Annotated in this window: 49 protein-coding genes (1 of these 49 only partly in view); 21 read left to right on the forward strand and 28 right to left on the reverse strand. The window is 55.3% G+C overall.

All coding sequences use genetic code 11. From position 1 onward, the window contains the following. The first annotated feature begins 121 nt into the window (after positions 1–121). From AC2FFA_RS07765 to AC2FFA_RS07785, 5 genes are read left to right on the forward strand one after another with little or no spacing between them, the layout of a single operon-like run. Positions 122–4,018, forward strand: a complete 3,897-nt coding sequence (locus AC2FFA_RS07765; RefSeq protein ID WP_496850939.1) for an Ig-like domain-containing protein — start codon at positions 122–124, stop codon at positions 4,016–4,018. A 47-nt stretch (positions 4,019–4,065) separates the two neighbouring features. Beyond that, a complete protein-coding gene (locus tag AC2FFA_RS07770; RefSeq protein WP_496850941.1) occupies positions 4,066–4,899 on the forward strand; it encodes a SapC family protein in 834 nt (277 codons plus the stop codon). After that, positions 4,886–6,229, forward strand: a complete 1,344-nt coding sequence (locus AC2FFA_RS07775; protein ID WP_496850942.1) for a TolC family protein — start codon at positions 4,886–4,888, stop codon at positions 6,227–6,229. Before AC2FFA_RS07770 ends, AC2FFA_RS07775 begins: the two co-directional genes overlap by 14 nt. After that, complete coding sequence (locus AC2FFA_RS07780) at positions 6,226–8,373, forward strand: type I secretion system permease/ATPase (protein WP_496850944.1); 2,148 nt, start codon at positions 6,226–6,228, stop codon at positions 8,371–8,373. The genes AC2FFA_RS07775 and AC2FFA_RS07780 overlap by 4 nt, the downstream gene beginning before the upstream one ends. Further along, positions 8,357–9,667, forward strand: coding sequence for an HlyD family type I secretion periplasmic adaptor subunit (locus AC2FFA_RS07785; RefSeq protein ID WP_496850945.1), 1,311 nt, complete (start codon positions 8,357–8,359; stop codon positions 9,665–9,667). The genes AC2FFA_RS07780 and AC2FFA_RS07785 overlap by 17 nt, the downstream gene beginning before the upstream one ends. Before the next feature lie 142 nt (positions 9,668–9,809). Here the strand turns inward: AC2FFA_RS07785 and AC2FFA_RS07790 are convergent, their stop codons facing one another. The 3 genes from AC2FFA_RS07790 to AC2FFA_RS07800 all read right to left on the reverse strand — a co-directional run bounded on the left by AC2FFA_RS07790 (position 9,810) and on the right by AC2FFA_RS07800 (position 14,067). Next, positions 9,810–10,511, reverse strand: coding sequence for a response regulator transcription factor (locus tag AC2FFA_RS07790; RefSeq protein ID WP_117873709.1), 702 nt, complete (start codon positions 10,509–10,511; stop codon positions 9,810–9,812). Further along, positions 10,511–12,406 (reverse strand): PAS-domain containing protein, encoded by a 1,896-nt coding sequence (locus AC2FFA_RS07795; protein ID WP_496850948.1) that lies wholly within the window; start codon positions 12,404–12,406, stop codon positions 10,511–10,513. The genes AC2FFA_RS07790 and AC2FFA_RS07795 overlap by 1 nt, the downstream gene beginning before the upstream one ends. Positions 12,407–12,534: 128 nt before the next feature. Then, positions 12,535–14,067, reverse strand: a complete 1,533-nt coding sequence (locus AC2FFA_RS07800) for an alkaline phosphatase family protein (protein WP_496850950.1) — start codon at positions 14,065–14,067, stop codon at positions 12,535–12,537. A gap of 261 nt (positions 14,068–14,328) precedes the next feature. On the opposite strand from AC2FFA_RS07800, the gene AC2FFA_RS07805 reads away from it, so the two are divergent. The 4 genes from AC2FFA_RS07805 to AC2FFA_RS07820 are packed head-to-tail and all read left to right on the forward strand — an operon-like array spanning position 14,329 to position 18,245. Beyond that, positions 14,329–15,453, forward strand: coding sequence for an ABC transporter permease (locus AC2FFA_RS07805; protein WP_117874086.1), 1,125 nt, complete (start codon positions 14,329–14,331; stop codon positions 15,451–15,453). Between the two features lies 1 nt (position 15,454). Beyond that, complete coding sequence (locus AC2FFA_RS07810) at positions 15,455–16,270, forward strand: ABC transporter ATP-binding protein (RefSeq protein ID WP_299897276.1); 816 nt, start codon at positions 15,455–15,457, stop codon at positions 16,268–16,270. A 5-nt stretch (positions 16,271–16,275) separates the two neighbouring features. Then, on the forward strand, positions 16,276–17,592 hold the full coding sequence (locus tag AC2FFA_RS07815; RefSeq protein ID WP_299897280.1) for an MlaD family protein: 1,317 nt from the start codon (positions 16,276–16,278) through the stop codon (positions 17,590–17,592). Next, positions 17,589–18,245, forward strand: coding sequence for an ABC-type transport auxiliary lipoprotein family protein (locus tag AC2FFA_RS07820; RefSeq protein ID WP_496850953.1), 657 nt, complete (start codon positions 17,589–17,591; stop codon positions 18,243–18,245). Before AC2FFA_RS07815 ends, AC2FFA_RS07820 begins: the two co-directional genes overlap by 4 nt. An 86-nt stretch (positions 18,246–18,331) precedes the next feature. On the opposite strand, the gene AC2FFA_RS07825 is transcribed toward AC2FFA_RS07820, so the two are convergent. Further along, positions 18,332–19,912: an FMN-binding glutamate synthase family protein gene (locus AC2FFA_RS07825; RefSeq protein WP_496850955.1), complete on the reverse strand. Its 1,581-nt coding sequence runs from the start codon at positions 19,910–19,912 to the stop codon at positions 18,332–18,334. A 249-nt stretch (positions 19,913–20,161) separates the two neighbouring features. Here AC2FFA_RS07825 and AC2FFA_RS07830 point away from each other — a divergent pair, with 249 nt between their 5' ends. Together AC2FFA_RS07830 and crcB are read left to right on the forward strand one after the other, a co-directional pair. After that, positions 20,162–20,530 carry a fluoride efflux transporter FluC gene (locus AC2FFA_RS07830; RefSeq protein ID WP_496672829.1) on the forward strand — a complete coding sequence of 123 codons (369 nt, stop codon included), beginning with the start codon at positions 20,162–20,164 and terminating at the stop codon, positions 20,528–20,530. Beyond that, entirely contained in the window at positions 20,527–20,889 is a 363-nt protein-coding gene (gene crcB / locus AC2FFA_RS07835; protein WP_496850957.1) for a fluoride efflux transporter CrcB, read from the forward strand. Before AC2FFA_RS07830 ends, crcB begins: the two co-directional genes overlap by 4 nt. Here the strand turns inward: crcB and AC2FFA_RS07840 are convergent. Genes AC2FFA_RS07840 through AC2FFA_RS07865 form a run of 6 tightly spaced genes read right to left on the reverse strand, consistent with a single transcriptional unit; the run spans position 20,886 to position 27,418 of the window. After that, positions 20,886–22,409, reverse strand: a complete 1,524-nt coding sequence (locus AC2FFA_RS07840) for a DHA2 family efflux MFS transporter permease subunit (protein WP_496850959.1) — start codon at positions 22,407–22,409, stop codon at positions 20,886–20,888. The genes crcB and AC2FFA_RS07840 overlap by 4 nt on opposite strands. Beyond that, positions 22,406–23,389 carry an HlyD family secretion protein gene (locus AC2FFA_RS07845; protein WP_496850961.1) on the reverse strand — a complete coding sequence of 328 codons (984 nt, stop codon included), beginning with the start codon at positions 23,387–23,389 and terminating at the stop codon, positions 22,406–22,408. The genes AC2FFA_RS07840 and AC2FFA_RS07845 overlap by 4 nt, the downstream gene beginning before the upstream one ends. 34 nt (positions 23,390–23,423) lie before the next feature. Further along, positions 23,424–23,750, reverse strand: a complete 327-nt coding sequence (locus AC2FFA_RS07850; RefSeq protein WP_496850963.1) for a cytochrome o ubiquinol oxidase subunit IV — start codon at positions 23,748–23,750, stop codon at positions 23,424–23,426. Beyond that, on the reverse strand, positions 23,743–24,375 hold the full coding sequence (locus AC2FFA_RS07855; protein ID WP_496850965.1) for a cytochrome c oxidase subunit 3: 633 nt from the start codon (positions 24,373–24,375) through the stop codon (positions 23,743–23,745). The genes AC2FFA_RS07850 and AC2FFA_RS07855 overlap by 8 nt, the downstream gene beginning before the upstream one ends. Next, entirely contained in the window at positions 24,372–26,462 is a 2,091-nt protein-coding gene (locus AC2FFA_RS07860) for a cbb3-type cytochrome c oxidase subunit I (protein ID WP_496683792.1), read from the reverse strand. Before AC2FFA_RS07860 ends, AC2FFA_RS07855 begins: the two co-directional genes overlap by 4 nt. Then, complete coding sequence (locus AC2FFA_RS07865; protein WP_496850968.1) at positions 26,459–27,418, reverse strand: cytochrome ubiquinol oxidase subunit II family protein; 960 nt, start codon at positions 27,416–27,418, stop codon at positions 26,459–26,461. The genes AC2FFA_RS07860 and AC2FFA_RS07865 overlap by 4 nt, the downstream gene beginning before the upstream one ends. A gap of 187 nt (positions 27,419–27,605) precedes the next feature. On the opposite strand from AC2FFA_RS07865, the gene AC2FFA_RS07870 reads away from it, so the two are divergent. The 4 genes from AC2FFA_RS07870 (at position 27,606) to AC2FFA_RS07885 (ending at position 33,143) form a co-directional block, all read left to right on the forward strand. Further along, positions 27,606–28,841, forward strand: a complete 1,236-nt coding sequence (locus AC2FFA_RS07870; protein WP_496851332.1) for a lytic murein transglycosylase — start codon at positions 27,606–27,608, stop codon at positions 28,839–28,841. A gap of 661 nt (positions 28,842–29,502) precedes the next feature. Continuing rightward, complete coding sequence (locus AC2FFA_RS07875) at positions 29,503–30,396, forward strand: UTP--glucose-1-phosphate uridylyltransferase (RefSeq protein ID WP_496850970.1); 894 nt, start codon at positions 29,503–29,505, stop codon at positions 30,394–30,396. Between the two features lie 69 nt (positions 30,397–30,465). Beyond that, a complete protein-coding gene (locus tag AC2FFA_RS07880; RefSeq protein WP_496850972.1) occupies positions 30,466–31,905 on the forward strand; it encodes a mannose-1-phosphate guanylyltransferase/mannose-6-phosphate isomerase in 1,440 nt (479 codons plus the stop codon). Between the two features lie 167 nt (positions 31,906–32,072). Next, positions 32,073–33,143, forward strand: a complete 1,071-nt coding sequence (locus tag AC2FFA_RS07885) for a DUF2793 domain-containing protein (protein WP_496850974.1) — start codon at positions 32,073–32,075, stop codon at positions 33,141–33,143. A 259-nt stretch (positions 33,144–33,402) separates the two neighbouring features. On the opposite strand, the gene AC2FFA_RS07890 is transcribed toward AC2FFA_RS07885, so the two are convergent. From AC2FFA_RS07890 to AC2FFA_RS07905, 4 genes are all read right to left on the reverse strand, one after another. Then, a complete protein-coding gene (locus tag AC2FFA_RS07890) occupies positions 33,403–34,149 on the reverse strand; it encodes a porin family protein (RefSeq protein ID WP_117873743.1) in 747 nt (248 codons plus the stop codon). Between the two features lie 17 nt (positions 34,150–34,166). Beyond that, entirely contained in the window at positions 34,167–35,144 is a 978-nt protein-coding gene (locus AC2FFA_RS07895; protein ID WP_496850976.1) for an HlyD family secretion protein, read from the reverse strand. 142 nt (positions 35,145–35,286) lie between these two features. Then, entirely contained in the window at positions 35,287–36,951 is a 1,665-nt protein-coding gene (locus AC2FFA_RS07900) for a sulfatase-like hydrolase/transferase (protein WP_496850978.1), read from the reverse strand. 4 nt (positions 36,952–36,955) lie between these two features. Continuing rightward, a complete protein-coding gene (locus tag AC2FFA_RS07905; protein ID WP_117873753.1) occupies positions 36,956–37,177 on the reverse strand; it encodes a hypothetical protein in 222 nt (73 codons plus the stop codon). A gap of 57 nt (positions 37,178–37,234) precedes the next feature. On the opposite strand from AC2FFA_RS07905, the gene AC2FFA_RS07910 reads away from it, so the two are divergent. Next, positions 37,235–38,182, forward strand: coding sequence for a helix-turn-helix domain-containing protein (locus AC2FFA_RS07910; RefSeq protein ID WP_496850981.1), 948 nt, complete (start codon positions 37,235–37,237; stop codon positions 38,180–38,182). Positions 38,183–38,344: 162 nt separating this feature from the next. On the opposite strand, the gene AC2FFA_RS07915 is transcribed toward AC2FFA_RS07910, so the two are convergent. From AC2FFA_RS07915 to AC2FFA_RS07950, 8 genes are all read right to left on the reverse strand, one after another. Then, positions 38,345–39,334, reverse strand: a complete 990-nt coding sequence (locus AC2FFA_RS07915) for a HupE/UreJ family protein (RefSeq protein ID WP_496718427.1) — start codon at positions 39,332–39,334, stop codon at positions 38,345–38,347. After that, on the reverse strand, positions 39,331–40,161 hold the full coding sequence (locus AC2FFA_RS07920) for a peptidyl-prolyl cis-trans isomerase (RefSeq protein WP_496850983.1): 831 nt from the start codon (positions 40,159–40,161) through the stop codon (positions 39,331–39,333). The genes AC2FFA_RS07915 and AC2FFA_RS07920 overlap by 4 nt, the downstream gene beginning before the upstream one ends. A 160-nt stretch (positions 40,162–40,321) precedes the next feature. Then, the gene (locus AC2FFA_RS07925; protein WP_496850985.1) at positions 40,322–42,244 is read right to left on the reverse strand and encodes a DUF3604 domain-containing protein; all 1,923 of its coding nucleotides are present in this window, start codon (positions 42,242–42,244) and stop codon (positions 40,322–40,324) included. Between the two features lie 201 nt (positions 42,245–42,445). Then, positions 42,446–43,594, reverse strand: a complete 1,149-nt coding sequence (locus AC2FFA_RS07930) for an energy transducer TonB family protein (protein WP_496850987.1) — start codon at positions 43,592–43,594, stop codon at positions 42,446–42,448. Continuing rightward, entirely contained in the window at positions 43,591–43,968 is a 378-nt protein-coding gene (locus tag AC2FFA_RS07935) for an ExbD/TolR family protein (RefSeq protein WP_496850989.1), read from the reverse strand. The genes AC2FFA_RS07930 and AC2FFA_RS07935 overlap by 4 nt, the downstream gene beginning before the upstream one ends. Positions 43,969–43,972: 4 nt before the next feature. Further along, positions 43,973–44,305 carry an ExbD/TolR family protein gene (locus tag AC2FFA_RS07940; protein WP_496850991.1) on the reverse strand — a complete coding sequence of 111 codons (333 nt, stop codon included), beginning with the start codon at positions 44,303–44,305 and terminating at the stop codon, positions 43,973–43,975. A gap of 25 nt (positions 44,306–44,330) precedes the next feature. Continuing rightward, positions 44,331–44,996 (reverse strand): MotA/TolQ/ExbB proton channel family protein, encoded by a 666-nt coding sequence (locus tag AC2FFA_RS07945; protein ID WP_496718419.1) that lies wholly within the window; start codon positions 44,994–44,996, stop codon positions 44,331–44,333. Beyond that, positions 44,993–45,427: a hypothetical protein gene (locus AC2FFA_RS07950; RefSeq protein ID WP_496850993.1), complete on the reverse strand. Its 435-nt coding sequence runs from the start codon at positions 45,425–45,427 to the stop codon at positions 44,993–44,995. The genes AC2FFA_RS07945 and AC2FFA_RS07950 overlap by 4 nt, the downstream gene beginning before the upstream one ends. A 517-nt stretch (positions 45,428–45,944) precedes the next feature. On the opposite strand from AC2FFA_RS07950, the gene AC2FFA_RS07955 reads away from it, so the two are divergent. Together AC2FFA_RS07955 and AC2FFA_RS07960 are read left to right on the forward strand one after the other, a co-directional pair. Further along, entirely contained in the window at positions 45,945–46,886 is a 942-nt protein-coding gene (locus AC2FFA_RS07955) for a FecR family protein (RefSeq protein WP_496850995.1), read from the forward strand. 57 nt (positions 46,887–46,943) lie between these two features. After that, complete coding sequence (locus tag AC2FFA_RS07960; RefSeq protein ID WP_496850997.1) at positions 46,944–49,175, forward strand: CHASE2 domain-containing protein; 2,232 nt, start codon at positions 46,944–46,946, stop codon at positions 49,173–49,175. A 393-nt stretch (positions 49,176–49,568) separates the two neighbouring features. Here the strand turns inward: AC2FFA_RS07960 and AC2FFA_RS07965 are convergent, their stop codons facing one another. The 6 genes from AC2FFA_RS07965 to AC2FFA_RS07990 all read right to left on the reverse strand — a co-directional run bounded on the left by AC2FFA_RS07965 (position 49,569) and on the right by AC2FFA_RS07990 (position 55,591). After that, the gene (locus AC2FFA_RS07965; protein WP_299897337.1) at positions 49,569–50,561 is read right to left on the reverse strand and encodes an ABC transporter ATP-binding protein; all 993 of its coding nucleotides are present in this window, start codon (positions 50,559–50,561) and stop codon (positions 49,569–49,571) included. Next, on the reverse strand, positions 50,558–51,592 hold the full coding sequence (locus tag AC2FFA_RS07970) for a Gfo/Idh/MocA family protein (protein WP_496850999.1): 1,035 nt from the start codon (positions 51,590–51,592) through the stop codon (positions 50,558–50,560). Before AC2FFA_RS07970 ends, AC2FFA_RS07965 begins: the two co-directional genes overlap by 4 nt. Continuing rightward, a complete protein-coding gene (locus AC2FFA_RS07975) occupies positions 51,589–52,428 on the reverse strand; it encodes a carbohydrate ABC transporter permease (RefSeq protein ID WP_117873776.1) in 840 nt (279 codons plus the stop codon). The genes AC2FFA_RS07970 and AC2FFA_RS07975 overlap by 4 nt, the downstream gene beginning before the upstream one ends. A gap of 10 nt (positions 52,429–52,438) precedes the next feature. Continuing rightward, positions 52,439–53,353 (reverse strand): carbohydrate ABC transporter permease, encoded by a 915-nt coding sequence (locus tag AC2FFA_RS07980; protein WP_299897342.1) that lies wholly within the window; start codon positions 53,351–53,353, stop codon positions 52,439–52,441. A gap of 67 nt (positions 53,354–53,420) precedes the next feature. Then, entirely contained in the window at positions 53,421–54,671 is a 1,251-nt protein-coding gene (locus AC2FFA_RS07985) for an ABC transporter substrate-binding protein (RefSeq protein WP_299897344.1), read from the reverse strand. Next, entirely contained in the window at positions 54,668–55,591 is a 924-nt protein-coding gene (locus AC2FFA_RS07990) for an N-acetylmuramic acid 6-phosphate etherase (protein WP_496851002.1), read from the reverse strand. The genes AC2FFA_RS07985 and AC2FFA_RS07990 overlap by 4 nt, the downstream gene beginning before the upstream one ends. A 158-nt stretch (positions 55,592–55,749) precedes the next feature. Between AC2FFA_RS07990 and AC2FFA_RS07995 the strand changes: the two genes are divergently transcribed. The 3 genes in view from AC2FFA_RS07995 to AC2FFA_RS08005 are tightly spaced (at most 12 nt apart) and all read left to right on the forward strand, a layout consistent with a single transcriptional unit that may run on beyond the window. Further along, positions 55,750–56,637 (forward strand): glucosamine kinase nucleotide-binding domain-containing protein, encoded by an 888-nt coding sequence (locus AC2FFA_RS07995; RefSeq protein ID WP_496851004.1) that lies wholly within the window; start codon positions 55,750–55,752, stop codon positions 56,635–56,637. Further along, positions 56,624–57,379 (forward strand): GntR family transcriptional regulator, encoded by a 756-nt coding sequence (locus AC2FFA_RS08000; RefSeq protein WP_496851006.1) that lies wholly within the window; start codon positions 56,624–56,626, stop codon positions 57,377–57,379. The genes AC2FFA_RS07995 and AC2FFA_RS08000 overlap by 14 nt, the downstream gene beginning before the upstream one ends. Positions 57,380–57,391: 12 nt before the next feature. Further along, positions 57,392–57,671, forward strand: partial view of an SIS domain-containing protein gene (locus AC2FFA_RS08005; protein ID WP_117873788.1) — the beginning only. It continues 749 nt past the right edge of the window; the window shows 280 of its 1,029 coding nt (coding positions 1–280); the start codon lies at positions 57,392–57,394; its stop codon lies off the right edge, out of view.

Below are 57,671 nucleotides of genomic sequence, written 5' to 3' on the forward strand. Positions count from 1 at the left end.
CAAGATGACCAGATGAGCAGACCGAAACCAAAGCCGAATTGTGGTGAAAACGAGAAGTTCGGTTTCAGTTTAACTCAATTTTTTCAGGTCCGATCGCAACGGCAACAAATGGGAAAGACAGATGAGCAAAACGTCAAACAGCACATCCTTTCCTGTTGCGAAGATCGCGGACACCACATGCGAGGGCAAGATGACCATAGCACCTGAGGCCAACAATCGTCCGGCGGCTGACTCAACGGACGGAGATCGCAAATCTCAAGTTCAACAATGGATCAATGGAAAGCTTGGTCGAGGCGCGGCTGGCGGCCTCATGTCCACATTGATGGCTTTGCCTGCGTTGTCGCAAGCAACCGTCGAGGAGCTGTACGCCTTCCAGTTCGCAGAAACAATTCCGGGTGTGCGATCCGCCAAACTGCTGAAAAACGCCGATGTTCTTCTGAAAATGGCTGACGGTCGGACGATGATCGTGGCGGCGGAAAACGTACAGGTTTTGGACAGCGGCGCAATCATGATCGCAGAAGAGGCGGTTGCCGAAATCGCCCAGTTCAGCGCAGCTGAAGCCGGAGCGGCAGCTGGTGGAATCAGCGGTACAGGGGCTGCACTGGGTGGCCTTGGTCTGGCCGGTGCGGCTGCCGCCGCAGGCGGAGGTGGCGGTGGCGGCGATTCCTCTGAACCCGTCGCGCCAAAGCCTGAACCCCAACCCCAACCAGAACCGAGCTACACCAGCCTGAACCTGGCCGAACTGCAGGCAACGGCATTGAACAGCGCCATTACCAAAGCCGCCGCTCCTGAAGGAACATCGACAGTTGAGGTCACGATAGGTTCGCTTGTCAAAAGCGTAACGCCCAGCGATGACGGCAGTTGGAGCGTTTCTCTCACTGCTGCCGAAGCAAATGCGCTTCCGCAAGGCGTCTCTACGGTGACAGTCAGACATCTGGACGATTCAGGCACGGAACTGTCAAGCGAATCCGTTCAGTTCGATATTGATACAATTCCACCAACCCTGTCGATCACCGGGTTTTCCGATGGCGTTGTTTTGAATTCGATCGAACAGGCAACAGATCTGACAGTCACCGGAACGACCGATGCAGAAGACGGACAGACCGTCACCGTCTCAATGAATGGGCAAGACTATTGGGGCACGGTATCCAACGGACAATGGAGCGTCACTGTCCCGGCGGCAGACCTCTCAGCCCTACCTGATGGCTCGACGATTGACGTAACCGCTGATGTTGCCGACGCGGCGGGAAATTCCGCACCACAGGCTAGCGGTAGCTTTGATACTGATTTTACTGCACCAACTGTTTCTCTGGATCCCGTGGCTGGCGGCTCGATAGAACTGATCGACGTAGCCGGCGACCTGGCCTTGACCGGTTCCACCACGGCAGAGGACGGTCAGACCATCATCGTTACGTTCAACGGACAAGTGCATACAGGCACCGCTTCTGGCGGAAGCTGGAGTGTAACGATCCCCAATTCCGATCTGGGCAGTCTTTCCACCGGAGTGCCCGCATCGATTCTGGTTGCCGTCGAAGATGTGTCGGGCAATCCGGCAGTGCCGCTTCTTGTATCGGTTCCCGTGGACCTGGCCGGCCCTTCCATTTCGATATCACCGCTTCCTGTTGGTTCCGTACTGAACGCAACCGAAGCCGGATCCGACTTGACCATCAGCGGGCTGACGTCAAATGTTGAGGATGGTCAGCAAGTTACCGTAACCCTCGATGGTCAAACATATTCCGGAACAGTATCCGGCGGGGCCTGGAACGTGACTGTGCCGACTGGGGATCTGGCGTCTCTGCCGGATGGGGGCAACTTCTCTGTTACAGCGGATGTCGACGACGCCAGCGGCGTGACGGCACCGCAGGCTGAAGTGACACTTTCCAAGGATGTGACCGCGCCGACACTCAGCATCGACAGTTTCTCGGACGGAGCTGTCATGAACGCATCCGAGCGGACTACAGATCTTTCCATCTCGGGAAGCACGACAGCAGAAGACGGTCAAATCGTAACTGTCAGCTTGAACGGGCAGTCCTATACTGCAACGGTTTCTGGAGGCAGCTGGAGCGCGACTGCACCTGCTTCGGATCTGACAGGTCTTTCTGACGCGGCGTCCATCACCGTAACAGCGGATGTCTCGGACGCTGCCGGGAATCCAGCTCCACAAGCCAACAACAGCTTTACCACCGATTTCACGCCACCGACGATTGGAATTTCAACCGTATCCGACGGGGCTGTCATGAACGCCGTTGAACAAGGAACCGACCTGACGGTGTCAGGAACTTCCGATGCGCCGGACGGAACAGTTGTTACCGTCGAGATCACGCGCACTGACGGCACTACGGACGTTACCGGAACGGCAACGGTAACCGGGGGCATCTGGACCTATACGGCAACCGTGACAGATTTGTCTGCCCTGCAAGACAACGAGACTTACAATATCAATGCGTCGATCTCGGACGCAGCGGGAAACAACAATCAAACCACAACATGCTTTGCCACTGACTTCACAGCACCTTCAATAACCATAAACAGTCTGCCTGTGGGTGCCGTGTTGGACGTGACCGAGAGGGGCGTGGATCTTGTAATCTCGGGCACAACCACGGCTGAAGATGGCCAGACTGTTTCGGTTACATTCGGTGGGCAAACCTATACAGGCGTTGCATCAAATGGGTCTTGGGCAGTTACCGTTCCCACCAGTGATCTTGGACTGCTCCCTGACGGAACGACCTATTCCATTTCCGCCACTGTTGACGATCTTGCCGGAAACAGCTCCGCAGCCGCGAACAGCTCACTCTCCACAGATTTTCGCCCCTTGTTGACGTTGAACGATATCGGGGTCAACAATTCGATTTCACTGGACGATGCTCAAACCTCCGGTATTACCCTCAGCGGTTCATCCGCCGGACTGACAAACGGCCAGTCGGTGGATGTCACGTTGAACGGAACTTCGGTCGGATCAGCAACGGTGACCGCAGACGGATCCTGGACATTGTCTGTCGCAGCGTCTGACTTTTCGGCTGTAGAGGCAGGTGAAGACCTTGTTTTTTCGGCGCAGGCGACAGTTGCGGGTGGGCCAGATCCACAGCCAGTCTCCGAGCAAGCCGTTGCGCACGAACCCGCCGCTTACGTGATCTCTGAAGTCGGGCGCACAGGATCTACGGTGACGTTCGCAATCTACGCCGAAGCCGAACGCGATATCTCCAGCGGTTTGGCTTTGACGGCAGAACTCAAATTTGACTCTTCAGTTGCCACATTCAACAGCGCGTCGGTTTCGGAAAACAACGCCTTCGATTTGTTTTTGGCCAGCCCGGGCGCCGTGGACACGATGAATTTTGCCGGCGCCGCGACAACCTTTACAGATCTCTCTCAGCCGCTTGTCACCTTCACGATGACAATCCAGGACGTCAGCCAGCCTATTGAGCTGACAATCAAAACGTCTGATGGCGGACCAACGACAGTTCAGTTTGGCACCAATAGTGATGACACACTCGTCGCCGCGATTACGGACACCATCACTCGCGGCAGTGATGGCGACGATACCATTGATGTTTCTGCGGCAGGGCGAGACATCGTCGTCTTCGAAGCAGACCCGGCCAGCAATGGTACAGACACAGTGACTGGCTTCACGATTGGCCCGGCTGCGGATATAACCGACGCACTGATGTTCCACGGGCTGGACACCAATACGCTTCGCGGTGATGGCACCGGATTCGAATTGCTTTCCGCTGGCGACACGTTGGGCACAAACACCGGATTTGTCGGTCTTGACACAGTACTCACCGACCTCAACCCCAGCACAATCGAAGCTGCTGTCGAGGGGTTCGCCGGAGCCATGGCAGGCGATGAGCTTTACGTGATGGCAACCGACGGAACAAACAGTGTTCTGGTCAAGGCAGATTTCCAGGCGCCGGACGATGCCAGCGTTGAAACCGTGGCCACGTTCCAAGACCTGAGCGATCTGAGCGGCCTGACCGCAGATAATATCCTGCACACCGACCCAACTGGGGCAACGGCTTAACCCGACCCGGCGTACGAACGGACGGAATTCAACATCAAGAGGTGGTTATGGCACAGAATGGCTTAACTCCAGTCAGTATTCGACGACATGGTCATCGGTTCTGGAAGAGGTTTACCTCATTCGATTTCGCGCGAAATATGGCAGATTGCCCCGTTGTTGAAGCCGAAATTCTTCAGGCCGCAGCCACTTTTCCAATCATTTTTCGGAAATCTGAATACGGGTATTACCCAATGGCTGTTTTGTCCATGCAACCAGACCCGCCTACACCATTTGTATCGGCGCAGGGCAATTGGCTGGCGACTTACGTCCCATCCGCTTTGCGCTGCGCTCCGTTCCGGCCCCAACTGATTAAACCGGACGGCGACGGCAGCGACGAGTTGCTTGTCGACGAAACGTCCGGGCTCATCACTGACAATCCGGATGACGAAGTATTCTTCGACAAATCAGGGCAACTTTCGCCGGAACTGAAAAAAGTCGCAGCTTTCTTTCGCGCTCTGAAAGAGTCGATGAGATACACAACTCATCTTTGTCGTGTTCTTGCTGACATGGGATTGTTTAGTCCGCTTACCTCCTTCCAGGGGGTTGAGGTCCCATGCGGGCATTATGGCGTCAAGCAGAACACTCTGGAGAAAATTCCCCGGGCGCACTTGTCACTGCTTACGTCGAATGGGGGCTTGCGACTGATTCACGCTCATCAGATTTCGCTGACCCATTGTATTTGGCTGGCACATGCACATACCCGCGCGCATCGAGTAACTGATGGTTCTCTGACACAAAAGACCACCGGTGTTTCAGGGTTTTTGGACGCGTTGGTTGCGGCGCAACAGAAAGAAGAAGCCATGGACCGTTGCAGGCAGGAGGGTCTCCATGCGTTCCTGTAAGGCAAAGCTATCTTGGGTTGCGTTCGCTGTGTTTGCGATACTGCTGTCCGCCTGCACACCCCCTCCTGATTTGTCTTCTGTGGCAGTATCCTTTGCACCCGGGACCACCGGTGCCGGTGCAACAAAGCCATCGGCAGAACTTAGTCAAAGCGCGTTCGGGCAACGCGTACGCCAGGCGGTAGAGACAAGCCCGACACTGGCACAAAGCGATACCAGAATGGATGTCGCATCAGCCAATCGAGATGCAGCTGAAGGCGTATTTCTTCCGCAGATATCGTTGGGGATAAATGCGCGGTCTGAACGGGTTGAATCGGATATTGCAGATGTTTCACCTTATCTGAGAATCTCGCAATTGGTTTATGACGGTGGGGCCGCATCAGGGGATCTGACGGCAGCGCGAGCACGCGTTATGGAAAGCCGGGGTGATCAGATTCAAACGGCATCGGCCACGGCGCTGGCGGCCGTTGAGACCTATGTACTTGTCCTTGATCAAAGGAAGATACTCCGTATCGCAGCCGACAATGTCTCGGTCCATGAAGAACTGGTACGTCAAATTTCAGACCGTACAGCGGGTGGCGCGGGTTCAAATGCAGATGTTCTGACCGCTCAGTCCAGAATGGCAGATGCGCGCACAAGACTGGCGGATGCACGAGCACGAACTGATCGTGCCGAAGCGCGATTCCGCGAAGTGTTCGGGACTTTTCCCGGCTTATTACCCCCACCCGTGCCCGCTCCTCCGCTGAATAGAAGTGACGCCCAGATTGTGATGAACAGCCCTCAGATACGCAGGGCTGACGCTGGCTTGCTGGCGGCCAAAGCCGAGTGGTCAGCAGCTCAGGCCCGGCGTAAACCGAACGTTCGGGTCGCAGCATTTGCCAACCAGGATGACACTCGGGATGCAAATTTTGGCGTGGATCTCTCATTCAACTACGAGTTGGATAGTACTGGTCAACGCCGTGCCGCCATCGCAGCAGCTGAAGCGGAAGTGAAAGAAGCGGAATTTGCACGAGAGCAATTGGTTCGCGAAATCATGCGGGAACTGGGCTTTATTCGATCCGATCAAAAAGCAGGAGCGGAAAGACTGCGTGCGGCCCGTACTGCGGCGACCGCCAATGCCGACAGTGTTACAGCATCCCGCGCGCAGTTCTCAATTGGGCGACGCAGCCTGATAGAAATCCTGGACGCTCAGCGCGATTACGTAAATGCGCAAGAACGCCTGATCCTGGCCGAGCAGAGCTTTTTTCTGACCAACTACGCAGCTCTGAGCCTCACCGGAGACATTTTGGATCTGCTCGGCATATCGCCCGGCAATTGGAGCGCGGAGAAATGAGCACGTTGAAATCAATGCAAGACCGCCCTCGTTTGACAAGCTTCGAAGCCTGCCTTCTGAATATTGCCGCTACACTTGAACGCCCCCTGACCCTCGCAACAATACAGGCGGCACAGACAGGCGCAGACGGGGATCTGACAATTCGTGACATCGTCGCCGTAGCGCAAAACACTGGTTTACAGGCGGGATATGGCGAGCGGCACATTACGAAATTTGACGAGACGTTGGCTCCAGCCTTGTTGCTGATGGTCGAAAACAAGGCTGTTGTGTATCATGGCCGGGCAAAAAACGGGGCCTTGCTGATCTTTGACCCGGATCTTGGTGAAGGAATCGGTGAAGTCTCGGAAGAACAGTTGACTGAAACCTACACCGGTTACGCAGTCTTGTTCCGCCGAAATCATACAGATGAATTGGACGCTGGTAACGCGCCTTACCGCGGTCATTGGTTTTGCGCGGCACTATCCGCCAATCGATGGACTTACATTCAGGTCGCGCTCGCTGCGGCGCTGGCAAACCTTCTCGGCTTATCGACGTCAATTTTCATTATGGTCGTCTATGACCGTGTGTTGCCCAATGAGGCAACCGAATCGCTCATTGCCTTGACGGCAGGCGTGGCTCTGGCGCTTCTATTTGACTTCGCGCTAAAATTGCTGCGGGCAGCGTTTATCGACAAGGCCGGGCAAAAAGCCGACTTGCTCATGGGTCGGCGAATTTTCGACCAAGTTCTGAATATCCAGATGAAGTCGCGCTCGGGTTCTACTGGCGCTATGACCAGTACCATTCGTGAGTTCGAGACCCTGCGCGAGTTCTTCACGTCCGCAACGCTTGTTGCTGTCGTTGATCTGCCGTTCATCGTGTTGTTCATATTTGTGATTTATCTGGTCGGCGGGCAACTGGCATTGGTCCCGGTTCTGGCAGTGCCTGTGGTTCTGCTGACGGGTTTGGCGGTGCAGCCGATCCTGTCTCGCATGGCGGAAAAAAGCCTGTCTGACGGGCAATCTAAACAATCAGTACTCGTGGAAGCTGTCTTGGGTCTCGAAACGATAAAGACGACCGCTGCCGGTCGACAAATGCGTTCTCGGTGGGAGCAGGCGATAGAACGGCAATCCTCGCATGGCGCTCAGAGCCGGGCCGTTACACAATTTGCTCTCAACCTGACCGGTTTTACACAACAATCCGCTCAGGTGCTGATCGTTTTTTATGGTGTTTTTCTGATCACAGACGGTCAGACCAGCATGGGTGCATTGGTTGCCTCGGTGATGCTGACAGTGCGGGCACTGGCACCTTTGGGGCAGCTGGCTCAGACGTTGACAAGGCTTAACCAAGCCCGAAGTGCATACCGAAACCTCAACACTCTGATGATGGCGGAAAGCGAACGCCCACAAGGCCGAACATGGGTCAACCGGCCCGATTTCAAAGGAGAGATCGCCTTCAACAACGTGTATTTTTCCTACCCTGACCGAGGGGAAGATACCCTGCAAGGCGTTTCATTCACGATCAAACCGGGTGAAAAAGTGGCGATCCTGGGTCAGATTGGCTGTGGGAAAAGCACCATCGCACGCCTGATGCTGGGATTGTACGCGCCGCGTGTTGGATCTGTTACGTTCGACGGCCTTGATATCCGCCAGATCGATCCTGGCGATCTGCGCCGCAACATCGGATCTGTCCTACAGGACATATGGCTCTTTTCCGGGTCCGTCCGGGACAATATCGCAAGTGGCGCGATCCGGCCAAAAGATCAGAAACTGATCGAAGCAGGCCGCACCGCCGGGGTTGAAGATTTCGTGGCCACCCATCCAGGCGGTTACGATCTTCAACTCGCGGAACGTGGCGAAGGACTCTCTGGCGGACAACGGCAGGCTATTGCCCTGGCAAGAGCACTCATCGGCCGTCCGCCGGTTCTCCTGCTTGATGAACCAACAAGCGCGATGGATGTCAAAACCGAAGCCCAGGTTATCCAGCGTCTGAAAAAAAGCTCTGCGGACTCATCCATGGTTGTCATAACGCACAGAACCAGCCTGTTGGAGCTTGTTGACAGAGTCATAATCCTTGAAAACGGGAAAATCGCAGCAGATGGTCCCAAGAGCCTGCTGACACAACATGTTCGTCCGACAGGGAGGCACCTGAATGTCGCAGCATCCTGACCTGGCCGCACTGGCTAGAGAGATGCAGGGGCGCTCTCCTGTCCGGAGTTCGTTGCTGCTGCTGGTGATCCTGTTCTGCCTGATCGCCGCCGGATTGTGGGCGTATCTGACTGAACTGGACGATGTCACGCGTGTGGACGGCCGAATCGTGCCTTCTGGGGACATTCAGTTGATCGAAGCCACCGAGCCAGGCGTATTGCAGTCGTTGCATATTCGCGAAGGTCAATTGGTCGACAAAGGTGCATTGCTGATGGAACTCGACACGACCCAGATTGACAGTCAGCTCAGTCAGGAACAACAACGCGCATTCGGACTTATGGTCCGGGTCCAACGTCTTCGGTCCGAAATAGATGGGACACAACTGGAGTTCGATGTCCAACTGATCAATGGCGCGCTGACCCTCGTACAATCTGAAACTGCACTGTACCAAGGGCGACGGGCTGAATTGGAGGCAGAAATCGCCATCCTGGAGCGTCAGCGTCAACAAAAGCAAAGAGAATTTGAGGAAGGCCTGGTCGATCAAGTGACGGCAGACGAAACCCTACTGGTCCTGGCCGAAGAGAGGGCGATCATGGCTCCGCTGGTCGAGCGTCAAATGGAGCTTGCAACAACATTGCTTGCGTTGCGGCGGAGTGAAGCCGAATGGCGTGGTCGCAAGGTTCGGGCAGAAGCTGTAACCAACAGGTTGCAAACGGGCTTGGACGAAATCGACGATCGGATTCAGGCGGTGCGAAGCCGGTTTCGCAGCGCAGCGCTGACGGATCTGGCGCTTGCCACTGCCGAGCTGGCTGCTTTGCAACCCGCCTTGCCCGCTTTGCGCGACCGGGCCTCAAGAGCGCAGGTTCGGTCTCCGGTACGCGGCATTGTAAACCGAATTCATCGCTCAACTATCGGCGGCCTTGCCCGTAGCGGAGAGGACCTTGTTGAAATCGTACCGCTGGACGACACATTGCTTGTCGAAGCTTATGTAAAGCCTGAGGACATCGCGTTTTTGCACGCGGGTCAGCCTGTGAAAGTCAAAATCACGGCTTATGATTTTGCACGATACGGGGCACTGGATGGTGAAATCATTCGCATCGGCGCAGACACGATCACACGATCAGAGCGTAATGATGAAGAGGTCTTTGTTGTGGAAATCCGAACCAATAACACCATGCTTGATGGCAATGGCATAGCAGTCGAAATCATACCAGGCATGATCGCTGAAGTGGACATCCTGTCTGGCCGCAAATCAGTGCTGGATTACATTCTGCAACCGGTTGTGAAGATAAAAGATCAGGCGTTGCGCGAATAAGCGAAGGGACGATTTATGTTCGACGAGTCAGTTCCAACACGGGTATCAAGTTGTCAGCAGCTTCAGCATTGAGTGCTCGAAGAGACCAAACAGATATGGAAAACAACTCATCTGACCAAGTTTCGGCCGATTGGATCAGCGCCTACTTCCAACCAACGTCACCCAAGAATATATACCCTGCTCCATAGATCGTCTTGATCAACCGCGGGTTCTTGGGATCCTCTCCCAGCTTGGTACGCAACCTGGAAATCCGAACATCCATCGCCCTGTCAAAACTGTCTCCGGCTGCACCGCCCAGGGACTCTTGCATTTGCCCCCTGCTGATCAGCCGCTTGGGGCTTTCCAGAAACAGACGCAGGACTTCCCCCTCAGCATGGCTGAACGGTGTTTCGTCACCTGATTCATTTTCAAGAACGTATCGGTCAAAATGTGCGGTCCAGCCGTTGAATTCTGCCGTATCCGAATGTGAGGTCTGAGTGCGGGGTGTTCTTAATCTTGCCCTGATCCGCGCCACGACTTCCGCAGGGTCAAACGGTTTTGTAATATAGTCGTCTGCACCAAGCTCCAATCCTGTAACACGATCCTGCACCTGCGCACGCCCCGAAATAATGATCACGGCCGCACCTTGTTCCAGCGCCAGACGATGAACCAACGCCAGCCCATCCGTGTCTGGCAAGGACAGGTCGACCAGACAGACATCAGGCGTCACACGATTGAGCGCAGCCTCGAACTCTCGCGCGCGGGAAAAACTCTGCGTTCGGAAACCGGCATCCTCCAGAGCGTCCGTCAGGATGCGTCGGATTTCGGGTTCGTCGTCGAGGATGGTAACCAGCGGTTGCGTCATCAGGCGGCCTCGGTTTGGATCAGGGCCGACAATTGAGCCTGCGAAAACGGTTTACGCAACACCGGGCCCAACGCAAGGCCGCGCCGGTACAACGGGTCCGAACTGGGCAGCGATGTCATAAGGATACATGGCAATCCCGGCTTCACCTGTCGCAATATGTCCAGACCGGTACCACTTCCTTCCAGACGTATGTCAGATAGAACAAGAGAAATGTCTTCAACGCTGTTTATCAGCGCCAGCGCCTCATCTACCGAATTGGCCTCGATGACGGCGAAGCCCAGCTCTACCAGCATATCCCGAAACTGACCCCGCAGATCTTCACTGTCTTCAACCAGAAGTACCAAACCGTTCTGCACGGGCGGAGCAGGTCGAAATGGAAGCCGCAAAACAACGGACGCGCCTGATGGCGTGTTTTTGAGATGCAAATCGCCACCGGCGAGCTTCACAGTGTCATACACCATGGGGAGACCCAGCCCCGACCCGTCGCTTCCCTTGGTGGTAAAGAATGGATTCAACGCCTTTTCCAGCGCCTCTGGTGTAAAGCCCGGGCCAGTGTCTGATACGGTGACTTCAATCCAAATTTCTCCGATAGTATGCGCGCTGATTGTAATCTGGCCCGAACTGCCGCAGGCGTCCCGCGCATTCAGCACCAGATTCAGCAATGCATCCTGTACCATTCCCGGGTCCAGCATCAAAGCCCGGTCCGGTAAAGTGTTGACCACTGACAAACCGACGCCGCGCGGTAAAGAAGGCGAGGCCAAAATTCTCAGGTCTTCCAACAGTGCCCTCATATCCGTGGCCTGAGGCTGTGGCGTACGGTTCCCGGTCATGTCCGCGATCCGGTTCAGCAATTGCCCACCCCGACGCGCGGTTTGCTGAGTCGCGGCAACAAGCTCGTGCGCCTCATCCGACAGGTCCATTTTGTTCAGTTTGGACTGCATCCCAAGGATGATCGTCAGCAAATTGGAGAAGTCGTGTGCCAACCCACTGGTCATTTGGGCGGCCATCGCCCGTCGGCGTGTTTGCTGCAAGACAACGCGCGCCTGCGTTTCTTCGGTGATGTCAACCGACATCACATACACGCCTCCGGCGTCATCCGGAGTGAATGAAACCCGGATGCGGCGGGAATCCTGATCCTCGTTGAACTCGAATACGGAGGTTTCTCCGTCATATGCTTTTGCCAGATGCGTTTCGACCCTCTGAAACGCGGCGGCACCAAGCGCTTCAGATATGTGAAGCCCCAAAATTTCGGACGGACGTCCGGGCAAGACAGCGCTCAAACGGCGGTTGGAGTAATCATATCGACCAGTGCTATCCAAATGCGCGATATGAGCCGGCATCATTTCAGTCATCATGCGTGTGCGGGCTTCGATCTCGGTCAGCTCGCGTTTGGCCTCTTCCAATGCCGTGATCGTGGCCGCAAGCATTCGGTTGGTTGCAGACAGTTCTTCGGCGTGGCCGAGCAATTGTTCCGACAATTCTTCCGATCGCGCCCGCAGCAGGTTTTCTGCACGCCGGGTGCCGGTTATGTCGGTGTAGACCGCAACCCATCCGCCCTGCGGCAGTGGCGCGCCTTCAATCGAGATAACTTGCCCGTTGGGTCGTACTCGTTCCATATAATGAGGCTCAAACGCCAAAGCCTGCTCTACACGTAGGTTGACCATTTCCTCCACGCTTTCTTCGTCACCGTATTCCCCACGGCTGGCGAGAAAATGGATGGTATCCCGAAACAAGGCTCCGCGTTCGACCAGTTCATCCGGCAGGTCGAACATTTCCTTGAACCGACGATTGCTTAGCACCAGTTTCAGCTTACTGTCATAGATCGAAAGCGCCTGACCGATGAGGTTCAGCCCGGCAGTCGTCATCGCCTTTATGCGCTGTTCGGTGATGTCCAAGTTGGTCCTCTCCACAACCCATGGGTACCATCAGAATTCATGCGCCGGTAGTGGAATTGATGAACGACAAAATGTCCAAAGCAATTTGCCTTATCCAACAGAAAAGAGGACGAAAGCGTGCAGTGATCCTAATACCTGGAACGGGACTTCGCGCCTTCGGAGGTGATGGAGTGCAACGACAAGGTATGATCCATGTTTCGCATCCGGTGGCGCAGCATCTGTCTGCCCAATCGGGCAAGATCAGCCGAAAACTCGGGGTTTTCCGCAAGATTTTCGAATTCTCCCCGGCCCTGATGATCAAACAGGATCGGCGGGAGGTCAGCTGCAAATTCGATCAACGTGAATCGTTCGTCCCGCAATATTCCCAGACATGAATCGCTGTTTCCCGTTCCCAACCGCTGTTGCCAGACGGTCGGTTCTTCGGGTTCGGAGAAATCCAGCTCGCTGAAGGAATAGCTGCGCCAGTCATCGGGGACGTCGCCATGCAACAAGGGCAGCAAAGAGCGGCCATCCATGGCGTTTGGGGCAGTCTGCCCAATCCAATCAAGGATTGTCGGTGTCACGTCAACGGATTCGGTAGGCACGGTGACTTTTGCGCCGGCCCTTGCCTCGTTCCCCGGCACGCGGATCATAAGCGGAGTGTGATAGGCCGCATCGTACACAGTCATTTTGCCCCAGCTGTACCTATCGCCCAGCATTTCGCCATGATCAGCCGTTATGACCAACATGGTATCGTCGTATTGCCCACTGTCCTTGAGATACTGAACAACGCGCCCGATATGGTGATCGACCTCGGTCGCCAATCCCAGATAAACAGCTCGCAAAGTGCGAACGTTTTCATCCGTTGGCTCAACATCATCGAAGCCATGAACAAACTTATTTGCGGTATAAGAATCCAGCTTTGGCCCGAAAAAAGGATGAAGCGCCTTTTCAGCGGTTTCACTCGGCAAGCGCTGCGGCAGCGGGATATCCGCCGGATCGTACATGTCGTTATACGGAGCAGGTGCGACCAAAGGTGGATGCGGACGGATGTAAGTCAGATGAGCAAACCACCCCTGGCCACGATAAGGTGCAATCCCGTCCAGAAACGCATCGGTCAGGAAGGCCGTGTCGCTGTGATCTGCCCGATACATGGCCGGGTCGTTCAACTTGGGAACCTGACCATCCGGAGAGACAGGCTTGTAGACATCCCAATATGTCTCGAACGTGTAGCCATTTTTCATCAAATATGATTGCCAGGGATATGACTCTTCCAGGCGCATTTCGACAACTTCAAGGAACCCGTTCATCGATTGCTCATAAGATTTGAGCACGGGATCGTTGGGATCATGGACTCGGGGGTCGGCAGACGTATCTGTGTACCCGAACAGCATCGGCATGTAACCCGCCTTTCGCATTTCCGTAGCAATGTTCGGAGTGTCATGACGCAGCGGCGTACCATTTCGCACGGAACGATGGTTCATCGCGTATTGGCCGGTCAAAATCGATGCTCGGGATGGTCCACAGGGATTGGTGACAGAGAAATGGCGCGTAAAGGTCACAGCCTCATCCATGAAGGCCCGCAGGTTCGGTAGTTTTACGTTATCCGCCAGAGCGCCGCTCAGGCAATCTGCCCTCAATTGGTCGATGATGATGAACAGAACGTTCTTGGCGTGATGCATACCGACTTCTCCGAAATTCGCACCCTGGGTTCCGCTGCGGAATGTGTCCCGCTTCCGATCTTCGCGCAACCGATTAGTCGAACAGTCCTGCGTTTTCTCTTCCAGTCTGATTTGACCCGAGAAAAACAACGCTCCCATTTCAAGTTTCGAGTGTTCCTACTCACGACCCGGCGTGACGCCAAGGCCATCCTTCGCGGCAAAAACCAGACCAAATGGCACAAAGTCATTGCGGGCATTGAGTGTTTTACTTCACATGGCACCATGACGCAGCCAACAATAACATCAGAGCGCGACGCCAGCGGCAATCAAGTGCGCATTTCTGGTGAGTTGGTCACCCAATCCCTGCAAACTGTGGAGCGTGATTTTGCTGCAGTCCAACCTTTCGGGGGCAAGGTCGTTTTTGATCTGTCCGGCGTCGAAGCACTGGATACGGGCGGAGCCTGGCTGGTTGCAGACCTTGGCCGGAGGTTCACGTCAAACGGTGCCACACTGGAGTTTCACGGTGTGAAACCCGCACATGCGGCGCTGATAGACACTGTAACCCGCAGTATCCCGGACAAACCCGGAAAGCTCGAGGAACCTCGTGGATTTCTGGACTGGGTCGCTCATGTGGGTCAGGGCACATTCGGAGCCTGGAAGGATACTCTATCGATCCTCGAATTTCTGGGCCTTACCTTGCACCGCTTGTTTCGGTCCCTGGTCATGCCGTGGCGCCTGCGAAAAGCGGCATTGGTGACGCATATGCAGGAAACTGGGGTCAAAGCCCTTCCCATCGTGGCCCTGATGGGTTTTCTGATCGGTGTCGTGCTGGCCTTTCAGGGTGCGACACAGCTGAAACAGTTCGGGGCAGAAATCTTTGTGGTCGAATTGATTTCGATCTCTATTCTGCGAGAGCTGGGAATTTTGCTGACCGCCATTATCGTTGCCGGCCGCTCGGGTTCCGCATTTACGGCCTCGATTGGTTCGATGAAAGTACAGGAAGAGATTGACGCCATGCGGACGCTGGGTCTTGACCCGATCGAGGTTCTGGTCGTTCCACGCGTTTTGGCGTTGTTGATAATGCTGCCCATTCTTGGCTTTGTCGCAGATGTTGCCGGCCTGTTCGGCGGGGCCCTTATGAGCTGGATCGATCTGGGCGTAAGCCCGGGCATGTTTGTCACTCGTTTGAAAGAAAACACCGATGTCTGGCAACTTGCAGTTGGTTTAATCAAGGCACCGTTCTTTGCATTGGTCATCGGGGTTATAGCCTGCTGGCAGGCCATGCAGGTAAAAGGGTCTGCCCAGAGTGTCGGGCAGCGTACGACAGCTTCGGTCGTGCAATCCATTTTCATGGTGATTGCAATCGACGCATTGTTTTCGATTTTCTTTTCAGAAATCGGAATCTGACATGAAAGATGGCATCCAACACAAGGCCGCACACACCACAGCGCAGCGTGACGCCGTGATCCGTGTTCGCGGTCTCAGGAACCAATTCGGAACACAGGTGGTTCATGACGACCTGAACCTTGATGTCTGGCGTGGCGAGGTTCTTGGTATTGTTGGCGGGTCCGGAACCGGAAAATCCGTTTTACTTCGTACAATTGTGGGTCTGAACAAACCTGCGGCGGGCAGTATAGAAGTGCTGGGCGTCGATGTCCTGAACGGCCCCGAAGAAGATCGCCGCAGGATAGAACGGCACTGGGGCGTAGCCTTTCAGGATGGTGCGCTGTTTTCATCGCTGACCGTATTGCAAAACGTGATGGCCCCACTGCGAGAACACACGGGCATTAGTGAAAAGCTGATGGAATCGCTGGGCGCGTTGAAGATCAGCCTCGTGGGTCTACCCCAGCTGAGTTGCGGCAAGTTTCCATCGGAACTGTCGGGCGGAATGCGAAAGCGCGCCGCGCTGGCACGGGCACTGGCGCTCGATCCCGAGATCGTTTTTCTGGATGAACCGACTGCCGGGTTGGACCCGATTGGCGCGGCTGCATATGATGAACTGATCGGCGAATTGCAGCAGGCACTTGGGTTGACGGTTTTCATGGTCACTCACGATCTGGACAGCCTTTACGCCATCTGCGACCGCATTGCAGTGCTTGCAGAAAAACGCGTGCTGGTTGAAGGTCCGATTGAGGACATGACCAAAGTGGACCATCCTTGGGTGCAGGAATATTTCACAGGCCCCCGAGCCCGCGCGGCGCAACAGAAGGGTCAGGACAGGTAAAGGCGATGGAAACCAAAGCAAATTACATCCTGATCGGCGCGTTCACCCTTGCGGGGCTGTTGGGCGTTTTCGGCTTTTTCCTGTGGTTGGCGAAATTCGAAGTGACCCGGCAATACGCTTATTACGACGTATTATTCGATAACGTCTCGGGGCTTTCGGCGGCGGGTGGGGTAAATTTCAACGGCCTTCCTGTTGGGCAGGTGCTCTCTTTGAACCTGGACAAGGACGATCCGTCCAAGGTTCGGGTGCGTATAGAAGTGGATGCAGATATTCCGATCACCGAAGAAACGATCGCCCAGCTTCAATCGTTGGGCGTAACCGGCGTAGGTTACATCGAACTTACCGGCGGGTCACCGACCGCCAAAAGATTGCCGCAGGACGGCGTGATCAAAAGCAAGCGCAGCACCATCCAGTCTTTGTTTGAAGGCGCACCGAAGGTGCTGGACGAGGCCGTTACACTTCTGGAAAACCTGAACAAGGTCGTTGACGACAAGAACCGGCAAGCCGTGAGCGGCATTCTGGATAACCTTGCCTCTGCAACCAGCCGGCTGGACAAAACTTTGACAAGCTTTGACTCCGTGGCCAGCGACATAGGCAGCGCAGCCCGAGATATTGGAGAGTTTTCAAAACGTCTGGACCCTCTGATCGAAACGGCCGAGACGACCCTCAAGACCGGCACGGAGACGCTCAATTCAGTTAAGTCCGCGTCCGAGTCAGCCAAGACCGCGCTGGACGAAGCGAAAACGACGATCGAGACAGCAGACCGCATCCTGCAGCAAGACATTCAACCTTTCATCGAGCGCGGATCGCAACTGGCCGACCGGTTGACCGTCTTGTCGGATGAGGGCAGCGTCACACTTGGAATCGTGAATGAAACCGTGTTGAACGCCAACACGACACTTGGTTCGATAACAACTGCAATGGACACAGCCAAAGGCGCGCTGTCTTCGGCAGAAACAGCCTTTGAATCAGCCAATCGCGTCATGGAAGAAGATGTGGCACCCGTTGCGGAAGATATCCGAAAGGCAGCCAACCAGGTAACCGAAACAGTCTCGAACATCACAAATAAGATCGATCAAATTTCGGACGATGTCCTGAGCGCTTCGAATTCTGCGTCAGAGCTGCTGGGAACAATTGACGGCATCGTTCAGACCAACCGCCGCCAGGTTTCGGATTTCCTGCGGGTTGGTCTGCCGCAATTTATCCGCTTCGTCGAAGAATCCCAACGTCTTGTGATCAGCCTCGACCGTCTGGTGGACAAGGTCGAACGTGATCCTGCGCGGTTTCTGCTGGGCACCCAAGCATCGGAGTTCCGTCAATGATCAAGCCTGCAATTGCAATACTGACGTTTGCATTGGTCGGTGGATGTGCCGGATTGGGCACTTTGAAACAAGCCGCGAAACCTAACGATCTGTATCTGTTGACACCCAAAAGCACGTTTTCGTCGGCGCTGCCGCGAATACAGAAACAGATCGTTGTTGAAGAACCAACAGCAACCGCCGCTGTGAACACGGATCAGATCGCCATTCAGCCCACCCCGTTTCAGGTTCAGTATTTGCCACGGGCGCGTTGGGTGGATCGCGCACCTCTGATCGTTCAGACGCTGTTGATCGAGAGCTTTGAGAACTCTAGCAAAGTCGCTGCCGTTGGCCGGTCAACGGTTGGATTGCGCGCTGATTATGTGATCGCACCGGACCTGCGCGAGTTTCAGGGCATTGTTGTCGCGGACCCCGAGAACGGAGACAAAATCCGTATCGAAGTACGCATGAACATAAAGGTCATTGATGAATACGACGACAAGATCATCGCTTCGAATTCGTTTCAGGAAAATGTCGTTGCCGCAAGCGACCAGACATCAGATCTGATCAAGGCGTTTGATTTAGCCCTGGGGCGCGCGATGCGGGATGCCGTTGAATGGAGCATTCGCAGGATCAACACGCATGTGGCCAACAATCCCAGATCGAACCCCAGTTAAGCTAAGCCACATGTCAAAACGGTGCGCGCGGGCGCAGTTCGCCCACACGTGTTCTGGGTAAACGGTTTTTTGTTCCGGATCCCGCCTCAGAAAAGAGATGCCGAAGCGCGTTTCCAATCCGCCGCGAATTCCTCGGGAACAACATCCGCCAGCAACGCACCATCCTCCAAATAGGTGTAAAGTTCGCCATAGGTGCGCTCTTGCTCGTCCGCCGTACGACGTAGAATGTCGCGTGGATGCAGTTCGGACACTTTTTCCTTCCCCATCGCACCCAAGAGTTCACGGAAGCTTTCCAGTGTAGCGTCGTGATACCGGTGAACGCGCTGCCGCTTTTGCGGGATGTTCACCGCGCGCCCCCGAACTGTGTCCTGGGTGGCGACCCCTGACGGGCAACGGTTCGTGTTGCAATGCAAGGCCTGAATGCAGCCAACCGCAAACATCATCGCCCGCGCGGCGTTGCACATATCCGCACCAAGCGCGAATTTCTCGACTATGTCGTATCCGGTCGCCACTTTGCCCGCACAAATGATCCGGATCTTGTCACGCAGCCCAACGCCACGCAGGCAATTGTTTGCGAAAATCAGCGCCTCGTTCAGGGGCATGCCCAGACGGTTCGTGAACTCGACTGGGGCCGCGCCCGTACCCCCTTCTGATCCATCAATAGTGATGAAGTCCGGCAGTATACCTGTCTCGAGCATTGCCTTGCAGATCGACATGAACTCGGACGGGTTGCCAATACACAATTTGAAGCCGACTGGTTTGCCACCAGACATTTCGCGCAGATGTTGAACAAAGTGCATCAACCCCGAGGGCCCTTCAAATGCACTGTGTGTTGGAGGGGAAATCACATCCTGATGCTCGGGCACCCCACGGATTTCGGCAATCTCAGCATCGACCTTGGCAGCCGGCAGAACTCCACCATGCGCTGGCTTGGCACCTTGGGACAATTTGATCTCAATCGCCTTGACCACATCCTTTGTGGCCTTGTCGGCGAACTTGTCCTTGTCAAATCCGCCTTCAGGCGTACGGCATCCAAAATAGCCGGTCCCAATCTGCCAGATGATGTCGCCGCCTTCGGCCAGATGGTGAGGAGACAATCCACCTTCACCGGTGTTGTGGGCGAACCCTCCGTCCTTTGCCCCGCCATTCAGCGCGCGGATGGCGTTGGCGCTCAGCGCACCGAAACTCATGGCCGAAACATTGAGGCGCGAGGCACTGTAAGGTTGTGTGCATTGCGGTCCCCCCAGCATCACGCGGAGTTCACTTTCGTCTACGTGTTTGGGCGCAAGTGAATGATTTGCGCGGTGATAACCAACCTCGTTAATGTCGTATTGGGTCCCGAAGGCCTGCGTGTCCATCTGGCCCTTTGCGCGGGAATAAACTAGCCCCCGAACGATCCGGTTGTAAGGTCGACCGCTTTCATTGGTTTCAACGAAATACTGTCGAATTTCCGGACTGACAAATTCCAGCATATAACGGAAATGCCCCAGAACCGGATAATTGTTCAGCACATTGTGCTTGGTTGTCAAAATGTCATAAAGACCAATGACCGCGTAGGGCACCAAAAGGATCAAAAGCCAGTGAGCAGGGGGCCAGAAAAAACCCAAAAGCAACACAAGTGGCAGGCAGACATAGCTCAGAAAATAGTAGATCCTGCGTACAATCATGTTCCTGTCTCCTCGTGTTTCCGACCGGCCATTGCGCGTTCCAACAGCACTCAACGTGAAACAGATTGATTTTTAATTGCAAGCTTTTGAGAGAATTTATCCGCGCAAAGACGAAAACGTGAAAACGCGTTACGGCCTCTCAACAGTTGAACAGGGTGTCGCCAGTGGATATGCCACGCATACCAGAAGACGACAGGCACACACTTGACAAAAACGCATTCCCAACCCCGGCGCGACCGAAAGAGTCTTATGTTTCTCGCTGTCTTTGCCGGAGGGGCGCTGGGATCGTTGTTGCGCGAAGTATTCGCACTGGAAATCCCCGGCCTCAGTTTCCTCACGTCGACTTTCGGCATCAACGTGACGGCCTGTTTTGTCTTAGGATGGCTGTATTCAATACGTCACAAGGTGCACGCTCATGTGCTGCATTTGGGCGCAGTCGGGTTTTGTGGTGGGTTATCCACCTTTTCATCTTTTGTAGCTGATCTGGAACGTATTGCCGAAGGTGATCTGTGGGCCGTCCCTGTTGCCGTCGGGTTGGAAATCGCTTTCGGCATTGGCGCTGCGCTGGTCGGAGAAAAGCTGGGCAACCATTTTCATTCCGAAAGGTCACCGTCATGAATGATCTCTATCTTCATGCGATGTTCGCACTGGGAGGAGGCCTGGGGGCGGTCCTACGTCATTGGCTGGCTTTGAAAGTGCGGCACGATTTGCCCTTTTCAACGCTGATCGTGAATGTGGTAGGCAGCCTGCTGCTTGGGCTCTGGATCGGCTATCTGGGCGGCCCTGTCGACATCCCCGAAGACCAAAGACGGCTGGTATTTGGTTTTTGCGGTGGGTTTACCACGTTCTCCAGCTTTGCCTACCAATCTCTTGAACTTCGGCGCGAGCGCACTCTGGTTCTGGCAGCTGGCAATATCCTGATCAGCCTGGCGCTGTGCTGGTTCGCCCTGTGGCTTGGGCTGACCTTGACGCACTAATGCACATGAGCGACAACATGTGACCCGAGCTTCGGAGCGCGACAAAAGAAAAGCAATGGAATTGTCGCCAAGGCAAGCAGACCCAGATTGTTGAATACGGTCAAATAGGAAATCATCTCGGCCTGCTTCATGATTTCCTGGCCCAGAATGGCAGCACCTTCAGCGCTGTCTGGCGCAAGGCCAAGCGGGCTCAGATACGCCTGGGCCGCGGGGTTGTAGGGCGTCACATTCTGGCTGAGCACCGCCGTATTGGTCTGCAACCCGCGTACAACCCAGGTGCCGACCAGCGAGATGCCAACCGACGATCCCAATTGCCTTGTCACGTTGAACAGACCAGAGGCTTCGTCCTGCCGGCCTTTACTGATGCTCTCGAAAGCCAGTATCGACATGGGCACGAACACAAGACCCATACCGAGGCCGCTGATGGCCCCCGGCCACGCGAGCTCCCAAAAACCGGCATTGAGGTTGATGGCCCCCATCATGAAATTCCCGACCGCCGTCAGCAACAGACCGATGCCCGCCAGCAGGCGCGGATCAAAGCGGTTTACCAGCACTGCGCCGGTCAGAACCATGGACAGCCCTGCGGTCAGGCCACGCGGAATAAACAGATGGCCCGACGCGATGACAGGGAAATCCAGCAGGCTTTGAACAAGCGTCGGCAAAATCGCGATGCCCCCGAACAGAGACACGGCAAAACCCGCGATGATCAGATTGCACAAGGCAAAGTTTCGATCTGCGAACAGACGCAGGTCCACAACCGAATTGCGAGAGGCCAACGCGTGAAAAATGAATCCAAACGCCCCGAGAATTGCTGCGATCACGGCCACTTGGATGACGCGGGACGACATCCAGTCCAGTGTCTCGCCTTGATCCAGAACGAATTGAAGGCACCCGATTCCAACAGCCAGCAGAGCAAGACCTTTCCAATCGATCTGGACCTCCTCGGTTTTGTCTTCCGGCAATTCTCCGGCCAGCAGAAGCAGTGCAAGGGCCGCCACGGGAAGATTGACGAAGAAGACCATCCGCCAGGAAAAATATTCGGTCAGGATTGCACCAACTGTTGGCCCCAGAACCGGCGCCACCACTACGCCCAGACCGAAGATGGCCATTGCCTGTCCGCGCTTTTCCCGCGGGAAGGAATCAAACAGAATGGACTGTGACAAAGGGATCAGGAAAGCGCCGAACATGCCCTGAGCCAGCCGAAAGGCAACGATGACCTCAAGGCTCCAGGACATGCCGCACATCATCGACATGACGGCAAAACCAGTCACCGCCGTCAGGATCAACCGTCGTCGGCCCACGCGTCGGGCGACGAACCCTGTCAACGGCATGATGACCACCGCGGAAACGATATAGCTGGTCAGAATCCATGTCGCCTGATCGGTCGTCGCCCCGAATGCGGCCTGGATATGCGGCAACGCCACATTGACAATCGTACTGTCCAAGACTTCCAGAATGGCGCTGAGAACAACGGCGATCACGATCACCATGTTCACATGGCCGGACGCCGCAGGGGTCATTTGCCGTCCACCGGACCTGTTGTATCTACGACAACTTTGCTGCTGCCTCCGACACGCAAGGGCGCATCGGTCGGGTCAAGCTCGATCCGAACCGGAAATCGCCGGGTGACCTTGACCCAATTCCCACTCGCGTTTTCCGAGGGCAACAAGGAAAACGTGTCCCCGGACCCTCGCCCGATTGAGGCCACCTTGCCTGTAAGCGTCGTTCCAGGGAGCATATCGGCACGTATCGTGACCGGCTGCCCCGGACGAATGCGCGCCAATGCGGTCTCTTTGAAGTTCGCGTCCACCCACCAATCGGACGATTCGACAATCGAGAATTGCGGAGCGTTGGCGGACACCGAGGATCCGGGGCGAAGGGTCAGATTGGCGATCCATCCCTCGGCCGCGGCATGGATCTTGGTCCAGGCAAGGTTAGTTTCCGCTATTTCAAGCTGTGCCCGCGCAGACAGGATATCATCCTGTTTCGCCTGCAACCCGCTTTTCAGTGCCAACAGGCTGGACTGGCTGGTCGTCAACCTTGCAGAGGCTTGCGCGAATTCCGATGCCGTCTGATCAAGCGATGCCTGTGCGACATCGCCTGATGCAAACAATGCCTTCGCACGTTCAAAACTCTTCAATGCAGTATCGTAGGCCGATTGGGCGCTGTCCACCGAAGCCTCAGCCGCAGCAATCTGTGTGGAATAGGATTTGGCCTGTTGTATCGCACTATCCAGATTGGCTTTGGCTGCATCCACCGAAGCCTTGAATTGAGTGTCGTCGATCGTGAAAAGCAGATCGCCGCTTTTCACGGGCTGGTTTTCGATCACATGTACATCTGCCACCTGCCCTGTCACCTGCGCAGCGACATAGATGATGTTCGCGCCCAGATATGCATCCTTAGTGGACGGGTACCGCTCTTCGTGCCTCCAGAACAGAACAAGACCGGCTGCAATTGCTGCAAGTATCAAAGCCACGGCTGCAATTTTGAGTGGCTTCATTTTCGTATCCCCTTTTGTCCGCAATCCACGAAAATTACATCACATGCATATGCATTCGAACTGCCAGATTTCCCAACACCCAGACCGTTCCAAGGATCATGATCAACAAAACCATCGTGGAAAACAGGACCAGGTGCAGGTCTTCCCGGCTGCTGCGCCGACGATCGATGTGCAGGAAATAAACAAGCTGCAGAACAAGTTGGGCCAGACCCAGCAATCCAATGGTCAGGTAAACACCGGGTATTTCGACCCCAAACAGGTAGGCTGCGCCAAACATTGCCATCGTCAGCAAAAGCGAACCACCGTATCCGATCACATAGCGCCGACGCTCGCGACGGTGCATTTCAGAGCGCTTATCCATAGGTCAGACCTCCGAAATAAACGATGGTGATGATCCCGATCCAGATCAGGTCGAGAAAATGCCAGAACAGTGCCAACCGCACCACGCGGGAGATAACAACATCCGTCATCCCTTTCACGCGCAGTTGGATACCCAGAACGATCAGCCACAAGCATCCTGCGGCGACGTGCACACCATGCAGAGGAACGAGCCCAAAGAAGGCCGACAAGAAACCGCTGCGCTGCGGAATCCCACCTTTTTCCGCCATGGCCATGAAATCACGCACCTCAAGCACCAGGAAACTGATCCCCAGTAAAAGCGTGACGCCAAACCACAAAACAATGCGACCGCGCGGCAGATTGTATTTCAGCGCCAGCATGGCAAGGCCAACCGTCAGGCTGCTCGTCAACAGGATAAGCGTCTGCGCAAAGACGCTTTTGAGATCAAACAGCTCGTGCGGGCCGGGACCACCGGCCTGCGCATCGATCATCGTGATGTAAGTCGCAAACATCAGGCCGAAATAGATCAGGTCACTCATCAAAAAGATCCAGAACCCGAAGGTGACAACCTCGGTCGCCTTATGAGCACTCGCGTGGCGTTCCCCCAGATTGATCCCTGGGTAGCTGTGGGTGGGCGCACGCTTCATGTGATCACCTCCAGATCGGGGCGGGCGAGGCCGCGATTCTCCGGAGACGTCTCGAAATCGCGATCCACCGCTTTTTCGCCGTGAACCCGTGCAAGCCAGGCTTCGTGATCCCTGCGCACTTCTTCCGCTGGTATGGTCAGCTCGGTGCTGTCATCGAACGTCCAGACGATCACCACCAAGATCATCAGAACCGTCATCAATGCTGCCAACCACCAGATCCACCAGACCAGCGCGAACATCCAGACGCCGCTCAGAACACACAGGACAAAGCCAATGCCTGTATTGCGCGGCAATTCGATATCTTCATAAGCGTCAGGCGTTGGGTAGGCTGCACCCTTGTCCTTTGCTGCCGCAAAATCATCCCGATCCGTAACGGTTGGAATGATCGCAAAGTTGTACGGAGGCGGCGGCGACGGGATTGACCATTCCAACGTGCGCCCATCCCATGGATCCCCAACTGGAACGCGGGTCTTTTCGCGGTCGCGGATGCTGACCCAAAGTTGGATCAGAACCGAGAACAACGCGCAGGTAATCACCAGCGCCCCAACGATCGCCACTATCATGAAAGGATGGAAGGATGGGTCATCGTAACTGAAAGAACGGCGCGGCATCCCCATGAGTCCGACGAAATAGAGCGGCATGAAGGTCAGCAAAAACCCTACGGTCCAGAGGGCAACCGTGACGCGGCCCCAGAACTCGTTTAGACGAAAGCCAAACGCCTTGGGGAACCAGTAGTTATAGGCTGCCAAAAGACCAAACAGCACCCCCGGCAACAGTACGTTGTGGAAGTGGGCCACCAGAAACAGCGTATTGTGCACCTGATAATCCACGGTCGGATTAGCCAGGATCACCCCGCTCAGGCCTCCGATCACGAACAACATCAAAAACGCCAAGCCATACAACATCGGCACCGAGAACCGGATGCGCCCCCGCCATAGAGTCGCCATCCAGTCATAGACTTTTACACCGGTCGGAATGGCGATCAGCATCGTTGCGATACCAAATACAGCGTTGATCAGGGCGCTCTGCCCCATGGTGAAAAAGTGGTGCAGCCAGACCGTAAACGACAGAACCGCTATCGACATCGTGGCGATGACGAGCGAATTGTAGCCGTAGAGCCGCTTGGCCGAAAAGGTCGCAAAAACCTCGGAGTAGATACCGTAAGCAGGCAGAACCAGCAGGTAGACTTCGGGGTGTCCGAACAGCCAGAACAGATTGGCATAATTCATCATGTTGCCGCCGAGGTCGTTGGTGAAAAAATGGAAATCCAGATAGCGATCAGCGGCCAACAACAGCGCCGCGACGCCCAAGGGCGGCATGGCAAAGACGATCAGGATCGAACTGCATATGATGGTCCAGCAATACATCGGCAGCCGCATGAAAGTCATTCCCGGCGCGCGCATCTTGTAGATCGTAACAGCGAAATTGATCCCGGTGAGCGTTGTGCCAACACCCGAAACAACGATCGCCCAAATCCAGTAGTCCGGCCCAACGCCCGGATTGAAGGCTGCACCGGTATACGGCGGGTAGGCCGTCCAGCCACCGGTCGAGAACCGACCCACCACCAGCGAAACCATAAGCATCATGCCAGAGGACACTGTCAGGCCCAGGCTGATCTGGTTCAACCGAGGAAACGCCACGTCCCTCGCGCCGATCATCAGCGGAACTACGTAGTTCGCGATGCCAAAGACAAAGGGCACCGCGACAAAGAAAATCATGATCGTGCCATGGGTACTGAACAACTCGGCGAAGTGTTCAGCCTCCAGGAAGCCATCGCCTGGTCCGGCGGCTTGCTGCGCGCGCATGACGACGCCCTCCAACACGCCACGCGCCAACATCACGATGGCGAAGACGACATACATGATCCCAATCTTCTTGTGATCGACACTGGTCAGCCAATCGCGCCAAAGGGGCGTCCACAACCGAAACCAGCTGAGCAGGCCGACCACGACGACAACGCCAACCAAGACAATTGCGGCAGCGGCGTTGGCAACGATCTCATTTGCGTTCGGGTTCTGGATTAACCCTGTGACCGGAAGCGCATCCCAGTTGAGGCGGCCAAAGAACCCCGTACCCGGTGAAGTCATTTCTGCGCCTCCAGCCCGAATGACGCCGTTCCCGGCTGTTGATCCACCAGAACTGCTTTGCCCCCGTGATAACGGTGCAGAATGCTGTGAAACAAATCCTCTCCCATTGTGAAGTACAACGCATCCTTCGGCATCTTTGCAGTGCCCAGCACAGCTTGAACCTCATCCCTGTCTGTCCGCATCGCAAGCGTCTGATAAGTTGCAGGGTTTAGTTGGATACCATTGTCACGAACTTTTTTGACCCATGCTTCGAACTCATCATTGTGCATCGCTACGGTGCGAAATTTCTGTTTGGTAAAGCCCCGCCCGTTGTACTGCGTGTTCTCGCCCTGCATGACTTCGGGCGCGTCTGCGACCAGATGCAGTTGGGTGGTCATGCCCGGCATCGCGTAAATCTGGCCGGCCAGTGCTGGGATCATGAAAGACTGCATCACGGTATCGGTGGTCAGTGTGATCGCCACCTGTCGTTTGGTGGGAATCCCAAATTCGCCCACACTGGCGATGCCAAGATCGGGGTAGATGAACAGCCACTTCCAATCCAGTCCGACAACCTGCACACGCAAGGCCGGATCTTCACCAAAAGCCGTCGAGTACGGATCAAGCCGATGGGTGGCCTTCCAAAGGTAGAACGAAAGCAGTGCCACAATCAAAACAGGCACGCCCCACATGAGGAATTCCAACTTTGCCGAAAAATCCCATTCCGGACGATAAGCTGCACTGCTGTTTTTTCGCCGGCGATATCGGAGTGCGATCAGCGGCACCAATACCAGAACAGGGACAACGGCCACCATGATCAATGCGGTCGCCCGCAGCAGATGCGTTTTCTGGATGGCAGCAATGGGCCCTTGCGGATCCATGAAACTGTCGCTGGCCGCCACCGTTTGCGACATCGACACCAACAGGATCACGGCCACCATGAGCAGAGGGATTGGGTTGGGCATATTGACTTGTGCCATAACAGACTGCCCTTTCCTCAAACAATTTCCATTCGACTATCGGCAAGTGTGTGAATTTTCTCAAGAGTTTTTCCAAACCACAAATTGTCCGGGTCAGTCCCCAATTCAATTTCGGGTGTAACGGGTCCAGGGATGCGCGGTATGTTCCCGTTGACTTGCATTCCCAGCCGGGACAGACAAAACAATGATGCGTATTCTGTTTTTCTCTTTGGGATTAATCCTCCTTTGTCAGCCCACGCTGGCACAGGATCGTGCGGCGATCGAACGCCAGTTTCAGTTGTGGTTGCTGGAAACCATTTGGCCCCGGGCAGAGGCCAAGGGTGTGACACGCGAGACAATGCAAGCAGCCCTCTCTGGCGTGACCCTTGAGTGGAACTTGCCGGATCTGGTGCCGCCGGGAAGCGCACGCAAAACTCCCAAGGTCCAGAATCAGGCCGAGTTTGGCTCACCCGGTCGCTATTTCAATCCGGGGTCGGTACAAGGCGCAACATCGGCAGGACGGAAAATGGCACGGCGCCATGCCGCAACTCTGGCGGCGGTCGAAGCCGAAACCGGCGTTCCTGCCCGCATTGTTCTGGCGATCTGGGGAAGAGAGAGCGGATACGGACAGGTTCCGATCCGGCATGATGCTTTCAGGGTACTGTCGACCAAGGCTTTCATGAGTACCCGTGCAGACTATTTCACCGCTGAGCTTGTTGCTGCCCTGCAAATCGCGGAAGCAGGGCACCAGCCCGCGCGGCAAATGAAAAGCAGTTGGGCTGGCGCTTTGGGCCAGCCTCAATTCATGCCGTCCAACTACTTGTCGTATGCTGCTGACGGCAACGGTGATGGTGCGGCTGATATTTGGGGGTCACCTGAAGATACGATAGCTTCAATCGGAAACTACCTCATGAAACACGGCTGGGTTTCTGTACGGGACTGGGGATTCGAGGTTTTCGTGCCCAATAATGTCTCATGCGCTTTAGAAGGCCCCGATCAAGGGCGACCTATTCAGGAATGGGTGGAGATGGGGATACGTCGCGTCTCGGGCAAACCCTTTCCAGCCCATGAGCTACGTGGTGACGGGTATTTGATGATGCCCGCTGGACGACATGGTCCGGCTTTTCTTGTTACGCCAAACTTCTACGTTCTCAAGGAATACAACAAAAGCGACCTGTATGCCTTGTTTGTCGGCCATATTGGCGACCGTATTCAATACGGTATGGGCGATTTCAGTGACTCCTGGGGGAAGGTCGGCGGGCTGTACAGATCCGATATCGCCAAAATGCAGGAGGCGCTGGAAAAACAAGGGCATGATGTCGGAGGGGTTGATGGGCTACCGGGTTACAAAACACGTCGTTCGATAGGTCGATGGCAAGAGAATCTGGGGATCGCACCGACCTGTTTTCCGGACGCGCCGATGAAAACAAGCTTGGCCCCGTGAGGCAAACCAGAGTGATCAGTAGACTCTGCCACCCTGCCCGTTCATTGATCCTTTGCGCCTAGAACAGGCGATTTCAGAACCTATCGTCGAAACCAGGCGCCAATTGTTGCCCATTCGAAAACAGCGCGTGAGGGGCAAGTTAAAAACTTAGGTGAGTTGCGAAGGGCAGCTAGCAGCCCTTTCGCAAAGGAAAACCCTCGGTCCGTAAATAGCCATTGGCACGGTTTGTCCTTCAGACCATTGATACCCGAATGCGGACAGTATGCGCGGCTTTAAGAGAACTGCGTCTTCCAAGTGGGAAAACCGCATAAAAATTAGCATGATACGTGGAACCGCAACACAGTCGGATCGTTCCTAAGAAAGTGATACTCTGAAGGATACTGCAATCAGATCAATGCAATTGAGTTTTCGTGATGGACTGACCATGATTTGCCTCCCTCTACAGGAGGTAAACAGCCAACTATCCAAGCACCTGATGCGCAAGTATTGTATGCATATCGCATCCGATCAGGCTTTTGACTCCTCCTTGGCAAAGTGGCACGATTTGACTGATTACATGCCTGATCCATCAGGCATCATTGATTGACAGGGTATTGCAGCCTATGAGGACACTCCGGACATTTCCTGCTCTTCTGGCAAAACTAATATATTGAGAGGCACCATGACACGCAAAGTCACCAAAGCGGTTTTTCCAGTAGCGGGCATGGGGACGCGTTTTTTGCCAGCGACCAAATCCGTACCGAAAGAGATTATGACGCTGGTGGATCGTCCGCTGGTGCAGTACGCAATTGACGAAGCCCGCGCCGCCGGGATCAGGGAATTCATTTTTGTGACATCACGCGGAAAATCCGCGCTTGAAGATTACTTCGACCACAACCTGGTTCTGGAGCAAGAGCTGAAAGCCAAAGGCAAGAACAAGCTTCTGGAAATCCTGAACAAGACAAATATGGAAAGCGGGGCGATCGCTTATATCCGCCAGCACAAAGCACTGGGACTGGGACACGCCGTCTGGTGTGCCCGACGGCTGATCGGCGATGAACCTTTTGCCGTGATGCTGCCTGACGATGTCATCGCCGCCGACAAGCCTTGTTTGCAACAAATGATCGAGGCATACGAAGACACTGGTGGCAACATGGTCGCGGCGATGGAAGTTCCGAAGGAAAAGACTAGTTCCTATGGCGTACTCGATGTTGGCGACAATATCGGATCCGTCGTCCCCACCAGAGGCATGATTGAAAAGCCCGAACCATCGGAAGCACCTTCCAATCTGGCGGTCATCGGCCGTTACGTGCTTCGGCCTTCCGTTTTGAACAACCTCAACGCAAAAAAAACGGGAAGTGGCGGTGAAATCCAGCTGACCGATGCCATCGCCCAGGACATTGCCGCCGGCGTTCCTGCCTTCGGTTACAAATTCGACGGTCAGCGTTTTGATTGCGGTTCAAAATCAGGCTTTCTGCAAGCCACCGTTGCCTTTGCTCTTGCCCGCGAAGACCTGCGTGATGATCTGAGCCAATATCTGAACGACATTGTCGCCACTGGGAAAGCTGCTCAGTAGCCATGGGTGGTTATACTTGACTAAAAACATGGCAATACCGTCAGTCACCCGAAGCTCGAAGGCACGTGCATGACCAATACAGTCTACCCCGTCATTCTTTGCGGTGGATCGGGAACACGTTTGTGGCCCCTGTCACGCAAAAGCTATCCCAAGCAATTCGTTCAGCTGGTCGGCGAAACAAGCCTGCTGCAAAATTGCGCGGAACGGATGCTCGGACCATCTCAAGCGCCATATGCAAAGCCCCTGATTCTGACCAACGAGGCATTTCGCTTTATTGTCCCGGAACAATTGTCGGCCGTCGGAATTGACCCTGGCCCCATTCTGATCGAACCCGAAGGGCGCAACACGGCCCCCGCCGTTCTTTCCGCAGCCTTGTTTCTGGCAGCGCGTGATCCGGAGGGCATCATGCTTGTGGCGCCGTCAGATCATGTGGTTCCGGACATGGAAGCCTTTCATCAAGCCGTTGCTGAAGGCGTACGGACAATAAGTGAACGGCGCGATCTGGTTACCTTTGGCATCACTCCGACACACGCGGAAACCGGTTACGGCTATCTCAAACTTCGCCATCCTCCGGAATCGACCCATGAAGTTGTCCCATTGGATCGTTTTGTAGAAAAACCTGATCTGAAAACGGCCGAGGCGATGCTGTCGGATGGAAGTTATCTTTGGAACTCAGGCATCTTCCTGTTTGCAGTTCGCGATATCATAGCAGCTTTTGAACAGCACGCGAGCGAACTGATCCCACCAGTTCAAAAGGCCGTTGCAGAGGCAAAAACAGATTTGGGCTTTCTCCGACTGGACCCAGCAGCCTGGGCGGGTGTCGGCGACATTTCAATAGACTACTCAGTGATGGAAAAAGCCTCGAACCTAAGCGTGGTGCCGTATTCTGCCGGCTGGTCTGATGTCGGAAGCTGGACCGCGGTTCAAGAGCTATCGAACCCCGATGAAGACGGAGTAGCAACCAACGGAGAAGTAACCGCAATCGACTGCCGCAACGTGTTGATACGATCCGAGTCGCCCGCGCTGGAAGTCGTGGCAATGGGTCTTGAAAACGTAATCACCATTGCGATGCCCGATGCGGTTCTAGTCGCGAGCATGGACAAGGCCCAGGACGTGAAACAGGCCGTTACGGCACTAAAGGCCAAAGGGGTGAAACAGGCTGAATCATTGCCTGTGGATCATCGACCATGGGGCTGGTTCGAAAGCCTAGTGATCGGCGACAGGTTTCAGGTCAAGCGCATCCATGTTCATCCAGGCGCGTCGCTCAGCCTGCAGTCTCACCATCATCGTTCCGAGCATTGGATCGTGGTCGAAGGCACAGCCAAGGTCACTATCGATGATCAGGAGCGTTTGGTAACCGAAAACCAGTCAGTCTATATTCCACTGGGAGCCACGCACCGAATGGAAAACCCTGGGAAAGTTCCTATGGTTTTGATCGAGGTTCAGACCGGCACCTACCTGGGTGAAGACGATATCATCCGATACGAGGACATTTACGCCCGGGATTAATTCTGGGCGATCCTAACGCGCGCCTATTCAGTGGCGGTTTCCAAGCTGAGGACCAAAACTTAGCAAAACATTTCCTGGGCGGTCGGCCCGGTCAGACAGGATTGACGCTATTCACGGCAGGGTAGCGCGCAACCGAAGTTTCGGACCGACGCCACAGGAGCACCCCCGTGTCACAAACATCCCCCCGATTGAACCTGCCTTTGCTGCAACCGGCACAAGCGCAAAAACATGTTACCCACAACGAAGCCCTGAGACAGCTCGATCTGGTCGTGCAACTCTCGGTACAGTCAACGGATTCCGTAACCCCGCCTGTTGTCCCCGCGCAAGGCGAAGTTCATGCTCTTGGAGCCAACCCGACCGGAGACTGGGCAGGGCATGCCGACGAACTTGCCGCCTGGTTGGACAACGCCTGGCATTTCGTGACCCCCGGCATCGGCTGGCGGGCCTGGGATGAAGCGACCGGAGTTCTGAAATACTGGACAGGAACAACTTGGGGCCCCCTGCCAGTCAGCACTCAGAACCTTGACGGAGTCGGGGTGGCTGCAAATTCTGACAGTACGAACCGCCTGTCCGTTCGCAGCCCTGCGACGTTGCTGAGCCACGAAGGTGGCGGACATCAGTTAAAGATCAACAAAGCCAACACAGGTGATACAGCATCGCTGTTGTTTCAATCGAACTGGACCGGTCACGCCGAAATGGGACTGTCTGGCGGCACTGGATTTTCCATCAAAGTGTCTCCCGATGGCAGTAACTGGACGGAAGTGATGACCTTTGATCCTGTTGCCGGAACCGTGTCAGGGACAGCTGTTCAGGCAGATGCCAGTGATACAACCACAGGCCGCCTGATGCGCGCCGACTACGGATACGGACCCGGCAACCTTCTTGGAACAGTGACGGAAAACGCTGGCGTTCCGACCGGAGTGGCCATTGAGCGCGGCAGCAATGCCAACGGAGATTACGTGCGGTTTGCCGACGGTACTCAGATCTGTACGGCCACGCTTGCTCCCGTGGCCTGCACGACTGCTGAGGGTGCTCTTTTCAAAAGCGGCCCAATAACCTGGGATTTTCCGGCTGACTTTTCGACGCCCCCGAACCTGAACGGCTCTGGAGGCGTTGCGACCCGGTTTACCGGGTTTGATACGCCTTCGTCGTCCCAATCGACATTCATTGTCTTCTCGGCGATCTCGGATTCGGCAGCCCTGGCACCATCCGTCACAGCCATTGGTCGCTGGTTCTGACAGGCAGGGCCGCCTGGATACCGGATCAGGCGGCCATTCCGACTGAAAATCGGTTGCGACCCGTTCCGCGCCATCCCCGCATCACCGGGTTTGCAGCCTTTCACCACTCCGGAAAAAGCTAGATGGTTGCTGGAACTCCCGCTTAAGGAATGTAGCAAACAACGCATAGAGGGAGGTTGCACCCACCATACTTGCGCGATCTGCCCGTCTGAAGTCTCGTGCCAGGTCGAAACCGCAAACAATATTCGTTTACAATAAATCAGAATCGGTAGGTCGCCCCGATCACCGGCCCGGACTGACTGAACTCGAAATCGTTGCCGCCGATCTCATGGTCGAAGGCGATATAGCGATATCCGCCACGGATCACCCATCTATCATTGATGGCATAATCTGCCGTCAACAGAACCTGCCACGTTTCGCTGCCGTTGCGGAAGCCGCCATAGTCAACGAACCCGGTTCCCGTCCATTTTTCAGAGAAGACGAAACGTGCCCTTGCGCCAATGACCGGATCGACCCAATCGCCGTCAACTGTAGTCGTACGCCCCGGTGCCGAGCTGGGCGTCAGTGTGAAATTTGTTTCGGTGCTGAACCATCTGAAACCACCAGCAATGTCCAGTTTAACAGTAGGATCTTCATAGACCCGATAAGCCACGTATCCACTGAGGAATTGGGTGGTAAATGATGTGTCGAGACTGGATCCAGCCGGACCGGATCCGGTGTTGCTAAAAGATAAATTTGTATAGTTGTAGTCTGCCAGCAGGCTCCAACGCCCATTGGATGCCGCAAACGCGCCCATGAAGGCGAAATCCAGGTTGCTCAAAGCGTCAGAAAAACTCAATGTTCCGTCCAATGTCCCCGACGGCGTTTCGATAGACGTTTCTGTTTCAGGCATGAAAAGGTAAACCGTAGCTTCATAGGACCAATCGCTTTGCTGCGCGGAAGCGGTTGTTCCAGTCGCCATAACCAAGGCTAAACCGATCCCTTTAATCCCATATTCTATATTCATTTCGTCCCTCCAGTATTTCAGATGTAATTCAACTTCTTAGTGATCCAGAACAGGGTTTCCGCCAACACACCAATTGCGCCGGCCTTGTCCGTTACCACAAGTGTGGTGCCAGAGGTCCCTAACGGGAGCTCATCGATATTCAACTGGTCCGGAACTTCGATCAACACCGGATAACTGGACACACCGGCCAGATCGCTCAGTGATGGGAGGCCCGTACGCAAGTCGACAGCTCCCTCTGCCGCTCCCACGGGAAGCGATACGACTGTCCCAGAATTCTCGCTGCCCGGCAAGGTTCGCAGAGCAAGGCGTATCTTGCTGCCGACGGCAACATTCATACGACTTGATTGCGGTAGGCTTGCGATCAGATAGCGGTCATCGGGGACGATAAAAGAAATAGCCCCCTGTGCAACGGACACACGATTTCCGGGACGTAGAGAAACGGCTGTGACAAAGCCGTCCTCGGGTGCGGGCAGATTTGCGGACTGTTGATCGATGGCAGACATGGCTTCCTGCAACTGGAAGGTTGTCGTTGCCCCTCGCTTTTCGAGATCGACAAAGTCGTCACGGCGCTGGACGCCAAAGGTCAATTGCGCGGTGAGGGATTCAATGTCGGCTTCCGCCGCTGCCAGGTCGGACTGTAACTGATCTGCCGCAGAACGAGCAGATTCAAGACTGGCCGTCCGGCGGGCGACCTCAATCCGAAAAGGCGTATCGTCGATCCGGAACAGCGGATCCCCTTTCGCGACCCGCTCATTGGGGCGAACTGAAACGTCAATGACGGTACCTGACACATTAGGGGCAATGTTGGTGGCAACACCCTGCGCTGAAAAAGGACCAGTCGGCGTGGTGTGGTTGAGGGCCCCGATTACAACCAGAGCAATGATTGCGGCGCCCCCGTAGACTACAGATTTCCAGAACCGGTTCCATGGAAGTAGCCCGAGCTTGGAAAACACCACCCAGATCACTCCGAAATAGAGCCCTAAAACAACAAGCATACGCTTACTCCGGTGCGCAGAGCTGCTGATACCAGTGAGTTGCAGTTTTGGTTATGGATGCAGCGGGAATAGTACGCCAATGTTGCCCCCTAACTTGTCACTCGCATGACCGCGCATTTCTGTTGATGCGCGCGGCCCTGTTTCATTGTTGCACCGAAGATCGTTTGACCATGAAAGCCTCGACTGCCTGTTGAGTTTCCGGTCGCAGGTTTCCAATTCCTTCATACGGCATACCTGTGGCAGGGCCAGTATCTGGATACAGCTCTTTTCTCGCCATGTGGCGTCCCAGTATACGGATGAACTCCTGCCCGCCCCACGCACCAACTTCGGTTGAAACCGGGTACTTTTCGTGCGTGTCGCGCATCACATCAAAGAAATCTGCAATGATCGCATTTTGACCCGGCCCGGGCAGGTTGAGCTTCAGCTTGTCCTTGACGATCGCCTTCGGAGTACTCACCGAATAGATAATCACATGATCACGCCGACCTTTGCTTTCATCTTGAAACAGGATCGAGGCAGATTGATCCACACCGTCAATCAACCGGTCTCGGGGAATATGCTGAACCGCGCCGCCGAACCGAGCCAGTGTCGTATAAAGATCAGACACATGAATAATGTTGTTGATCATGCTGTCTGGTTCAATCAGAGCCGGCCACCTTATGAAAGCGTCCACGCGAACCCCGCCCTCGGTCGTATCGCCTTTGCCTCCGCGATAGACCATTGGCGTAAAGCCGGATTCCGGTGAATACTTGGTGAAATGGCCGTTGTCGCCCATCAACACGACAATCGTGTTTTCCGCCACACCAAGCTTGTCCATGCGCGTGAAGATTTCACCCAAATACGTATCCAGCTCTTGCAGTTTGTCGGCGTACAGACCGCCATTCACGCTTTCCGGTCCGTCCCGTCCAGCCCGCGTGTTGTCCAGTGGGATCATCGGCCAGTACTGCAGGAAGAATGGCTCTGTGCCGCCAGCCAAGCGTTCCAGTTCAGCAAGGGTTTTGTCCTGAAAAGCTTGGTTCATCTCGTCATATTTGGCTGCGTTCCAACGTTCACCCGGTTCCATTCGGATTTCACGAACAGGTCCGCCGGCATTTCCTTCGATCACCGTGGCCATGGCCGATGCGTCGGGACGGAACCAGTCGTCGATCGTGTAATCGTCGTCGAAATCTGCAATTCCAACCGAAACCTGTTCGCGGATTGCATCGTCATTGAAAATCGTCAATTGACCCTGTTGATGAACGGCGTGCTGCGCATAGTCGAACCCCTGGTTCATTGCCCAGCTCTCGGCAATGTCACCCATGTGCCACTTGCCGACATGCGAGGTGGCATATCCTTCGGCCTTCAGAACCTCGGCAAGCGTCACTTCCTCTCCGGGCAAACCGAAACCGGCGATGTCGACGGTCGTATCACCCATTCCGATCCGAACCGGCAGACGACCGGTCGTCTGGGCCACACGGGTCGGGGTGCAGGATGGCTCTGTATACATGCGCACCATGCGCATCGCTTCGTCAGAGAAATCGTTGATGTTCGGCGTACTGATACCGCGTACCGCGTTCAATTCTGGGATACCCATATCCCCGAAACCGATGTCATCGACCAGAATACTTATGATGTTCGGAGGTTTGCCGCCGTTCTCTTCACGAAACGCCGCGAGAGCCTGATCAACGGCGGTATCATCCTGCTCCCAGGCATCCTTGTTCTGGGCCTGAAGGATATAGAATTCGGAATCATGCGCAATGGGTGCATTCTGCGCGTAGGCTGGTGCGCTGATCGCCAGAGAGCCGAGCAAAAAAAACTTTAGATCCATTTCTTTAGATATCCTTTTTTCTTGGGTTTTCTTCTCGCTCCAGACCCTGTGCGATAAGATCGTGGGCGACACTGGAAAGTGTCTGACCAGTAGACTCCGCAAGACGTGTGAGCCTGTGACGCTGTGAGGGTGTAAGAAGGGTCACGATCCGTTCGGACCGCACTTCCGCTTTCGGAAGCTGAGGGCGGCCACGTTTGGGTGAGGCAAGCGGATCGGGCAATTTCATTTGAACATATTCCTATGTTTCGACTAAGCTTTTCATGCAAACTACAGGGGAGAAATATTGGACCGCATCAAAAATTCGACAAAACAAGACTTGGCGCTGCCAGAAGCACCCCGGTTTTTTGAAGCCACTTTTCGGGATCCGAACCAGATCACCGCAATATCCAAATGGGATATGGACTTCCGTCAGATCGAAGACGGCGAAATGCAGGCGGATTTCGAAGTTAGGTCCAGCCCACTTATTTCCGTTGTAAAGTTTGGCTTCTCTCGGCGTGTGCACCAAATCGGCGCGTCTCCGAAAGGCCATCTCACGTTTGGCATCCCTACCCATTCAAAACTAACGGACTGGAAGGGTATCAGCATCAAAACACCACCGTTTCTGTCCTTCGGCAGCGGCGATGAGTTCGACTGTATCAGCGACAGCGGGTTCGGCGGATATACGATGACAGTTGAAACTGAGTATGCGATGGAAATTGTTGAAAAGTTGGGGATCGCAGCCTCTGATACAGAATTCGGGGCCTTTTTGTTACCTGCAACGCCACCTGATCGCTCAGCTGCGCTTCTGAACGACATTCAGGCTTTGTTGGCGAACCCAAGTTCGTCGGAACAGGGCGAAACCCATTTGATCGAGGAGTTGCTCCGGATCGCTTCGGGGGGCGGGGCGGATCGCAGAGAACCGCGGATTAACCGAAAAGCTCTGGCACTCTCTGCGGCAGTCGATCGGATGACGGCGACCCCGGACGAAAACGTCCCCATCAGCGAGATCTGCGGGGATATCAGTGTGTCATTGCGCACATTGGAACGCGCGTTCAACGAAAAATTCGGAATCGGCCCAAAGGCATATTACACGAGACTCCGCCTCAACTGGGTTCGTAGGTTGCTTGTGGAGCAGGGCAGCGAAATATCAATCTCCGACGCTGCAAACAGATATGGCTTTTGGCATATCGGACAGTTCTCACAGGATTACCGAAAATGTTTCGGCGAATTACCATCGGCTACTGTCGATTGAGCACCATTGTCTTTGTGTTGTCTGTGACCATGGCTTTTCATGACATCAAACCCAAAACGGCGTAAAAGTTCTGCAAGCCAGGCTCTGGCCGTATTCCTCTTCAGGCACGTGCGCCGTCATGATCTACAATGTCTTGCTCAACTCTCGCGACTTCGCCGCGGTTCAAAACCCGCTTACGCGTTCTATCAGCCAGTACATTGACACTGACCCGATCCCATACGCGGTCAAAACCGTGGCATTTCTACCTACTGGAAGTGCTACCAGCCGCCAGGCCGCCAAAAGCAAAGTCAAAGCAGCAATAAAACTCAGCTGCCCAGCTTCGACACCGAGGTTAAAGGCCAGCAATGCCGCGGGAATATCGTTGGAGGGCAGTCCGATGTCAGCCAAAGCCCCTGCAAAACCAAGGCCATGCAAAAGACCGAACCCGAAACAGACGATCCAGGGTTTCTGCTTTGACAGCCGGAACCGTCCTTCACCGCCTTTGACAATCTCCATCGCCAGAAACACGATGGACAGTGCGATAACGGCCTCGACCGGTGGTCCGGGAACATTCAAAACGCCAATCGTTGCCAACGCCAATGTTATTGAATGCGCAAGTGTGAACGCTGTTACTGCCCCCACAAGTTTCCACGGATCACGGACCAGAACAAACAGCGCGAAGACAAACAGAAGGTGATCCCAGCCTTCCAGTATGTGCTCGAAACCCAACTGAGAATATGCTGCAAACACTGACCATGTCGACTGTTCAGAAGGTATGATTTGAACACTGACATCCGGGGTAAAACGAAGCGTCGCAGGTTCAGCATCCAGAGGGTGTAAACGCACCAACACATCGTTTCTCTGGGTCTCAAGGCCTTCAATGGCAATGGGTTGACCCGCGATTTCCGCGTGGCACTCGACGATCCAGGATGAAATCCACGCTCGGCTGTCGGAAACAGGATCAGGGCCACGCGCCGGAGTGCAGCCATCTGGCAATATGGCGTCAATCGCCATCGGTTGACCATTCACATCAGGCTTTCGCCAATGAACGCTCCATGTATTGGAAGCGATTTGACGAATTTCCAGATATCCCGGATCAAGCGCATGCGCAGTGGCGAAATTTGCAGACCACACGAACAGCAGCGCAAACAGCAAGCAAATCGCGGCTCTCATTTGGCAGGGCCTGAAAGATCGGGCGCCACAATCTCGTAGTTTTCGGTAAGAGAATCGTATTGCGCTTGCGCCAGAGCTTCACTCATTTCCCGACGCCAATCCCGCAGCAACGCGTCGTGGATTTCAGCCAAAGGAGGTGTTTGACTGGGCTCGATAGCAACGACCTCAACAAGGTGAATTCCGTAACCTGACTGGATCGGCCCCGTCCACTGACCTGTTTCGACCTCTGTGATGCCTTTCGAAAAACCTCCTCCAAAGACCGACTCGATAACCCGCGTCGCGGACAAGGGCATTGACGCCGGCAGCAATGTCGAACCGCCCAAATCGGAAAAGTCTTGCTGCGCGCGCAGGGTGGCCAGTGCTTTCTCGATTTCGGCCTCTCCGGGTTTCTCTCCAAGAAAGACCTGATTAAAGGCAACCATGACAGGCGTTGCATAGCGTTCCGCGTTTTCCTGAAGAAATACCTCCAGAGCTTCGTCCTCCGGAACTACCGACGTTGCAATGGCTTCAGTCAGAAAGTCCATTTTTTGACTTAACCGGGTCCTTATCAAGGTATCTCCGCGATCCAGACCAAGCTTTCTTGCTTCCCTGACCAGAACCTCTTCCCGAATTGATGCACCGACCAAAGCTTCTAACTCCGCTTTACTTGGCGGGCGTTTCCACTGCGCTTTGAACCGAGCAGACAATAATGCGACGTCATTTTCGTCGATTGTTATCACCTCAAGATCTTCGACGGTCTCGTTGTCCGGTGCAACAATATCGAACCAAATAAAAAATGCCGTTCCAATCAAGAAAAAATGGAACAGAGGTTCTTTCAGTATTCGCATGGAGTCTCCTGCGTAAAACGTGCTCGGGTTCTACGTACAGATGCTGTCATCAACCGGTTGGGTTTTGCAAGAAAATGAGCAATCCAGGTGTTCCGGAAACGTGGTGAATTCGCCGAGGTGGAGATCACCGCCTCGGCTTTCAATTCGTTTGTTCAGCAGATCACTCTGCCGGTGTGTACCAGATCGGGGACGAATATGCGCGTTCCTGATGGGTAAGCACTGCATCCTCGGGCAATTCGATACCATACCTCAGTTTGTCGTACAGGATCCAACGCGGGGTCGGAATTTCGATGGCGCGGACATAATAAAATGCGCGCGCGTTCGGATCGAAGTCCGGGTCTGACCATACGGTGACAAGTTCGGCCGTTCCGATTGTGTTGGTCCAACTGGCGGTGTCCACGTCCACAGTGTTCCCGACCGCAGGGACCTTGCCGTTTTGATCAACTTCACGGTTATCCGACCACGCGACGTCATAGACCTTCTCCTGCATGACACCTTCGGAATCGAGCCATCCTTTTATCACTTGAACACGGTCCAGATTGGCACCAACCGGGTCGCGCAGGGCGGCGATCAGGAAGCTTGGCGCACCCTCACCCTCGCGCGGGCGCAGATCCGAGCCCATAGGCACCCCTTTGGTATAGCCAACATTGGCAAGGAAACGGGTTTCAACATCAGCGTCACTGAAATCCCATCCGCCAAAAAACCGCAGACCGATCCGGGGGCCGGTCGTTGCGTAGGTTTCGCGGCGCTTGAACGCATCAAAGATCGCCGCGCGCGTATTCTCGGTAGCCCAGACAGCCGTGTATCCGGAGGCGACGAGCAGGTCACCGGGAATTTCACCAAGGTCATTGGCTATGAACGGATGCTTGATACGCGAGGCTGAGGGCTCGACGCTGACGGATTTTCCAAAGAAATTGTCTTCTTCGGCGGTGGCCAAAGAGGTATGGCTGTCCGTCGCGCCGCCCATACCGAACTTGTATGGGTTCACGCCAAACTTTTCTTCCAGCATCAAACCGCGCTTCAGCGCCTCGCGAGCGTATTCACCAGCCAGCATGTCATCGGTCTTCAACTCGGTAATATCCAGATTGCCGACGTCCCAGTTCTCATAGTCCGCAAATTCGTCATCCGGGCTCAGGAAAGGGTGCGCTTCGCCGTCACCCTTGATTTGCGTGACCTCGTAATGGGGCTCCCATTTCGCGCGGGCCGCGACATATTCCTCGTCAACCTTGCCGCCGTGATACGTGTCTTCGGTTGGGAACATCCATCCGTTCGACAGGTTTCCGTTATGGGCAAAGGCCACTGCACGCCCCCCCGTTTTTTCCTGATACTCTTCAAGCCAAGCGTATAGCGCCTTTGGATCCGTATCACCGTAGGGAGGCTGCGTGACCGGTGGCACCATTTGAAGCGCCCTGATTGGCCCATCGCGCAGCATGACATTCCGGTGCAAGTTGAACCCTTTCGGCACCGAGGTCCATTCAAAGCCGATGAAAGCAGTAAAGCTGCCGGGATCATTGTGCCGCTCGGCCGCCAGGACAATGCTTTCCCAGGTAAACGCAAAAGCATCGGCACCTGGGCTGTACGCCTCCAACAGGACTTCTGGCAGTGTCATTTGCGAAAAATTGGTAATGATGTCGAAAGCTGCTTTACCGGCTTCTTCCCCGCCGGCTTTGTACCCCTCGTACCACTCCAGTCCTTTCGGATCAGAAAGAACGCCCGGCTTACCGGCCTGCAAATCCGGCGCAAACCCCATCAGATCTGTGTGATCCGTGAGAACCATCCAATCCAACGGTCGTGACAGTCTTACAGGTTGACCCGTTGAAGAAATGACCTGCTCACCCTTGGCGAAACGCCATGCCTCATCCGGTAATAAGGTGTTCCCGAAAGCACCCGCATCCAGCGAAAGCCCGGTGTGAAGGTGAGTGTCCCCCCATAATGGGCGTTCAGGAAACGTGCGTTGGGCGTAAGGGGAATAGGGCTGATCAGAAAACAATCCCTCAGCAGCATCTTCGCTGGGTACGGCGTCAGAGACAGCAGCAGCAGGGACCAATACGAGTGAGATTATGCAAGCAGATTTCCGAAACAAAGTGACCTCCCAGTTTAGGAATACTTAGCGGTGTGGGCGAATTTCATCGCGCCATTGTTATATTCCCATTTTCTTATATCACATTCTATCGACCAACAGGTTATTTTTTAATCTGAGAGCTGCAAACCGGCGCAATCAGGAAATTTGGCGCAAGCCGCTAAGGTGATCGCGAGTCGTGTTCACCTGATAAGACCCGTCGGATCACCTTATCTGATAGTAAAATGAAAGCTTCCGGCTGACGCCCCCAGGCGGGCGCGGGAAAGGTGCGGCGGTTCGAACCTGTTCTTTGGCTGCGCGCTCTATTTCCGGCGAGCCAGAGCTTTCAACGACATCAACCCAAGCCAACGAACCATCTGGGTCAATCTGGAAAAACACACGCGCATAGCCGCGACCGGCAACGTAAACGATTGGCGCTCGATTCAGATGAACAAGAACCTGACCTGCATAGTTCGTGCTGTCCGAGTTTCCCGGCCCCCGCCCGCCTGAACGGGTGCCGCCGCGGTTTTGTCGGAAAGCGTCGATACCCTCTCTTTGATACGTCGCCAGAGGTGATTCAATCGTTTGTTCCGGAAAGCGAAGAGCTTCAAAGTTATTCGTCGGATTCAATGCCCCGCGCAATGCAGGTTGCGGACGGCGGTCTGGAAGACGTGGCCGGAGTGACGAAACCACGGCCTGTTTGGATTCATTCGCTTCTGTATCGGGTATGGGCAGTTCGGCGTCTTCGTCTAAGGGTTCCGATGCTTCATCCGGTATCACAGGTTCAAGTGGTGGCGTGTTTTCCGGAGCATCCGGAACCACTTCAACCGGTAACGCGGCAATCTGTTGCTGTTCCTCGGTCACCGGTTCTTCAGCAGAAGTCGGCTCAACTGGAGCAACCGTCTCGCCAGCCGGCACCTCAGGTGTTTCGGCCACTGTTTCAGGCTCTGCGGAGGTGGCTCCGCCAGCCTCATCGGGTTCGCCCTTCTCCTCTTGGTTCTGTTCTACAGGTTCTACGATGACTTCATCCGGTGCCCTCGGCTGAATGATCGTTGAATCGCCGGTGTCCGGTGCGTAAGTCTCCTGCGGGTTCGGCGATGCAACGCGGGCATCGCTTGTCGGAATCTCCGCCTCTTGCGGCTGGGTTGGCGGCTCGACCGGGGGTGTCGGGGGCTCATTCGGCTCGGGCCGAACGGGTTCAATCCTGGTATCGGCAAACTCTTCGAACGCGTTGCTGAGGTCGATTGTGTCTGTGCTGTTTTCGTCCGAAGCCTGATTTGACAACTCTGGCACTGTAAAAATCAGGCCCATGAGATGCACCAGCACGGAAATCGAAATCGCAAAGATTGCGACGAAAACGGACCGCCTGATCATTCGAGAGCCTGTTCGGTCACCAGGAATACGGATGGCGCACCCAACCGGCGCAGACTGCTGGTGACCTCCATCAATCGAGGGGCCGACGCATCCCTGTCAGGAACGATCCGCACGGGTCCCGATTCATGCGCAGCCATGAAAGCTTCTGCCTCGATCGGATTGCCGCGAAAACTCAGCGTTCCGTCCCGATGAAGAACAAGCGCATCTGGCGGCTCACGGCCTTCAAGATCCGAAGTGTTCACCAAATTCAGATCAGGATCCAACGGCGGTGCGATGGTACCTGTAATAAGAAAAAAGATCAGGATCAGAAAGACGACATTAATCAGCGGAATGGTGGAATCTCGATTTCGACCGGGTCGGATGTAGCGGATCATTGCCTCACTCCAACACTCTGACCGTCAAACCTTCGCGCCCACGCAATGGAGCAAGCAGGTCCACAAGACGTTGCGCGGTTGTCTCAGGATCAAGGCTTACCAGAACCTGACCGGCTTGGACCTGATCCACCAATTCCTCAAGCGACAAGGGTTGACCGTTCAGGACCACACGTGCCGGACCAATTTGCACGAAAAGGCGCTCGGGCGGCTCAACGTCGGTTTTCCTGCCTGTGGCTGCGCTGCTCAACTCGATCTCGCTGAATCGCGAAAACGTCGAGGACAGCATGAAAAACAGCAAAAGCAGAAAGATCACGTCGATAAGAGGCGTCATCGACATGCGTCGCCGCACAAAAGGCGCAGTGTTACGCATGTTCTGGGGCGACCGGGACTTGTGCGGCCGCCTCTGTGCTTTGGATGGAATGACCCGGGACCAGAACCGTACGCAAAGCCTTGTCCGCAAAAACACGCTCGCGTGCGGTTCGACTTTCAAGCCAGGACAAAACCATCGATGTCGGCATCGCAACAGCCAGACCTACAGCGGTGGTTATCAGGGCCACCCAGATCCCCCCGGCCAAAAGCGATGGATCAACCGATGACCCCGCGGTTTGCAAGCTTTGGAAGGCACTGATCATACCCAGCACCGTACCAAAAAGACCCAGCAAAGGCGCCAGCTGCGCTACGGTGTCCAACAATCGAAAACCGCGTTCCAACCCGGCAAGCGCCAGACCCGCTTCGGCATCCAGCCGGTCATCGGCCCCGGGAACCCCCGTTGCGTTCATCGCCGCGCCTACAATGGGGGCAAGATAACTGCTGCTGTCCGCCAGTCTTGCACGTGCAGCACCTTGATCTCCTGCATCCCAGGCAGCCAGAGCTTCAGACAGCACCTTGTGTCGCCCGACACCGCAGGCTGCAAATTGCCAGAGCTTGTAGAGAGTGACCGCCAGCGTCAAAACCGACATTGCGATCAATATCGCCACAACTGGCCCGCCCAGTTCAAAAATCTCGCGAAGTGCGGCTAGAGGGCTCATCCCAACAACTCCATTTCCACCCTGCTGCTCAGCGTCAGGGTGCTGTCGCATATGTCGCTTTCGGAACCATCCACAACGCAGGAGCTTGCGCCGTTGATCAAGGCTTGCCCAACTGCGTCACATGCTCTGTTGGGAAGGTCGAACTGGCGCACCCTGGGTCGGCTGGCCGGCAAGTCGCGAAAATCGAACAGCGAGAGGTTCAAGACACCACCTTCGGTGTCGAAAATGACGGTTTCAAACACAGCGCCATCAATCTGCTGCCCGGTCTCATTCTTGACCAGAAACGTCAATCTGCACGCGCCGGCGACATCCTCAGCCGAGTTCAGTTCCACAAATAGTCGGGCAGAGGATTCGGCGCCAGATTGCGCAGATGCTGTGGACAGCAAACAGCCAGAAAACATGGCCGCGACAATAAGGCGAAGAAACAGCATGAACAGACTCCGTGTTGCAGCGCTGGAACAATAAGGCAGCGACCGTCAGCTTGCCCATCTGCGTTTCTACCTGAGGGGCATGTCACATTAAAGAACCGCGAATGGTGGCATAGAAAAAGGATCGTAGCGTGTGTTGATGTACATACACACACGGTAAGACATACGTTGCTCGATAAGAATTTCAACTCCGTCCAAGACTGCCCCGCGCATCAGCACAAGCAGGAAGATATTGTCGGGTCAAATCTGAAAAGCCAGCAACTCTCGCACTTTTTTGATACGGGTGCTTAACACGCAAAAAAGAAGCGAAACTGCGCCAAATCGGGTCATCATGGAAATGTGCCTAAAGCGCTGTTTGAAGGCCGTTTTCACATAAAACTTGCTTAGAATGCGAAAAGTCATGCATATTTGCCTATATTCCTGATGCTTATCAATAATAAAACTATGCTTTTTGAGGGGCAAATTTCGGGCACAGTGCAATTTGCACGTATCAAGACCCATTGGGGGAAGGGGCTCGAGTTTGTCGTTGTTAAAGATTATTCTGGTTTTATGCGTTGTCGTAATCATACCGTCGCAGACCATCGCCAACATTGGAAAAGTAATAAGCGTCAAACAGGGCGCTCACATCACGCGAGCGGGAAAAGCACAACCTGTGTATTCGGGAATGGAGGTTGTGTCGGGCGACGCACTCACCACTGATCGGACAGGCGTAATTCAAATCGTTTTTGTGGATGACACCAAGATTGCCATTGGCCCCAACGCGCGCATGGTGCTGGATGTGACCATGTTGCGAAGTAACCGCAAGGCCAAGAGCTTTGCTGTTCAGGCCTTGGGTGGCAGTTTTCGGTTTATTTCCGGGAAAAGCCGAAAGAGAGCCTACTCGATCAGGACTCCGTCGGCGACAATGGCCGTGCGCGGCACGACCTTCGACATGTGGGTCGTGTCGGAAAAACAAAGCGCGATGCTTGTCCTGCAGGGCACGGTCCGCATGTGCGGTAGCCAGGGCTCGTGCAGATCTTCGGGACGTCAATGCAGCATGTACGCAACAAGCGGAGACGGAGGTGTCGGTCAGCCTGCCGATCAGGCCCAATACGAACAAGCGCTGAAAAGCGGATTTCCCTTCATTGAGTCCCAGGAAGGACTGCTGCCCCCTTTGCAGGTGCGAGTCGAAGGGTGTTCAGGTGATGGAGCCCCCATACGGCGTGTCGAGCCTGACCGGTCGGAAGCCCGTAGAGACCCTCCTCAGCAGCGAGAAGCCCAGAATACGGGCGCCGGACCTTCGCCTTCCGCAAACAATGAACCGGAAAGAGAAGAGCCGGATCGCGAGGAGCCCGAACAGGAAGAACCTGAGCAGGAAGAGCCCGATAGAGAAGAACCGGAACCTGACGAGCCAGATCGGGAAGAACCTGAGCAGGAAGAACCCGAACAGGAAGAGCCCGAGCGGGAAGAGACTGACCTCTAATTGCTCAAGAACTGCTGTTGCGTACGCAGGCCCGGTTCCATTTATCTGGAGGATGGTGTGAGCGACAAGGTGCGGAAATCCAAGAATGGCCGATGGGCCTTCCGCCTCGTGGGGCTGTGCCTGATCCTCTTGGGTTGCATCATCCGAGCGTGGGACCCGTACCCCGTTCGAATGACGCGTCTGATCTATTTCGACGTTTTGCAACGACTGTCTCCGCGAGAGTTTAATCCCGAACTCCCCGTGCGCGTTGTGGATATCGATGAGGCCTCGCTTGCCAGCTGGGGGCAATGGCCCTGGCCCCGAACATTGGTTGCGCAGATGGTTCAAAATCTGGGTGACTATGGCGCCGCTACGATTGCTTTCGACATGCTGTTTGCCGAACCTGACCGGTATTCGCCATCTCACCTTCTGAACGACCCATCGCTGGCGGGTATTTTGACAGTGGAACGCCATGCCGAAAAGCTGGACAATGACGTCGTGCTGGGGATGGAAATGGCCTACTGGCCCGTGGTTCTGGGCGTGGCTGTGCGATTGTCAGCTGAAGGGGAACCCATTGCGGCTAAGGCCGGAATCATTGAATTCGGGGAAAACCCTACCGAGGGGCTGATCTCGGTCCCTCATTGGACGCCAATCGCGCCACCGTTGGGTCGGGCAGCTGCGGGTGTTGGTGGGGTCAATGTCTCACCCATCGGTGGAACCGGCATCGTGAGACGTGCACCGGTTCTTTGGAACGGTCCGGACGGTCCGCTGCCAAGCCTTGGAATCGAAGCCCTCAGGGTTGCCTTGGGTGAGACCAGTATTTTCGTGGAAGGCGCGCCTGACGAAGCAGGCATCATGCTGGCCGCCGAAATCGCCGGATATCGATTGCCTACAACCGAGAATGGCGAGCTTTGGCTGAAATACCGGCGGGACACCCCCGACCTCTACATTTCAGCCAAGGATGTTCTGGAAGGCTCGGAAAACCCCGAGCTGCGATCTGAAATCGAAGGCAGAATAATCCTGATCGGAACGTCCGCTGCCGGATTATTCGATATTCATCAGACGGCACTGGGCGAAAGCGTCCCAGGTGTTTCAATTCATGCTCAGATGATCGAACAAATCCTGACCGATGAAATGCTCAGCCGGTCCGACGTGACCGCAGCGCAGGAATTGCTGGCCTTTGCGTTTCTCGGGCTTGTCGTGATTGCCGTCATGTCCAGCTTTGGCGCCATTGCATCCTTTATCGCCGGTGGCATAGCAGCCGCTGCTGTTCTTGCCATCAGCTGGCTGGTTTTTCAAAACCAGTCGGTCCTTTTCGATGCCACCTTTCCCCTGATTGGAGGAATCGCAAATTTTGGTCTGCTGGCGGGGTATCTTTTCGTATCGACCGAGCGCGAAAAGCGCGAAATTCGAAAAGTCTTTTCGCATTACGTGGCCCCGGAAATCCTTGATGAAATGGAGAATACGGGTCACCAGCTGCAATTGGGCGGTGAAAGTCAGGAAATCACCGTATTGTTTTCGGATATCCGCGGTTTCACGGCTCTGTCCGAATCCGCAACGGCCACAGAACTTGTTTCGTTGTTGAATGCGCTGTTTTCCAAGCTTGGGGATCAGATCCTGCATGAGCGTGGTACGATCGACAAGTTCATCGGTGACGCCATCATGGCCTTCTGGAACGCACCTTTGCCCGTTGCCGACCATCCATGCCGCGCAGCGCTTGCCGCGCTCAGGATGCGGGGTGCTTTGGCACAATTCAATGCATCCGACATCATGCGGAACCGAAAGCCGATAGCGCTGGCAACAGGAATTGCCACAGGGCAGGCCTGCGTCGGCAACATAGGATCGCAGAAACGGTTCAACTATACAGTTATCGGAGATGTCGTGAATGTTTCGGCACGTATCGAACAATCCTGTCGAACAGTTGATTATGACATCGTCGTCTCAAACGGGGTTTTTCAAGCTGGACAAGATGACCTGGCGTTTCTGGAGGCAGGCCACGTTGATCTTAAAGGAAAAGCCAACCCTGAACCTGTTTTTGTTCTTGTAGGTGATTCCGCTTTGCGGAAGACCACTGCATTCCAAAATCTCCTTGCTCAGCACAGTGATTTGATCTCAGCGCTGAGAACCCGAAAGCCTCAGGGTGACATCGCGCGTTTGTTTCCGCGCTGCGAAAAACTCGCAGAAGATATCGAACCCGGATTGCGCCAGTTCTATCGCGCCCTGCCCGGTCGTGCAGCTGATTTCAGAACAGATTCACCATCAGGGGAAGCCATGTTCACCCGATACAATCAAAGGAAAGGATCTGGATAGGCGGCGTTCCGCCCCTGTTTAATCCGAAGCCTTTCGTTCCGTCCCATGCAAACAAACACATTCGTTCCGGGCGCGGTATGCATGGGGCCTTGCTGGCCAGATAGCAATTCTGGTCATAAACCGGAGCCGCAGGCTCGCGATACTCGCGTTCAACTTAGTTGCCCAACTCGTGACAGGTCACGATGAGCAACAAACCCACTCATGGAAGATCGCCATATTCGGACCCAAAAACGCCGACGTTGTGAAATGCTCAACTTTAACAAGGTGGCGTGGCAGGAAAAAAACCGCTGATTGAACTTTCAGATCTCACCACAAGGCCCGTGCGATGAATACCGCCTGACTTCGGCAACTCATAAAAAACCCAACACACAAACCCTTCATCATCGGTTGTTATTAGAGACGGGAACCCTGAGGGTCGAAGCGGAAGACCCTGCTCGGTGAATACCCAAACCGGATGCTCTGACCGGCCTCAACCTGATGCTGCCCGAACAGGCGTGCGGTGATCTGGTGATCCTGCATCATGGCAATCACGTTGGTGTCACCGCCCAAATGCTCGACATGGGTGACGTTTGCGACAACCGGGCCATCATCAGACAAAAACAGGTCTTCCGGGCGGATTCCCGTTGTAGTGTTTGCGCTTTCGCCAATCATGCTGGCGGGAAAGAAATTCATCGACGGCGCCCCAAGGAAACCGGCCACGAACTGGTTGGCGGGGTTGTTGTAAAGCTCCATCGGGCTGCCGACCTGTTCCACATGCCCGTCGCGCAGAACGACGATCTTGTCGGCAAGAGTCATTGCCTCGGTCTGGTCATGGGTCACGTAGATCATCGAAGCGTCAAGCTGCCGGTGCAGGTTCGCAATTTCCAACCGTGTATTCATACGCAGAGCCGCGTCGAGATTGGACAGAGGCTCGTCGAACAGGAACAGCTTCGGTTCCCGCACGATGGCGCGACCGATGGCGACGCGCTGGCGCTGACCACCGGACAGTTCGGAAGGATATCTGTCGAGGTAAGGTTCGAGGTTCAGCATCTTGCTTGCCCTGGCAACACGCTCTTCGATGACCTGCCTGCTCTGGCCCTCCTGTTTCAGCGCCAATGACATGTTCTTGCGCACGTTCAGGTGGGGGTAGAGAGCATAGCTCTGGAACACCATTGCGATACCGCGCTTTGAGGGCGGGGTGAGGTTCATGACCTCACCGCCGATGCACACGTCGCCCGACGTCACATCCTCCAACCCCGCGATGACACGCAGAAGGGTGGATTTACCGCAACCCGAAGGGCCGACAAAGACGACGAATTCGCCCTCGTCAACTTCGATGTTGATATCCCTGAGGACCTCGACGGTGCCGAAGGACTTGTTCACGTTTTGCAGCGTCAGGGCGGTCATATGCGTGCCTCTTTCAGCGAAATGGGTTGGCCTGTACGGATGCTTTCATCAGCGGCCAGGCAGATGGCCAGCGATTGCACCGCGTCGTTCATGTGGCGGGTCAGATCGATATCTTCGGCGATGGCGCGCAGCATATAGGCTTGCTCGGCGTCGCAGAGGTCCTGATGGCCGGGTTCATCGGGCAGGTCGATCGTCTGGTCACCTTCGGGGCGGTGAACCAGAAGACCGCCGACCTTAGTGTGACCGTCGATATCGGCCGATGCGCCCTTGTTGCCATCAGTGATCGAGACCGAGCCGTTGGGTGAGATGATATCTTTCACGAAGAACGCGGTTTCGGACATCATCGGGCCCCAGCCGGCTTCGTACCAGCCGAGCGAGCCGTCTTCGAAGACCACCTGGAACTGGCCGTAGTTATACATATCTTCGGAAATCTCGTCACTCAGACGCAGACCCATGCCATGCACGCGGACGGGATCGGAGTCGGTGATCTGGCACATCACATCGACGTAATGCACACCGCAATCGACGATAGGGGACGTCGTCTGCATCAAGGCCTTGTGCGTTTCCCATTCGGCCCCGCTGCTTTGCTGGTTCAGGTTCAGACGGAAGACATATGGTCCTCCGAGTTCGCGCGCCTCCGCGATCAGGCGCATCCAAGAGGGGTGGTGCCGCAGAATGTATCCGATCACCAGTTTCCGGTCAGTTTCCACTGCTTTCGCGACCACGCGTCTGGCGTCCGCAACCGTCGTGGACAGTGGTTTTTCAACAAAGACATGCGCGCCTGTTTCCATTGCGGCGCAGGCGAAGTCTGCGTGGCTGTCGGAATAGGTTGCGACGACGACCAGATCGGGGTTTGTCTCGGCCAGTGCCGCCTGAAAATCCGTATAGGCCGGATAGCCTGACAGATCGGTATGATCCACTCGACCTGAGCGGTTGACCAGTCCCACGAGCTGCGCTTCGGGGTGACGATGATGGGCCAAGGCATGGCTCAGGCCCATGTTGCCAAGACCAGCGATCAGAACCCGGGTCATTTGACAGCTCCTGAAGTGATGCCACGGATCAGCTGGCGCGAGAAGATAACGTAGAGCACCAAAACTGGCAGGATCGCCATGCTGAGTGCGGAAAGAACTGCGTTCCAGTCGGTGACAAACTGGCCGATGAAGACCTGGCTGCCCAGCGTCAGGGTTTTGGTCTCTTCAGCGGGTGCCAGAATCAGCGGGAACCAGAGATCGTTCCAGATAGGGATCATGTTGAAAACAGCGACGGTTGCCATGGCAGGCCGAACCAGAGGCAGCACCAACCGAAAAAAGATCGTGTATTCCGAAAGCCCATCGATGCGCCCTGCGTTCTTCAGGTCATCACTGACCTGGCGCATGAACTCGGAAAGGATGAACACGGCCAACGGCAAGCCCTGTGCCGTGTAGACGAAGATCAGGGCCCAGAGCGTGTTCACAAGCCCCGTTGCGACCATCATCTCCAGAATCGCCACTGTGCCGATGCGGATTGGGATCATGATCCCAAGTGCCAGATAGAGTCCCATCAACATGTTGCCCTTGAACCGGTATTCGCTGAGGGCAAAGGCCGCCATGGCACCGAACAGCAGGATAAAGGTCAGTGAAGCCACGGTGACGATCAGCGAGTTCTGAAAGTAGAGGAAGAAATCCCCCTGCTTCATCACCGTCTGGTAGCCGATCAGGGAAAAACTTTCGGCATCAGGCAATGCGAGCGGTTCGCGAAAGATGGCACGGCGCGTTTTGAAGCTGTTGATGATGATCACGAAAACCGGGAACAGGGCGATCAGAGTGTAAAGGATCAACGCTCCATGCATTGCGGCGGTATTCAGCGGATTCGAGCGTGCTTTGTTCATTGCAGAGCCCTCACAACTGATACCGTCGCATCCGGGTCTGGATGCCGAAAAGGTAAATGCAAACACCGACAAGGATGATGGCGAACATGGCACCGGCAATGGCGGACCCCATATACGGATCACCCAATTGCAGCTGGAAGCCAAAGAACGTGCGGTACATGAAAGTGCCCAGGATGTCGGTCGAAAAATCTGGCCCCGCCAGCGCGCCCTGAGAGACATAGATCAGATCGAATGCGTTGAAATTGCCCACGAATGTGAGGATCGAGATGATCCCGATCGAGGGCAGGATCAGCGGAAGTTTTATTTTCCAGAAAGCCGAAGCTCCGGTGATCCCGTCAATCTCGCCGGCTTCAAGAATTTCTTCAGGGATCGACAGCAGGGCCGCATAGATCAGCATCATCGGGATGCCGACAAATTGCCAGACCGAGACGAGCGCCAGAGTTGTCAGCGCGTATTCTTCCTTGCCTAACCACGGAGCAAACAGGGATTTCAGGCCAACAGCGTCCAGCATCGAGGGCGCAATCCCCCAAAGCGGAGACAGGATCAGTTTCCAGGCAAAACCCACGATCACGAAGCTCAGGATCGTCGGAATGAAAATGGCCGACCGGTACAGTGCGGCAAAGCGCAGCCTCGGGTGTGACAGGATCGCGGCCAGAGCGATTCCGATGGGGTTCTGCACCAGCATGTGGATCAGGAAGAACCAGAAGTTGTTGCCCAACGCATTCCAGAATTGCTCGGACCACAGCGGATCAAAGAACAAGGTTCGGAAATTCTCCAACCCCACATACACACGTGCCTGATCGACTTCGGTGAACAGCGCGAAGCGCAGTGTATTGAACAAGGGCAGGATCATCACCGCCGTGTAGACCAGCACCGCAGGTGCAAGGAAAACGACGATGTGCCAGCGTATGCGGCGCGTCTGCATGGGATTCTCCGGGGAAAAGTGTCGGGCGCGGCGCGATGGGCCGCACCCGGAGAGAGTGGTTCAGATGTTACTGATGCGGTGCGTACCAGCTGGCCAAACCATCTTGCAGTTTTTTGCCCAAAGCCTCAGAGCTTTCGGTGCCCTTGATGGCTGCAACGGATGCACCCCAGGTCTCGTTTTCAAGGTTGGGTGTGCCGCGTGACAGGATCTGATAAGTCGAACGGATGGTGCTCTCGCACTCATCCCGCCACCCGACGATTTCCTTGGCAAGAGGATCTTCCAATTCAACCGGGGTGTTGGAAAGAGGGAAGAAACCGGGAACCGCATTGCCGAAGATGCTGGCGAATTCGGGGCTTGCGACCCAGGCCAGGAACGTGCGGGCAGCCTCCTGGTTTTCGCTGGCAGCATTCAGGCCGATGCCGATATCGGTATGGTCCGAGATATAGCAGGTGTCACCGGCATTTTGGACCGGCGGCTTGAAGGCGCCCATCTCAAAATCAGCCTGTGTGTTGAAACCTGCAATCTCCCAGCTGCCTGCCGGGTAAATTGCGGCGCGGCCCAATGTGAACAGGTTCTGGCTGTCGGGATAGGTCTGCGCCTCATATCCGTCACCCAGATAATCGGCCCATTTCGCCAAAGTGGCAAAGGGCGCGACCCACTGAGGGTCGGTCAGTTTCTGCTCGCCCCTGATCAATGCCAGTCGGCCTTCTTCACCTTTCCAGTAGTTCGGGCCGATATTGTTATAGCCCATCGTTGCGGCTTCCCACTGGTCATTCGTGCCCATTGACATCGGTATATAGGTGCCGTCTTCCTTGATCTTGTCCAACACTTCAAAGAATTCTGCCTCGGTGGTCGGAACGTCCAGACCCAATTCGTTGAACGCGTCCTTGTTGTAAATGAAACCGTGGATCACCGATGCCATCGGAACACAAAAGCTGGCCGACGCATCGTCTGTCTGCCACGCGGATTTGGCAACGTCCGAGAAGTTGTTCATCGCATCCAGATCGGACAGGTCGGTCAGATGGCCTGCTTCGTAAAGCGCCAGAGAAGCATCGAACGGGCGGCAGGTGATCAGATCACCGGCGGATCCGGCTTCCAGCTTGGAGTTCAGAACGGCGTTGTACTCTGCCGGGGCTGAAGGCGAAAAAACAACTTTGATATCTGGATTGGCCGCCTCGAATGCGGGGATGATCTTTTCCTGCCAGAGAGCGAGGTCATCGTTGCGCCAGCTTTCGATTGTCAGCGTAGCGTCTTGCGCATAGGCGCTTGTGACCAGCGCCGTGCTCATCAGAGCCAGGCTCAGAACTTTGCGTTTCATTTGGTTTCTCCCAGGTTGCTATGTTCGTTATTTTCATTCAGCCGGTTCATCGCGTGACGCAGATGGCCATTCGTTTCAGCCAGTCGCTTTTGAGCATCCTCGGCCGATACGGCACCCGCGGCGACAAGTGCCGCGCATTTCAGGTTCCCATCCGCGGCCCTCAGGGCATCATCAGCACGTTCAGGTGATACGCCGGTCAGTTGGCACACGATTCCGTTGGCGCGTGCGCGCAATTTTTCATTGTCCGCCCGAAGATTGATCATCATGCCGTCCTGAATATGCCCAAGCTCGATGGCCATCAGCGTCGACAACGTATTGAGGGCTATTTTCTGCGCAGTACCCGCCCCCATCCGGGTTGAGCCCGAGATCAATTCCGGAGGGGTCGCAAGCAGAACGGCATGGTCCGCCAGTTGCAACAATTGCGAACCCGCATTGTTTGCAATCCCGATCACGGGCGCTCCCTTGTCGCGCGCCAGTTTCGCGGCTGCAACAGTGTAGGGTGTGGTGCCGCTGGCCGAGACCGCGATGAGCATATCATTGGCATGCATATCCGACATTTCACGTGCAAGCCCATCAACAGCGTCCTCTACATCCCCCGGCATGTCTGCTTTGGTCGGCATTCCACCGGCCATATGAATGCGGATCTGTCCCGAGGGGATTGAGAACGTTCCGCCAAGCTCCAGCGCGTCCGAGGCCGCCATGAGGCCGGAAGACCCCGCCGCAAGATATCGAAGCTTGCCGCCCGACCGGATCGTCTGGGCCATGGCCGTCGCCCCGCTGCAAATCGGACCAAGTGCATCAAGCACTGCCGTCGCCGCTGACACCTGCGACCGCGCCAGCAGGCTGGCCACTTCTGCCAGCGGACGGGTATCAAGCCCATGCGCATCCTGATGCAATTGTTCTGTCGCCGGCGTAATCAAGTGATTCTCCCCCAAGAACTCTCGATATCATACCTTTTAAATACCATTAGTCTACGATTTATTTTTTTTCATATTTTTGGGCATTTTAGCGCGATAATCGCCGCTTTGGTCGCAATTAGGACTTCAAAATACACAAAAGGTATTATAAAGGTCTTTATATGGTAAAGTCATCAAAACCCATGTTCCTGGCCGCCGACGGGGGTGGAACGCGCTGCCGCGTCGCCGCTTTTGTTGATGGCAAAACACACAGGGTCGAAGTTGGCGCGGCAAACGTGTCTACTGATTTCGACGCTGCTTGCATCGAGTTGCGGCGTGGCCTGGAAGCTCTGGCAGTTCAGACGGGCCGTTCGGCGGAGGAGCTTGCACGAGCGCCCACCTATCTGGGCTTGGCCGGGATAACAGGTGATGCGATCGCCAGAAAACTCGCAGCGGCATTGCCAATTCAGCACGTTCGGATCGAAGACGATCGTGCAGCAGCTTTGCGCGGAGCATTGGGGGCCAGAGACGGGTTTGTCGCACATTGCGGCACCGGTTCTTTTGTCGCAATGCAAAGGGGTGGCGTGATGAAGCTTGCCGGCGGATGGGGTCCTGTTCTGGGCGATCAGGCTTCCGCGCAATGGGTTGGCAAACGGGCGCTGGCCAAGACGCTGGAGCACACAGACGGTATGACCGGCCCTTCAGAATTGGCGCAGGATCTGCTGTCTCGATTCGGCGATGCCGCGGGAATTGTACGGGCCGCCGCTGACATGACGCCATCTGACTTTGGCGCCCTCGCCCCGCTTGTGACCGAGCTTTCCAATCGCGGGGACGATTTGGCCAGATCAATCCTGCGGGACGGTGCGGACTATCTGATCGAGGTGATGAAGAAAATGGGCTGGAACGTTGGCCTGCCCGTTTGTCTGACCGGCGGAATCGGCCCCCTTTACGCGCCGCACCTGCCTTCAGACATGCAATCTGTTCTGGTCCAGCCTGCGGGCGATCCACTGTCCGGCGCACTTGCATTGGCACAGGCGTATCTGGAGGAAATCGAACATGAGCGTAGCTGATTTCCTGCGGCCCGAAGGATGGTTGGGGCAAAGCTCGGGCCCGCGCTATGTACAGCTCCGTCAGCGCCTCGAACAAGGGATTAAGGACGGTATCCTGCCTCCCAACAGTTCACTGCCCCCCGAAAGAGAAATCGCCGAGATCACCGACCTGTCGCGTGTGACTGTGCGCAAGGCCATTCATGAATTGGTGCGCAAGGGTGCAATCGAACAACGGCAGGGGTCTGGTTCTTTTGTTCGGGAACCCGTGGCGAAAGTTGAACAGTCGCTGTCCCATCTGACATCTTTCACCGAAGACATGGAGCGGCGCGGGCTCAAGACGACCTCGACATGGCTGGAGCGTGGGATTTTCCTGCCATCCCCGGAAGAAATGATGGCATTGGGCTTGTCGGCAAACGAACAGGTTGCACGTATCTACCGCCTGCGAGAGGCAGGAGGACGCCCGATGGCGTTGGAAAAAGCGGCCCTTCCGCTGGATATCCTGCCAAACCCCACTGAAGTGACGGGGTCGCTTTACTCTGTTCTTGAACAATCTGGTCTGCGACCGGTGCGCGCTATCCAGAAAATCTCGGCCATCAACCTTGAAGCGCCCGAGGCAGAGCTTCTGGACGTTGCGGAAGGTACGGCCGGGCTTCGGATTCAACGCACCTCATATCTGCAAAGCGGGCGGGTCGCTGAATTGACCCGCTCGATCTACCGCGGTGATGCCTATGACTTCGTGGCTGAGCTGCGCCTGTCAAATTGAAAGCCTGGGAAAATGTCTGACACAACCACTCAAATGCGGCAGGAGATCAATGAGATTCCCGACGCCGTAGACCGCCTTCTGACCGAGGGCGCAGATTTGATCGCGCAAACCGCCAACGAGATCCAGACCCGCAACCCGCGGTTTCTGATCTCGGTGGCGCGCGGATCCTCGGATCATGCCTGCAGCTTTCTGAAATACGCCTCGGAACTGCTACTTGGCTTGCCGATGGCTTCGGTCGGACCGTCGGTCAAGTCTATCTACGGTGTCGACATGCACTGCGAGGATGCGATCT

This window comes from Ruegeria sp. YTSB088 (assembly GCF_059609825.1).

Excerpts from the sequence above, each read along its gene's own strand:
- AC2FFA_RS07870 (WP_496851332.1), top strand. The coding sequence starts at position 27,606 with ATGCGTATTCTGTTTTTCTCTTTGGGATTAATCCTCCTTTGTCAGCCC.
- AC2FFA_RS07890 (WP_117873743.1), bottom strand. The coding sequence starts at position 34,149 with ATGAATATAGAATATGGGATTAAAGGGATCGGTTTAGCCTTGGTTATG.
- AC2FFA_RS07840 (WP_496850959.1), bottom strand. The coding sequence starts at position 22,409 with ATGACCCCTGCGGCGTCCGGCCATGTGAACATGGTGATCGTGATCGCC.
- AC2FFA_RS07940 (WP_496850991.1), bottom strand. The coding sequence starts at position 44,305 with ATGTCGATGACGCCTCTTATCGACGTGATCTTTCTGCTTTTGCTGTTT.
- AC2FFA_RS07775 (WP_496850942.1), top strand. The coding sequence starts at position 4,886 with ATGCGTTCCTGTAAGGCAAAGCTATCTTGGGTTGCGTTCGCTGTGTTT.
- AC2FFA_RS07970 (WP_496850999.1), bottom strand. The coding sequence starts at position 51,592 with ATGACCCGGGTTCTGATCGCTGGTCTTGGCAACATGGGCCTGAGCCAT.
- AC2FFA_RS07865 (WP_496850968.1), bottom strand. The coding sequence starts at position 27,418 with ATGGCACAAGTCAATATGCCCAACCCAATCCCTCTGCTCATGGTGGCC.
- AC2FFA_RS07810 (WP_299897276.1), top strand. The coding sequence starts at position 15,455 with ATGAAAGATGGCATCCAACACAAGGCCGCACACACCACAGCGCAGCGT.
- AC2FFA_RS07790 (WP_117873709.1), bottom strand. The coding sequence starts at position 10,511 with ATGACGCAACCGCTGGTTACCATCCTCGACGACGAACCCGAAATCCGA.
- AC2FFA_RS07815 (WP_299897280.1), top strand. The coding sequence starts at position 16,276 with ATGGAAACCAAAGCAAATTACATCCTGATCGGCGCGTTCACCCTTGCG.
- AC2FFA_RS07985 (WP_299897344.1), bottom strand. The coding sequence starts at position 54,671 with ATGAAACGCAAAGTTCTGAGCCTGGCTCTGATGAGCACGGCGCTGGTC.
- AC2FFA_RS07860 (WP_496683792.1), bottom strand. The coding sequence starts at position 26,462 with ATGACTTCACCGGGTACGGGGTTCTTTGGCCGCCTCAACTGGGATGCG.
- AC2FFA_RS07895 (WP_496850976.1), bottom strand. The coding sequence starts at position 35,144 with ATGCTTGTTGTTTTAGGGCTCTATTTCGGAGTGATCTGGGTGGTGTTT.
- AC2FFA_RS07785 (WP_496850945.1), top strand. The coding sequence starts at position 8,357 with ATGTCGCAGCATCCTGACCTGGCCGCACTGGCTAGAGAGATGCAGGGG.
- AC2FFA_RS07830 (WP_496672829.1), top strand. The coding sequence starts at position 20,162 with ATGTTTCTCGCTGTCTTTGCCGGAGGGGCGCTGGGATCGTTGTTGCGC.
- AC2FFA_RS07945 (WP_496718419.1), bottom strand. The coding sequence starts at position 44,996 with ATGAGCCCTCTAGCCGCACTTCGCGAGATTTTTGAACTGGGCGGGCCA.
- AC2FFA_RS07930 (WP_496850987.1), bottom strand. The coding sequence starts at position 43,594 with ATGATCAGGCGGTCCGTTTTCGTCGCAATCTTTGCGATTTCGATTTCC.
- AC2FFA_RS07975 (WP_117873776.1), bottom strand. The coding sequence starts at position 52,428 with ATGAACAAAGCACGCTCGAATCCGCTGAATACCGCCGCAATGCATGGA.
- AC2FFA_RS08000 (WP_496851006.1), top strand. The coding sequence starts at position 56,624 with ATGAGCGTAGCTGATTTCCTGCGGCCCGAAGGATGGTTGGGGCAAAGC.
- AC2FFA_RS07805 (WP_117874086.1), top strand. The coding sequence starts at position 14,329 with ATGACGCAGCCAACAATAACATCAGAGCGCGACGCCAGCGGCAATCAA.
- AC2FFA_RS07845 (WP_496850961.1), bottom strand. The coding sequence starts at position 23,389 with ATGAAGCCACTCAAAATTGCAGCCGTGGCTTTGATACTTGCAGCAATT.
- AC2FFA_RS07965 (WP_299897337.1), bottom strand. The coding sequence starts at position 50,561 with ATGACCGCCCTGACGCTGCAAAACGTGAACAAGTCCTTCGGCACCGTC.
- AC2FFA_RS07825 (WP_496850955.1), bottom strand. The coding sequence starts at position 19,912 with ATGATTGTACGCAGGATCTACTATTTTCTGAGCTATGTCTGCCTGCCA.
- AC2FFA_RS07980 (WP_299897342.1), bottom strand. The coding sequence starts at position 53,353 with ATGCAGACGCGCCGCATACGCTGGCACATCGTCGTTTTCCTTGCACCT.
- AC2FFA_RS07920 (WP_496850983.1), bottom strand. The coding sequence starts at position 40,161 with ATGCGAATACTGAAAGAACCTCTGTTCCATTTTTTCTTGATTGGAACG.
- AC2FFA_RS07780 (WP_496850944.1), top strand. The coding sequence starts at position 6,226 with ATGAGCACGTTGAAATCAATGCAAGACCGCCCTCGTTTGACAAGCTTC.
- AC2FFA_RS07950 (WP_496850993.1), bottom strand. The coding sequence starts at position 45,427 with ATGCTGTTTCTTCGCCTTATTGTCGCGGCCATGTTTTCTGGCTGTTTG.
- AC2FFA_RS07905 (WP_117873753.1), bottom strand. The coding sequence starts at position 37,177 with ATGAAATTGCCCGATCCGCTTGCCTCACCCAAACGTGGCCGCCCTCAG.
- AC2FFA_RS07800 (WP_496850950.1), bottom strand. The coding sequence starts at position 14,067 with ATGCATCACGCCAAGAACGTTCTGTTCATCATCATCGACCAATTGAGG.
- AC2FFA_RS07820 (WP_496850953.1), top strand. The coding sequence starts at position 17,589 with ATGATCAAGCCTGCAATTGCAATACTGACGTTTGCATTGGTCGGTGGA.
- AC2FFA_RS07880 (WP_496850972.1), top strand. The coding sequence starts at position 30,466 with ATGACCAATACAGTCTACCCCGTCATTCTTTGCGGTGGATCGGGAACA.
- AC2FFA_RS07765 (WP_496850939.1), top strand. The coding sequence starts at position 122 with ATGAGCAAAACGTCAAACAGCACATCCTTTCCTGTTGCGAAGATCGCG.
- AC2FFA_RS07915 (WP_496718427.1), bottom strand. The coding sequence starts at position 39,334 with ATGAGAGCCGCGATTTGCTTGCTGTTTGCGCTGCTGTTCGTGTGGTCT.
- crcB (WP_496850957.1), top strand. The coding sequence starts at position 20,527 with ATGAATGATCTCTATCTTCATGCGATGTTCGCACTGGGAGGAGGCCTG.
- AC2FFA_RS07875 (WP_496850970.1), top strand. The coding sequence starts at position 29,503 with ATGACACGCAAAGTCACCAAAGCGGTTTTTCCAGTAGCGGGCATGGGG.
- AC2FFA_RS07770 (WP_496850941.1), top strand. The coding sequence starts at position 4,066 with ATGGCACAGAATGGCTTAACTCCAGTCAGTATTCGACGACATGGTCAT.
- AC2FFA_RS07855 (WP_496850965.1), bottom strand. The coding sequence starts at position 24,375 with ATGAAGCGTGCGCCCACCCACAGCTACCCAGGGATCAATCTGGGGGAA.
- AC2FFA_RS07900 (WP_496850978.1), bottom strand. The coding sequence starts at position 36,951 with ATGGATCTAAAGTTTTTTTTGCTCGGCTCTCTGGCGATCAGCGCACCA.
- AC2FFA_RS07850 (WP_496850963.1), bottom strand. The coding sequence starts at position 23,750 with ATGGATAAGCGCTCTGAAATGCACCGTCGCGAGCGTCGGCGCTATGTG.
- AC2FFA_RS07935 (WP_496850989.1), bottom strand. The coding sequence starts at position 43,968 with ATGATCCGCTACATCCGACCCGGTCGAAATCGAGATTCCACCATTCCG.
- AC2FFA_RS07995 (WP_496851004.1), top strand. The coding sequence starts at position 55,750 with ATGGTAAAGTCATCAAAACCCATGTTCCTGGCCGCCGACGGGGGTGGA.